This window comes from Methanosarcina subterranea (assembly GCF_055385895.1).
On record NZ_AP042426.1, the window covers coordinates 2,133,653 to 2,191,323 of the forward strand.

A 57,671-nucleotide genomic window follows, 5' to 3' on the forward strand; every position below is an offset into this window, starting at 1 on the left:
GATTACACTTAGCGGAATTCCAAAAGCAACATCTGCATCCAGCAAGCCTGAAACCCTTGATGCTGCACCAACGTATACGTGACCCTGTTGTCATACAGAGATCCTTAGCCTTTGCGGCAGCTGTGCCTGCGGCAATTCCCATGTCTGTGCCATTTGATCATGCAGGGCTCCGAAATTAGACTTCCACCTTCTGACGGTCCAGCATCTCTGCACAGGTCTCAAAGCCGCAGGCTCCGCAGTTTAAGCCTGCAGCTCCACTGGCTTTAACTCCTATAAGGATAACATCCGGCGTTTCTGAGGTTTGCAGAATCTCTTTTGAAGGGATAAATGAAACCTGCATCTTTTTCATCTGCTAGCTTTTCCATTGTCTAGACAAGGGTTTCAATATCATCTTTTTCAACAAGAGCAGTTACTATATCGTTCATTCCTTTGGCTTTTGGGGCAGTCCTGGCAGCTAGAAGAATACTTTTTGCAAACGTTTCAAGTATTTCGGATTCGGGATTGAGGATCATACCCAGATTATTGGAATTTTGGGGGCGTAAGCATATCGCAGGTTTTGTAAGAGACCTTCAGTCTTTGAAAGAGATTTCATACTTTGTTTTCTTTATCCTTTCCCTTTTAAAAGCTGAAAGATTTCCCGTTTGCAGGCGCATAAGCCTCAACTCCGATCTCTTCTAAAATCCATTCTGCAAAGGCTTCCGTTTTCTCTCCGTGCATGACAAAAACTCTTTCAGTGCCCCTGTTGCAGAAGTCCTTTACTAGCTGCTTTAGCTCCCCGTCCCCACAATGGGCAGAAAAGTCATACTGTTCGACTGAGGGCTTGAGGGTAAGGACGTCTCCCCTGGTTTCGATCATCCTGTGTTCGAGGGCCAGCCTTCCGTTCGTGCCTTCAACCTGGTAGCCGGTCAGCAGGACTTTTGATTTCGGGTCTTTGTAAAGCCTGCTCAGGTAATAGAGTACAGGACCCCCATTCAGCATCCCGGCAGTGGTGACAATTACTGCCGGTTCCCCAAGTACTGAGTCCCGCTTCTGATCTTTTACCTGCGTGGCGCGATCAAAAGCCCTGTCAAGGAGGTCCGGGCTCCTGAGGTATTCAGGGTATTTTTTGAGTATTTTGTACACGTCCCTGCCCATTCCGTCAACATAAGCCCTAATCCCGTAAGCATCAAGGAGCATCAGGACTTCCTGGGTTCTACCTATTGCAAAAGCAGGGATAAGGGCAGTTCCGCCTCTGTCAATGGTCTCATGGACGGATTCTACGAACCGCTCTTCGGTTTCTTTACGCGGGATATGGTCTTCCCCGAAGTACGTACTTTCAAGCACGAGGGTATCAGCCTCAGGAAACTCTTCCGCACCCGGGACAAGTCTTGTCTCCTGCAGATTGAGATCCCCTGTATAAAACAGGCTTTCTCCTGATTCGGATTCGATGCGAATTCCCGAAGCTCCGGGGATATGGCCTGCGTTGTAAAAGCAAACACTGTAGCCATGAGTTTTGAAGGTTTCTCCGTAGTCTTTTCTGCGTGTTAGCTGGTTAAGCTTTTGGAGGTCATCAGGGTCAAACGGGGATACACCCGAAAGAGTGGTTTCTGCAAGCTTGAGGGTATCTCTCCCCAGCAGGCTGGTAAACTCTGCTGTCGGAGGAGTCATGAAAACCTCAGGGCTCAGGTACATCAGGTTAGGGACAGCCCCGCAGTGGTCCAGATGTCCGTGGGATACCAGTACGGCTTTCGGTTCCATACCATCCCTGGGATATTCGGGAATATCTCCAGCCTTTATACCGTAGTCGAGCAAAATTTCCCCGTTAACAAGCAAACCCGAACGTCCTACTTCCCTGCATCCGCCTTTAAAACTAAGCTCCAGAACAAACACCCCTTGAAAATTATTTTTTACGATTTAATTTTTTGAATAAGCTTATCAAAAAGCCTTATGAAATAAATCTGGCTTTACAGACCTTATAAGTTATGATACGACGGCTAAAGGCTTAAAGGTACGGAAACCCACGGAAACTGATTTAATATTATGATCTGATGATGAAAATCATAAATCATCTGATCAATCGGTTGATATTGTCCAGCATATCTAACACGGTATTTCTTGTTTCTCTACCCTTGCGCCGCGCAGAGCTTTGCCGACTTGCCATAGATAAGAAAAGACAATAGTTAAGTATACAAATCAATTGAAAGAAACTGAGTAATACAGGGAAACGGTCACCTAGTATGAAAAATAATTATCTTAACTACAGAAACCACATTTCGTCTAAGGACATATAAGTGCCTCTGCCAGCTTGCCTGGCGGCCTTTTCCAAAAAGAAGGGAGAAAACGAAGAACAAAGAAGAGAGAAAACGAAGAACAAAGAAGAGAGAAACCGATGAAAAAAGAAGAAGCTGGAAAATTCAGTAAAAAGTAACAAAAAGCCAATGTTGAAAATAGTATTTTTCGGTAAAGTTTTATTTTGATACACATTGCCGATTTTTTCTGCCGCTTCCAGCTTTGCCTATTTCTTGTTGCTTTTACTATTGTATGATTTCAAGATCGAGCTTAATTTTTAAAATCAGAAGATTAAGATCTCATGGAAAATAGTATGGGAAAATAGTATGGGAAAAAATTAAGATGAAGGAGCTATACCTCCATCCAGTATTTTTCTTACTGATTAAGTTATTTAGTTATGTTTCCTAGTTATGTTTCCTAGTTATGTTTCCTAGTTATGTTTCCTAGTTATGTTTCCTAGTTATGTTTCCTAGTTATGTTTCTATGAAACCGAGCTTTATATCCACTCCGTTTTGTTGATTGTGGTTTCATTTTTATACGTAGTTTCATTTTCGTAAGTCTTTGTTTCCGTTTCGTTGGTGCTTATCTCCGTCTCGTTGACAGCTACTTCCGTCTCGTTTGTAGATATCTCCGATTCGTTTGTGGATATTCCTGTTTGATTATCCGTTAAATTTTCTGGAATTATGGGCTGTTGTGTTTCAGAGGTAGCTACAAGCGGGAGGTAATCCGTATATCCACTATTTGAAATGTTGAACACTTCATCGGCAATGCCGTCTCCATCTGCATCGGTTGCATTCTGGGAAAAGCCTGTCCCATCGGGTTTTGCCCAGAAATTGCCCCCTATACTGGATCCGCCTGTTATGCTTGTGCCCGCAGTTTTCGTTGTGTTCCAGATATTCCCAACGCTTCCCTGTTTAACATCTGCGTTAATGTTGTTGTTCAGATAGTTATTAAAGACGGTGTTATTGTTGCTTGTTGAAGCTATATGTATACCGGAAACACCGTTTGAGATAACTGTATTGCCTGAAAGTATGTTGTCGCTGGAGGTGCTCAGGTGGATACCCCGGTTGCTGTTAGAAGCCTCATTTTCTGAGATATTGTTACCTGAGGAATAAGCCAGCAGGACTGCATATTCGCCACTATTCAGAACAGTATTGTTCAAAAGAGTGTTCCCGCTCGATGTCATAAGGTAAACTCCTCTATTATTGCCGGAGACTTCGTTGCTGCTTAGGTTATTGTTATTTGAACCTGTGAGGTATATGCCATAAGCACGGTTAGAACTTACTATGTTGCTGGTAAGGTCATTGTAATTGCTTGAGTTCTCCAGCACAATACCATGGTCATTGCTTTCGCTTGCCGTGTTGTTTGAGAGTAAGTTCCAGCCTGAACGCAGCAGGTAAGCTCCGTACCTGTTGTTCAAAGCTGTATTGTTTAAGAGCATATTGTAATTGGAGTCCTGCAGGTTAAGTCCTCTTCCCCCGTCCTGAATACTGTTATTAAGGACTGTACTGTTACTTGAGAAAGCCAGATCTATTCCAAGTCCATTGTTCGACAGTATATTCTCACTTATATTGCAGTTAGTAGAGTTTAGTAAAGATATTCCAGAGATGTTATTTTGCGAAATTGTATTCTCCGTGAAATTACTGTTTCCTGCGGATGTAAGCAGGATACCATTCCCGTTATTTGAAACCGTGTTGCCCGACAGTATACTTTCTCCTGACCTTAACAGGAAAATGCCTCTGCTGTTATTCATTACTGTGTTGTTTGTCAGGTTGTTACCACTGGAATCCATCAGATGGATGCCATAGACCATGTTTGAATCTACCGTATTGCCTGTCAGGTTATTGTTACCTGAACCAATAATGTGAATGCCATTATCTTCATTTGAGCTTGCGTTGTTGTTTTCGAGGCTGGTATTACTGCAGCTCTCCAGGACAATACCGTGGTCAGCACTCATACTTACCGTATTATTTGAGACGATATTCCCTTCGGAGACAAGGAGATATATTCCGAACCTCTGATTCGAAACAGTGTTGTCTGAAACTATATTATAGTTTGATCTCTCAACATTAACTGCTCTCCTACCTTCTGCTGCCGTATTATTGATAATAAGGTTATAATTTGAGTTCTTAAGGTATATTCCGAGAGCGTCATTTAAAAACGCGTTATCTTCGATAGTACAGTTACCGGACCTTATCAGGTAAACCCCTGCGCGGTCGTTTCCGGCATTATTAATGCTGAGATCTCTAATTGTTACGTTATTTGCTTCGACATAAAATGCATCCTCAGCCTGATTGTTTGCCGTCACTATTGTATCTTCTGGATTCCCGGAAGCTGACCTGATAATCAAGTCACCTGTCGTTATTCTGATGTTTTCAGTATAGTTCCCAGGGCTGATGACAATCTCATCGCCTGAAACCGAACTATTCACTGCGTCCTGTATTGATTGTCCTGGCTGGACAATAATTTCGGCTGCAGTTCCGATACCCAAGCTTAATGTTAAAACTAGTAAGGCTAAAAATAGAGCAATCACTCTGTGTATTTGAATCCCCCACGTTCGATATAATTTATTATTTTAATTTATATTCTCCAAGCTGAAATAAACATGAAATAATATAAATGTATTAGAAAATAATATCAGAATAATAGCGATAAAAGTACATGAAGAAAAGAAAATCAATTCCAGTCTATTGAAATAAAATCAATATTTTCTCTTTTCCTAAGTTTAAGATTAACTTTCAGAATAACGAGCTGACAGTTGATCCTTTAAAATTAGCCTTACCTGCTGTTTATCACAGGCAGGTGTTCAATCCGGTAAGACATGATCCTGCTAAGATCTTTTTACTTTCAGGTTAAGAATTTGTTTTTCCTGTTCTCCATGAAAAATGGATTTTAGAATCCTGTAAGTAATGGATATAAATCTAAAAGTCAGAAGGAAGCAGTACATAATAAAAAGTTCATCCCAAAACCAGTTTTATTCTTAAATCAATAATTGCTCAGAACTATTCTCCATATAAGAAACTCGATTTATCGAGAGATAGGATTTAGAGACACAATTTTGAGTTTTGGGATCGGCTCAAAGAGTAAGATATGACAGAAAAAGGAAAAATGAAAGGAAAAAGTAAAGGATAAAGGGTAAGCAAAAAAAGCGGTAGAAAAGAGCGTGTAGGAAACGCTACAAGAAAAAGAATAAAACGAAAAAAAGAAGAATAAAAAAATAGGATAAAGACATCAAACCTTTATCCATTTTTTCTGCACTTATATCTACTGTTTTTTACTTTCATCTAACTGTTTTATTTCCTTTTATACAGGGATACTGCAAGTAGACCGGTTATTCCATAAACCATCTCAAAACCAGGCGTACCTGGGCTTTCGTCTTCGTCGGACTCCTGATCAGCTTCTGACCCTGTATTTTCAATATTCTCAGGGTTGTCAGACCCATCAGGCTGTATTTCAGTTACAGTTTCTTCAGGAGAGGTATTTTCTTTCCCTGTTATTGCAAAGAAAGAGTATCCGGGAACATCGGCTGTAAAGTACAGATATTTGCTATCTTCCTTTAACAGGCTGACTGGCAGCTGTTCCCACTTTTTATCACTGTACCTGTTCAGGGTGATAGAATCTTTCTCGATCTTTTTATCCTGTATCCAGGACTTTTCAACCTTGAAGCAGATCACAGGGTTTTCTATATTCTTTGAAGTTGCAAACCCGCTGTTGCCAACCCAGACATTAAAGTACCTGTAGACTTCTCCTTCAGACAGTAAGGAAACAAGTGTGGACTTGTTTTTTAACTGCTCGACAATGGTTGTGGTCTTGCCCACGGTCTTTTTTGCATCGAAGCCAACATATACAACGCAGGTTGCATTCTTCGTAAAATTAAACTTCGTTTCTTTGCCGTTCGTAATAAATGTCTGTGAAAGTTCCTTTACGTCAACATTTCTTGCAGGTTCAGGAGAACCACCGCCACCGCCGCTGCTGTGGCTGCTTCCGCCGCTGCTGTGGTGCTCTTCTTCCTTGCTGGAAACAGTTATTGTAGCAAGTTTTGATTTCGTACCATTTTGGTTGCCTGATGTCAGGTTAACGGTATAGGTCCCAGGAGCAGTGTACACATAAACAACCGGTGACACATCGGTGTCACCAGTTCCGTCATTGGTGAAGTCCCAGATTCTTGATGTTGCGTTTTGTGACAGGTCGGTAAACATGACCGAGAGAGGAGCATATCCGCTGGTCACATTGGCGCTGAAGTCTGCTACAGGCATCACAGGGCTTTCATTTCCTCCCTGCTCTTGCAGTACAGTTATAACAGCAGTTTTTGAATTCGTGCCGTTTGCGTTGCTTACTGCCAGGTTAACGGAATAGTTTCCTGCTAAGGAATAAGTATGTGTTGTATTCCGCTCAGTTGAATTGGTTCCGTCTCCAAAGTTCCAGTTCCATCCAGTTGCATTTTGAGAGTTGTCTGTAAACAGGACTGCAAGAGGAGCATTCCCTCTGGTGACATTCGTGGTGAAATTTGCAACAGGATACACCGGCTCCGGTACATAGACAGCTAAAAGCGGGTGGTAGTCTGTTAAGTTATCTCCATCATATTTAAAATCAATAATGCCGTCCCCATCTGAATCATGAGTTGCATTTAGTTGGGAGAAGCCTGTCCCGGAGGGGTTTGCCCAGTAATTGCCTCCAATATTGGATCCGCCCACAATGCTTGTGCCTCGAGCCTTTGTTGTGTTCCATGTGCTTCCGCTATTTTTATTGTTTACATTCATTGTATTGTTCAGGTAATTGTTGTAAATACGATTATTGGTGCTCTGAGCACATAAAAATAGGCCGTTACTAGTACTCGAAGTTACATTGTTGCTTGAGATATTGTTGTTTTTAGAAGAATTCAAAGAAATTCCATATGTGTTGCTAATAGCTTTGTTCATATATAGGATGTTGTTATCGGAAAGCGAGAGCATTATCCCATTCGAAGTATTGTGTACTGTATTATTAGATACTGTATTGTTTGAGATCATATTCCCGCTTGAAGTCATTAAATAGATACCTTTAGAATTGCTCGAAGCTATATTGCCGATCAGGTAATTATTGCTGGAACTTGCCAGGTAAATCCCATAAACACCGTTCGAACTTGCTGTGTTGCCGGTAAGGTTGTTATTGCTGACATTTTCAAGTTGAATACCATTACCAGTATTCGAATTCACAACATTACCCGAAAGTGTGTTTCCACTGGCTGAAGTAAGTACGTAAATTCCTTTACTGTTTCCAGATGCGCTGTTATTGGTCAGGGTATTGTCTCTGGCATTCCCGAGAATGATACCACTAGCAGTGTTTAACCTGGCGGTATTGTTGATAAGGTTGTTGTTGCCAGCGTTATCCAGAACAATGCCGTTTATTAAGTTTGAATTTGCCTGATTGCCTGAAAGCGTGTTTATGCTGGATGTTAAGGTTAGGTAGATACCTCTATTATTATTATAAGCATTATTGTTAATCAGGTTGTTATTGTTGGAATACCTCATGGCTATTCCATAGTCACAGTTTGAAACTGTATTGCTTTGCAGATTATTGTTGTGAGAATTATTCAGGAAAATACTATGAGTGTTCAAACTCAGGGTGTCATCAAAAACAGTGTTATCCGAGACTGTGTTTCCTGAAGAAAATACCAGGTTGATACCATTATTGGTGTTATTAAACATCGTGTTGCTTGTCAGGTTATTGCTGTTTGCATAGTACAGATAGATACCAAAAATTCCGCTTGAGTTCACATCATTATTCTCTATAATACTCTCTGTTGTGTTTTCCATAACTATACCGTGGGAAGCGCTCAGGTCAACAGTATTTTCTGAGAGTCTGTTCCCCCGAGAACCAGAAATACGAACACCTAAATAATTATTGTATAATACATTGTCCTCAATGGTACAGTAATTACTTCCGGTCAAATAGATTCCTGAAGTATTAGTTCCCGCACCGGTAATCTTAAACCCTTCAATTGTTACATTATTTCCGTTCTGTATACTGATTACGGATACGCCTGGGTTGTTAGCAGAAATTATCGTATTCGCAGGGTTTCCGGATCCTGACCTTATTATCAGGTCATTTTTATTTATGACGATATTTTCTGTATAAGTTCCGGGCGCGACGATAATTACATCTCCTGAAGATGCATTATTCACCGCAGCCTGTATCGAGTCTCCGGGAGCAACTGGATATTCAGTCGCTGCCTCAGCACAGGAGCTTAGTGTGAGTATGAGAGTGGTCAATATTAAAATTTTTAATATGTTTATTCTAATTCCTCCCTATGAATTGAAGAAATTTACACTGATACTTCCTCTAATTAATTAGGAATTAATTACATTCACAATATAAACGTACTGGTTATATTTAATATTTTTCAAAAGAGATATATTCTGGAAAACCGGGACGAAAAATAGCTATGTTTATTGAAATTAACGGTACGTCTTTTCTGTTAAATTATCCTTTCCCCAGTCTGGTTATAACGTTGCTTAAATCAGTCAGTGCCGACAACACATTATTTTGTCCATTCCAACAAGTCAAGCTTAATTTAGTTTTATATGGGTAATTTTTCCGGTTGGGCAAGTGGGATTTTTCAAATAGTGTGATAAATTTTATGGATAACATAATTACTTCAACTGCACCAGGAAAAATTAATATATTTATAATGTTTTTCCCGAAAAAAATGTCGTCTTGTCTAAATTATTCTTACAGATTAGCTTGCAAAAAATCTATAAGAATAATTCAGATATTCTGGTAAAGAAAAATGTAAAAAATAAAAGTTAAATAAGATTCACTGGAATGGAGAAAGATATTTAAAAGTAACGGGACTGGAGAAAAAAATGAAAAATTAAAAGGTGAGAAACCCCGGACTCTACTGATTCAAGGTTTTATCAGGAGATAAATCGTAACCTTCAAAGCTTCTCAATGCCCGGATAGTAACCGGTTTCCCGCTCTTAATAAGCGTTTTCTTGATCTTAATATGAGATTTCCTGTTTTGTCCTCATATTGTATTCTCTATATTCGTCCGCTTTCTTATCCTGAAGGTAAACATACTCGTATTCTGGAGAATTGAGCCTATTCCTGTATTCTTCCCCGGCTTCAGCCTGGCAGTGGTCACAGGCGTAGATAGGGACCGAGACCCCGAATATTCTGGTATCGTTTATGCTTCTGTGGGCATGAGAGTCTATGGTTACGTAACCCTGGCAGTCAGGGCACATCCGGACTGTTTCTTCCTGAAATTCCTGAATCATATCGGTGTCATAGAAGATCTGCTTTTTCCGGCGATAAAAGTCTCCGTGTTTTGCTATCTCTGTTTCTACAAGCCTGTCCCGGTTTTTCCAGTTTTCGAGCTGGGTTGCAATAACTTCCTCGAGGATCTGTCTGTCCCTTGCAGCCTGGACAAACATCCCGGGCTTGAAATCGGGTTCCTTTACGCAGGAATAGTCAAGCCCGGCCATGGCAAGGATTATTCCTGTGTTCACATATGGCAGTGCGCTCTGGATTGCATAGCCTCCTTCAAGCACTGCCATATCAGGGGCAAGTTTCTCATTTAATTTTGCATACCCCTGTGCGGAAAAGCGCATATTTGCAAGCGGATCCGTGTAATGGTTGTCCTGCCCTGCAGAATTGAGGACAAGCTCGGGCTTGAAGTCCTCAAGGATGGGCAGTACAAGGGCACCTAGCACGTAGAGAATACCCTCATCCGGCGTCCCGGGAGGAAGAGGAATATTTATTGTCCTTCCAAGGGCTTTTGGGCCTCCGAGTTCGTTCATGAAGCCGGATCCGGGATAGAGTGTCCTCCCATCCTGATGGAAGGAGATAAAAAGCACATCCGGATCATTGTAAAAGATCTCCTGTGTTCCGTCCCCATGATGGACATCAGTATCCACAATTGCAATCCTGCGGATCCCATACTTTTTTCTCAGGTACTCGACAAGGATTGCTTCATTATTTATATTGCAAAAACCGCGGTTTCCATGGGCTACAGTCATGGCATGGTGCCCGGGAGGACGGACAAGAGCAAAAGCATTTTTAACCTCTCCCCTCATGAGCGCATCAGCAAGAACCAGGCAGCTGCCTGCTGCAATCAGGTGAGGGGTTGTAGCCTGAGCTTTTATATCAGGGACGCAGAAATGGACCCTTGCAATATCTCTGTAATCTGCAAGGCGTGGTTTGTATTCGGCTATTTGCGGGAGATCCATCAGCCCTTCTTCAAAGATCTGATCTCGCGTATAGAGGAGGCGCTCCTCTCTTTCCGGGTGGGTTGGAGAAATTGCCCAGTCAAAAGCCGGGAAGAAAATAAGGCCTGTCTTTCGGGTTCCTGTCTGGTTTGCCGGGACCATGGTTTCTTTTACCAATCCATTTAACAACCCGTTTACCGGTTCATTTACCAGTTCCTGTTTTGATTCACGTTTTGATTCATGTTTTGATTCACATTTTGATTCATTTCTCGGTTTATCTTCAGATTGCTGCTCTGAAGTTTTTATTGTCATTGTAACTTCCTCTAATCTCTCAGGCTCAGTTTCTTCATTGTTTTCGGCGTCAATTTTAGCATGATTTTTAGCACTATTTTCAGGATATCTTCCGGAATTCTCTACTCTGTAGTTCTCTTTTCCTTTTTTCTGATTTTTCTCTTTTTCCCCTTTTTCTTTCTCCGTTCCGGTATTTTTTTCGGCTCCGCCTTTGAGTGCATCCTTAATTTTCCCAAGCCCGAGTTTCATGCTTTTTCCCTCCTTTTCCATTCGTTAATCAGGCCTGCAGGGATCTGCATACTTATATCAAAAATCCGCCCTGCCGTAAACCAGCCTTCAACTACGTTAAATACCTCACTGTTAGCAATCTCGGCTTCATCTGCATACTCGGAAATGCCAAACCTATCTGCACGTTCTCCGAGGAGTTTTGCTGCAAATGCTTCGGCTTCCTCTGAACGCATTTTATTGAAATTCCCTATGTTCGTTGAGTTAAGGCTTACAACTTCTCCTTCTTCAGCTACCGAATAGACCTTCTGCTGGGTATCGATTCGCAGGTTAAGGGTAAGAGTGGGTCTTGCAACAGCTGCCCCTATCGCGTTTCCGACTTCCGAGTATTCGGGAATAATCGGTTTTGCACTCAGCTTTTCCGCAACTACTGAAATCAGGCCCTTTGCCCCCCCTCCTATTCCGACCACATTTTCAGGCCTTTCCTTTTTCTTCTGCAGGACTTCCCATATCCTGTAAGCAGGCTCCTGTTCCCACTCAAGAAACATCTCCCTGACAGCTTTTTCAATCATTTCTGCAGTCATATCCACTATCCGGGAAGCAGTTTCTGTTTCGGATTTACCGAGGCAGACGGCTACGGATGCAACTGCCTCCTTTGCACGTTCAGGGTCTCCAATATCAATAAGCCCGAGTACTTTCAGAGCGTCCGTTGGAGTTGGCTCTTCTCCTCCCATGCAGTAAGCAGGACCTGCCCTTTCGGGACCTATGGTTACCATCCTGACCCCACTGTCTGTTTCTCTAACCCTTACAATGCTGTCCCCTCCTACAGCTATAGAGCGGACGGCAAAAGCCCGGGCATGGGTCAGGAAGTTTCCGAGTTTTGCACCTTTAGAACCAATAAGAGGTTTTCCGGAAAGGATAAGGGCAATGTCGGTAGTGGTCCCGCCTATATCCACCACAACAGATGTCTGCCCTTCAGGGGTAAGGGCAAGAGCTCCTATCGTGCTTGCTGCGGGCCCCGAAAAAATAGTTTCCACAGGGAACTCTACTGATTTTTCAATTGGCAGAGTCCCTCCATCGGCTTTAAGAATGTATACCGGAGCCCTGATATTTCTTTCCTCCATAGCCTTTTTTATCTCCTCAACAAACTGCTGGTAACGCTCTCCCGTTGCAGAAGCCAGCATGGAAGTAGCAACTCTTCTCGGAAAATTCAGTTTCCCTGATACTTTATGTCCGAGTTTTACTTTACAGCCAGGGTGCAGTTCCATGAGAATTTCTTCTATCCTGAGTTCATGGGAAGGGTTCCTCTGTCCGAATTTGCTTACTATGGCAGCGCTGAAAAACCCCTGCTCCCGGATTAGTCTCACCGTTTCTCGAACTTCAGCTTCATCAAGAGGCTGAATTTCTCTTCCCCTGTAGTCCATAGCTCCTTTAAGATAGAAGCTGCCAGGAAAAGTATAGCTTGCAGGATTAACGCCAGGGCCAGGAACAAGTAGCAGGGCCACACGATCAGTTTTGCCCTCTGCGATAAGATTTGTTATTACGGTTGTACTGAACACCACCCTTTCAAACTGTTCCGGGGGGACTTCTCTGCTAACTTTATCAAGGGCATTAAGCAGAGATTTCAGAAGATTTGCTGGTTCGGTGGGAACCTTAGCTGTGTTGTATACCTCTCCGTTCCGAATAAGCACCGCATCTGTGGTGGTGCCCCCTACATCAATTCCTATGAGCATTCACAATTCGCCTATCCTCACTTGAATGAATTCATCTGTCGCTTTTTTCGTATTTTTCTGCATTTTATGTCTAACTTAATTTATAGCCAGTTCCAATTGATTTCGATATAGAAATAGGTGTGTGCTTTGTTTCGATATGGTAAGGTCTATACGGCATCTTCTTAATAAGTAATCCCGAGCCCGTAGAGCCTAATCCATCCAGTCTGATGCCCGGGTTAAATGCTTTCTTCTATTTTTTGCGTCTGAATGGTGTAGCCAGCCTGCCAGCCAAATTAAGTGCTGATCGTCTGTACGACCATTTTAAGTGCTGATCGTCTGTACGACCATTTTAAGTGCTGATCGTCTGTACGACCATTTATAGTACTATTAAAAATCTGAATTTATGAATATAGTAAAAATTAAGAGTTACTTCCTTTAGTTACTTCCTTTAACTCCAGGAAACCGCTCTTCAATTCTAAATCATATCAGTGCCCCCACCAGCTTGTCTAGCGGTTCTTTCCAAAAAGAAAATATAAGCGGTAAAAAAATAAAAAGAAGTAAAAAGGAGTAAAAAGGAGGAGGCTTGAAGAAGTAATACTTTCTGCAATCTCGAAGTAAAATTCGGGAGGGTTAAAATCTAGGAGGGTTAAAATCTAGGAGGTAACTGTTATTTTCTCTTTAATCGGCTTTTTTCAGGCTTACCCAGGAAGGCCCTTATCATCGAATCTGATAGTAAATTTTGTTTCTTCTCCTTTCTCAAGCTCAATCATCCCATCGAGTTGTTCAACCAGAGCATTTATAAGTTGTAAACCAAGGGTGTTAGGGTTGTCAAAATCGATGTTTTCGGGGAAACGACCCCCATTGTCCGAATAAATCAATGTAAATCCGGGGTATACCCCTGAGTCTGTGTCGGCTCCTTTTTCGGGTGCAACGCGATGTCTCGAAGCTTCAGACTGTCTGCAAAGAGAAATCCGGATCTCCCCATCGGTACCTTTCGGAAATGCATATTTCAGGGAGTTTGAGAAAAGTTCGTTGATTATTATTCCAAGGGGAATTGCAGTGTCGATTCCGAGGAATATATGACCTACATCAAGGAAAAGCCTGACTTTTTCATTTCCGACTCTGTAAGAGTAAAGAAGGTCAGAAGTCAGTTTTCTGAGATAAGCTGCAAAATCTATGCTTGTCGTGTCCTCGGATTTATGAAGCTCTTCATGGATTATGGACATGGAGACAACGCGGTTTTCGCTTTCTCTAAAGGCTTCAATAACATTCTTATCTTTGAACTTATCAGCCTGAAGGCTGAGAAGGGACGAAACAATCTGAAGGTTATTCTTGATCCGATGGTGAATTTCCCTCATACCTATCTCTTCGGCTTTTGCAAGGGTTTCTTCGGCTTTCTTTTTCTGAGTAATATCGTAAGAATAGCCCTGGATAAATTCGGTCTCTCCTGAGGAGTTACAGATGTTGTGGATTAATTCATGAACCCACTTTACAGTTCCATCTTTCCGCCTGAGCCTATACTCATATTCAATAATGGAATCTGGGGAATGGCTCATTTTTTCCCTGCTTATATCGAGTATTGTTATATCTTCAGGATCAATGAGATCAAACAACTTTATTCTGCCGGAGATAAAATCTTCTTCTGTGTACCCGGTTATTTCCTCAACAGCCCCTTCCATAAATAGTGGGGTAAAATCCCTGTCCAGCTTAAATGAGATCCCTTTAAAATTCTGTAAAAATGAACGATAAAGCTCCTCGCTTTCTTTCAGTTTTTCCGAGGAAAGTTTGATTTCAGTAACATCCTTCATTACCCCAAGGGCTTTGCATACGTAGCCTTCTTCGTCCCTGAGGTAGACGCCTTTGTTTTCCACACAAAAATAGCTTCCATCTTTCCGCCGGAAGCTGAATTCTTCATTGAATTTTTCTCCTGTCTTCCAGCACATTTTAAATGTCTGCTGCACCCTTCTGCGTTCTTCAGGGTGAATGTGCTCAAGCCAGTCATAATATGTAAAATTCTGCATCTCGTTGTAGCTGTAGCCCGTAAGTTCCGTGACTGCCCCTGCCCATTCAACATGGCCGTTTTGCAGGTCAAACTCGTATATCAGCTGGCCTGTCTGTTCGGCAGCCAGCCGATATCTTTCTTCACTTTTTAACAAGTTGTCTTCGATACGTTTGCGCCCGGTTATGTCGAGCATTACTCCTACGAGCCCTTCCACAGTTCCATTAAGATTTCTGTATACGGCTTTATTGAAAAGGAAATCCCGGGTTATCCCATCAGAGCACATGACTCTGGACTCATAAACCTGGCTTCCTCCTCTCTGGAGCAGCTGCCTGTCAATCCTTTTATAAATATTATCCAGTTCTGCCGGAATCACTTCGGAAAGTCCATCTGTAGAGCATCCTATTACTTTTTCCCTTGAGCTCCCAAGAATCATCCTTGAAAAGAGTTCGTTGCAGCTGCGGTAAATCCCCTCTCTGTCTTTATAGAATACGGGAGCCGGAATCGTGTCAAGCAGAGTTTCAAGAAAATGTACTTTATCCTGGAGGGTACCCTCAACCTCATCTCGCTCTATGGTTAACGAGATCAGGGATGCAACGCCGTTCAAAAAATAAGTATCTTCTTTTGTAAATCTTTCTTTATTTATACTGTGGACCGCGAGCACTCCATAGGGTTTTTCAACACTTCCAATGAGGACGCTCACTCCACTCTTTATTTCCTGGTATCCTTTAAATCCCATTCCTTCAATGGAACCTTTTCTGTTTAATTTCTCTATCCGAATAGGTTTTTTTGAAAGCACTGTATACCCGGCAGTCGAAGCTGCATCTCTTTTTATAACCTTACCCATATCTTCGATCTTCCATCCAATTCCTGTCTCAAACAGAAAATTTCCATCAGGCAGAAGCTTCAAGATTTTGCAATACTCTACATCAAGTGCCGAAGCAGTCAAAATTAAGGATTCGTCCAGCAGGGTTCGAATATCCGGGGTTTTAAGAGCCAGTTCGGCAACCTGGGAAAGAGCTTCATGGTGCCTATCCGTTAAAGATAGCTTTAAAGATAGCTTTTTCTCGGCGAGTTTGGAAAAAGTGGCATCCGATGCATGAAGAATAATGTATTTACCGTCAGCAGAAGGTGTGAAAGTGGCTGAATACACCTTTTCGCCTGCTTCAAGTTCCATGTATTCCGGCTTCTTCTTAAGAGCGGCTTTTTGCACGTTTCTTTGGATTTCTAAAGGAGCCTTTTCTCCGACCCCGCTCTCCCATGCTTCAAGTAATGCTCTTCCTGCTTCGTTAGCATAAAGAATTGTTCCTTCTTTTTTTATCCTCAGAACCGGGCTGGGGCTGTTTAAAAGGAATTCTTCCATCCAGTTTCCTTTTGCTTCGGATTCTCCATCAGTAATGTTTATGCTATTACCCCCAGCCTTTAAGTGCCTGCTCTTTTTTTCTTAGAACGTTTTCCAGATTTTGGGTCTTTCTGTCCGTAACTCCAGGTTTCCTGAATTCGTTTTTATGAAAATTTATCCGATAATCACATGTATGATAAAGTTATTGACATATTAATATTTTGGATATAATGTTAAAGGAATATTAATAAGTGACAATGTAATGTGATATTATTCGCATTTTTTACCGAACATGAATATATATAAAAAGCCTATCATTAGGGATCTGTCTATTACCGGGGATTTATTAATACTGGCAGGCACCCGCAGCAGCCCTCTAAAATACTTTTGGGAACTCGCTGACAGATATATGGAAACGTAAGTATAATTTCGCTTTTTGCAAGAGAGGTATCTTTTATGGAGGATTTTAACCAGCTCAAAAGAAAACTTGACGATATGACTGTTCCGGAACTTTACGAGTATGTTAGAGAAAAATATCCTGAAAACGAAGACCTTGCATTCGGGTCCAAAAAGATAATTGTCAGGAAAGTGCTGAACTTCGAAAGAAACCGGCTGAATGAACTGGAAGAAACTGGTCAGTAAGAATTATATTTTTACAGTTCATTTTTTAAGCTTTTCCTGTTCTGAAAATGTCCTGCCTTCGGGGCGTTTTCAGGAACACTTCCATTTAGAGGTGAGCCTGAGGTTTCAGAACAGGTACATAAGTGTTGTTTTAAATATGAGGAAATCTGGAAACTAGAAATCACAGGGTTCCCTTTGATACAATCGATTTCAATTGGTTTAATGGATTTTAGGGATGGATATTAGGAATTTGAAAAATATCGGAAATTTGGATAACAGCATCCTCTATTATAATCCAGGGTTTAATGTAAGATTAACCCATAATAGGGGGACTACTTACTGAAAAGTGCCAGTTTATTGAATTTTTACCACCTGTCAGAGAGTCATTCTTTACTGATCATTTCTTTTACCGATCATTTCTTTTACTGATCAGTCCTTTCACTGATTAGCCTTCTTACTGATCAGTCCTGATATTACTAAAAAATACACACAGGGAAAAGTTAGAAAGATAAGCAAGGGAACTGGTTTAGGATGTTTGCAGCAGAGTCGGAAAAATGCGTTCTTGAATATGACAGGCGCCTGTTTGATATTGAAAAGCAGCTGAATATTCTTCGCTATCTCAACCCTGTGAATACCAGAAAAGAAAAAGAGAAGTTCCTCAGGGCATACACTGAAAGCAAACCTTACGACCCGGTTTTCGAGTACGAAAGCTGTGGGCCGGAAGTCGGGGCCTTTTGCAGGGAACTTAAAAAAATAAGAGGAAAACTTGAGTACTGTAAAGATTCTGTTTTTGCTCCTTTCTACATCAAAAAGATCAATTACCTCCTTCGCTTTCGTGAACTTTTGACTCACAGAGATTCCCCGGATTTCGGGGGTGAGCTTTCAGCCTTTTACGGAACCCCTTCAAAATCTCTCTTGCAGGAGGCCCGGAGAAACCTTGAAGATTTAAAAGACGAGCAGGTAGAGAAAAACCTGAGTCCTGAAGATATCAGAGGCGTTTTTGTGAAGGAATTAAAACGTCTGGGTCTAGAATGGGAGGTCAGGCCTGCGGATGGAGGGGGAGTGAAAATGGCAGTAAATGCAGCATGCAGTGAGGTTCATATCGATTTTTCTGCCATTTTTTCTGAAGCCGGAGTCAAAGGGTATCTCTGCCACGAAATCGGGACGCACGTCTTTCGGGCAGAAAATGGAAAATTCCAGCCTCTTATGCTTTTCCGCTCGGGTTTTCCGGGGTATATGGAAACCGAAGAGGGACTTGCAGCCTATAACGAAGCAAGAAATGAGGTTCTGTCGCCGGAAAACCTTAGAAAGTACAGTGCAAGGGTTGTGGCTGCTTCGATATGTAATGAAGCTTCCTTTTCAGAGCTCGTGGACGAATTGGCAGATAGTTTCCCTCTCGAAGAAGCTTTTACCTTTGCCCTGAGAGTCAAAAGAGGGCTTAGTGATACATCTCTACCCGGAGGCTACACAAAAGACTGTGCATATCTGAGCGGTTTTCGGAAAGTAAACGACTTTTTACAAAAACAGCCCTCAGAGCAAGAGGCTTTGAAGATCCTTTACTGCGGGAAAATAGGTATCCAGCACTTCCAACTGGTAAAGGACCTGCTGGATGAAGGAATTCTCAAACAACCACGCTACCTCCCGGAAGCAAACCTTCCTTCCCCTGCTTTTTCCGTGGTCCGTAATTAAAGGCAGCTCCTGCTTAATTGTTTGGTCTTATCCAGACGCCAAAACTGAGCCCTTCTGTTTTCTCTGTTGCGCCGCACAGGGCTGGTCGGCCCGCCGCCCACCAAAAAAACAATAGCTGAACATATTAACACAACTAAAAGAAACCTAATACTAAGGAGAAACGGTCATCCTGCATGAGAAACAATCCTCTTGGCCCCGGAAAGCCGCATTTTAATTCACAGGATATACAAACGTTCCCTCCAGCTTCTCTGGCGGCCCTTCAAAAAAAGAAGAGGGAAGTGGAAGGAGAAAACTGAAAATAACAATAAAATTAATAAAAACACACGTGAAAAGCGTATTTTTCAAGTATGATTTAATTCTGTTTTGTTTGTACTTTACTGCTTTTTTCTGCCGCTTCGGCTTGTTAGTTTGTCGTTCTTACTTACAAGCGTTCCCAGTAGCTTTTAATTTTTGATTTTCTTTTCTTTTTCTTTTTCTTTTTCTTCTTTTTGGGAAAGGCCGCTCTCCTTCGTCGAGCGTGACAAAAACGGTTCACTATGTGAATACGGTTATACCGGTTATAGAGATTCGTAGTTTAGAACCATAAATTAGTCCTCTTGAGCGAAGCGCAGCGCAGCGAAAAGGACCGCGTACTCCCGAGGCGCAATTCGGGCGAGGCGCAATTCGGGCGAGGCGCAATTCGAGCGAGATGCAATTCGGGGCGAAAAGGACATTGTGCTGTTGAACTTGCAGTGCAACTCCCAGGAAATCTCTGATTTTCTGTGATCCCGAAGCGCAATTCGGGAAGTAAAATCTGTTATTTTTATAAATTAGACATGTTATAAATGATTTTTTATATTTCATTTTTTCATTAAGATTAATTATTATGAAAAAGCCGCGCTGATAGCGCGGTAAATTTCCGTGAATATGCCTAATAAGGTTGTTTTGTCCCCCCTAAAGCCCAAAACTCTTCCTTCCCTTTTCGCATAGACCGATAAAAATCCATAGCCACAGCTACCTTTTTTCAATCCTTTTTCTATTTTATAGGCTGGGAACCAAATATCCCTCTGCTCTCTACAGACCGTAAGCTCGTGGAAAATCGCCAGACTCTGTGAACACAGAGCTGTAACATGTTAAATTGCCGGAGAGCCGTAGGAGTGAGGGTGGTAGTCTAAGATAGCCGGACAAAGCCGTAAGTCTGCAAAACTACCCTCCCAGCCTACGTATCGTTTTTATGAAAATGCAGCTATAAAAAAAGCTGCAATTATCCTTTATACGAGTCTGCTTGAACGAGCGAAGCGAGTGAAACAGACCTCGTGCTCCCGAAGCGAAACTCGGGAAGCGAAACTCGGGCGGGTGAGGAATATTTTTATTACGCTACGAATGCCAATTCATTTAAAAGAGCGTCTTTATAAATGTCCCGAAGGCTCTCATGAGCCTCAGTGAGTTTCCTGAAAACATCAGCTTCCTCATAAGGACAGATGGGTGGTCCATATCTCCGTACTCGGTAATTGTGTTCAGGATGGAAGGGCTATTTAACGAGCCTATGAGTTCGTTTAACTGGTGGTCTTCCAGCTTTCCCATGTAATCATGGATTTTCATGCCTATTTCGAGTTCTTTTTCCAGGCCTTTTCGCCAGAGCCTATCGTATTCGGAAAGCCTGCTTGCAGAGGTATCTCCTTCTAGGGAGGCTTCAGCTGCAATTTTTCCGGCAATTTTTGCTGCAAAAGCTCCTGTATAGACTCCGCCTCCTGATGTGGGCTTAGCCTGTCCTGCAGCGTCGCCTGCGAGCAGGATGCCGTCGGAATATGTTCTTTCCTGAGGGCCGATAGGAATTCCTCCAACTACAAAATCAAGCATACCTCCTGAGTACCTAGCTTTTACGTGGGGATTTGAGCGCAGGAATTTTTCAAGATAGAAAAGCGGTGAATTCTCGCAGTGTCTGCTTTTGCACGCGATTCCCGGCTCTATAGCAAGTGCTATCCTTGAGATTTTTTCGTCAAGGGGCACGGTCCAGGCAAAGAAACCCGGAGCTGAAGAACCGGGAAACAGTTCGACAAAGTCACTGTTTTCTGAGGCATAGGGGGCTTCAATCTGAATTCCCGGGAGCACACGCGCAGGTTTTCCAAGGTCTGCGTAACTGGCTATACGGCTTTTTACCCCGTCCGCGCCTATAACTACAGATGCGGATATGGTTTCGAGCTTGCCGTTTTTAAGTACTTTGAGTTTCACAGGGGAGTTCTTTTCTTTATCACTTCTTTCTGTCCCGTTTTCGGCTTTGAAGTTTTCCTTCTCAAGCCCTATAGCCCTCGTTTTCAGGGAGAGTTCAACGCCTTCTTCTACAGCCATTACTGCAAGGGTCCGGTCAAAGTTTTTCCTAGAAACAACATACGCTTTTGTCCGCTTCCCGTCAATTGGCAGGCACTGCCCATCTGGAGCATGCACAAAAGCGCCGCGAACAGAATTGAACACAAATTCGTCCGAAGGCTTGAGATCACACTCTTTAACAGCTCTTGTGCTCAGAAGCCCTGTACAGCCCACAGGAGAGCCTATTGAGGCATGCTCTTCGAGCAGAAGGACTTTTGCTCCGTTCATTGCCGCATATCGGGCAGCAGTGGAACCTACAGGGCCAGCTCCTACCACAACAACATCATATCTCATACAGTATCACATTCGAATCGCAATTAAGTTCGAATTACGAATTAAGTTCGAGTAGTAAATCAAGTTCGAATGAAATGCATGGCTTTTACTGAAAACCTGATTCCTTTCCTATAGATAGACCTTAATGCTTCTCAGGAAGTTTAATATACCCCTGATTCATATAATTTGTTAATATAACAATTTAAATATAAGATTTATGTTATATTTAAAAACTGGCTATTTACTGATAAACCACATTTAATACCTTTTTAGAATTATCATCAGTTTTATTTTACGGATCTCCCTTTCTTTCAAAATATTGATATATCGATAAATGCATCCTTGCAGAAAACTGAACAATAAGGTACTTAATCATTTCTTCGAACTACCGGTCAGGGCTCCCATGCATCAGAAAAAAGAAAAATACCAGGCTTCCAGCTCACAAAAACAAAAAAGAAACAGTCCATATATAAATAGTCAGGACAGGAAGGGTCCGCAAACCCGCGAAAAAGGCGCAGAAAACAAATCACGGGGTTTTAAAGAGAAACCCTCTGCCAGAAAGAGCTCTGGCTCTGAAAAGCGGTCGGACATGGCATCTTTTTCAAAGAAAAAATCCTCTCCGCGTTTCGAATATGAAGATGATTACATTTTCTGGTGCAGGAAATGCAACCTGCCACTCTTAGGGGAAGAATGCGGGATCTGCGGTAATAAGGGCGAGATAATCCATCTTTCCCAGCCTGCCGATATAAGGTTTTGCTCTCCTTATGAGCGCGAGATCCTTGCAGGGCAATTAATTTCATCATTTGGCTGCGATCCTCTTGGAGAAAGGCTTGTTTTCCTGAATAAAATCCCAGGAGAAGACAAAACTGATGAAGTCATTTTAGACGGCTTCATTTTCGGAGTGTTACGCTTTGAACTTTCGGAAATGGACTATATTTTTGAGCCTTCCCTTCAGGGAGCAAAAATTCTCATCAAATGTGCGGAAGGCAGAAAAGTCGAGCTTAAGAAAACAAACAGGCACCTTAATGGAAAAAATATACCGGCAGGGCTTATAGATTCCTTTACCGGCAACATAAAAGCAGGGGATTTCGTCCTTGTCACTGCTGGCAGCCTTAGCGGATACGGAGTCTCTTACATTGACGGCGCGGATTTTACAGATCTGAAGAGGCTGGCAAAGCCCGAAGCTCAATCTAAGATCTCAGCTCAATCCGAGACCGGGGTTCAACCTGAACTCATATCCCTATCTGAGTCCGAATCCTCGCCAGAAACCGGAGCAAAAGTTCTCAGGGTTAGAAAGGTTGACAGCAGCGAGGCGTGCCTGCACCCCGAAGTTCCGGATCTCAGGGCATGCATAGATGCTAACAGAAAGCATATGCAGATCCTGGGGAAAAATGCCATCAACACCATTCGTGGGATTGTTTCAAGAAATGAATACCGGGACCTGCCTGTGTATGTGTCCTTTAGCGGAGGAAAAGACAGCCTTGTCGTGCTGGACCTTGCAAAGGCTGCTCTCAAGCAGAGGGAGTTTAAGGCTTTTTTCCTGAATACGGGGATAGAATTCCCTGAGACCGTGGAGTTTGCCCGGAGTTTCTGCAGGGAGATGAAAGTCCCCCTTGAAGAGATGAGTTCAGGTTCTGCTTTTTGGGATCAGGTAGAAAAGTTCGGACCTCCTGCAAAGGACTTCCGCTGGTGCTGCAAGGTTTGCAAACTGGCTTCGGCAGGGGATCTGCAAACAGGAAAAAGGGCCTACTCTCTCCCGGAAAAGGAGGTTGCAAATGCAGTTGCTTACCTGACAATAGACGGCAAGCGGAAGCATGAATCTTTTTCCAGGGCAAGAATTGCGGCGAGTGAGACAAACCCCTTCGTTCCGACACAGCTCAATATTTTCCCTATCCGGGACTGGCGTGCACTTGAAGTCTGGCTCTATATCCATTGGAGAGGGCTTTTATACAACCCGCTCTACGACCTGGGCTTTGAAAGGGTCGGTTGCTGGCTCTGCCCGTCTGCCCTTGCTGCCGAGTATGCCAGGGTAAAGGATCTGCACCCTGAAATGCATGCGAGGTGGAATGCCTTCCTGCTTGAGTGGGCAAAAATGCGCGGGCTCTCGGAAAAGTTCGTAGAGCACGGGTTCTGGCGCTGGAAAGAACTGCCCCCGAAAATGCTCAGGTTGGCAGAGGAGCTTGGGATCTCTGTCCTGCCGGAAGAAAAAGCTGAAGACTTTGAAATTGAGGTCGTGGGAGGAATTTCCCCCTGCAAAGCAGGAGGCTTTTCTGTCGAGGCAGGAATCCGAGGCATCAGGGAAAAAGAGGCTGCGGATTTCATCAATGTACTTGGAAAGACTGTCTACGCAGAAGAACTGGGCATGCTGCTGGTCAAAACCGGGAACGGGACTGTGAAGTTTTTCTCTAATGGAAACCTGCTAGTAAGCTCGGAAACAAAGGAAAAAGCTGTCTGCCTTTTTAAAAAGGCTGCAAAACAGTTTGTAAGGCTTTCCCGCTGTACGGGATGTGGTATCTGTGAAAAAGCCTGCCCTGTCGGAGCAGTTTCAATTAAAGAAGGAAAGCCTCATGTAAGTGAAACCTGTATAAGGTGTGGAAAATGCATGGAGTCCTGTGTGGTAACAAGATATTTTGACAAACTTGTGCCCGGGCTGGATGAAAAACTGAAGGTTTGAATCAGAAAATGTTAGTACAAGGAACTCTGGCGGTCTGGAATCAATCTAATGATACTATTTCAAGCGGCCAGAGTAGTCTGAGTGAAATCTGAGTGAAAACTCTCAGTTGTTTAATCACAGACAACCCTTGTTTTGAGTAAGCAAAGACCCTGAATGACCAAAAATTTAATTATAAGTTCTGAATTTGCTGTTTTTTCACATTTCTGTGATATTTTTAAATAGTTTCTAATTATATTTCCATATTATACCTAGAATGTTACCCTGCCTCTCTAGATGGCATACCCTAGAAACTTCCCGGTAATAGCTGATATCTCCTGTTGTTTACCGGACCTAACTCTGTACGTACTGGCTAAACTTTCCAGTAATGAATTTGATCCTGTTTGCATCTAACTTTAAACTTAACAATGTTTGCATCCTTCTTACCTGGTCTAATTCAAGGTCTCAGCTTCCCATAATTAAAGACCTCGGCTTCCAATTCATCAATTTAATCATCAATTTAATCATGAATTTAATTATTCTTACTCTACATAATTAATACATTAATTAATTTATTGAATTGCTATAACTTACTCATCATATGGAACTGAAGAATGCGATTGAATTACCCACCTGACGGAGTCAGCCAGCTTATTGCCAGCCGATGGAAAATAGGAGTAGCCATTGCATTAGCTGTGCTTTTGTTCTTTGCTTTACTCATCCTGCTGCCCCTGGCAGACGGAATAGTGCTCGGGATAGTCTTTGCTTATATTGCCAGGCCTATCCAGGTAAAATTTGGAAAATACCGAAAAATTGGAGCTTTAATAGCCAGTCTTTTCATTTTTATTCCTATAGTATTCATTGTGGGAGCCGGAATTGTTGAGATTCTTAACCAGGTCTCCTGGGTTATTGAACACCAGACCTCAGTCATGGGTGGAATTTTAGATTTTATAAATGCTCTGGAAATTCCGGATAAATATGTTGAAAGGATAAACAATGCTATCTGGAACCTCTTTACTTCCCTGCTCCCTGCAGTCGGCAGCATAGGGCTAATATCATATGCCCAGAGTATCGGTCTTTTTGTTATTAATTTCATAGTTGCGATTTTCTTCTGTTATTTTCTGCTTGCAGATGGGGACAGACTTTACTGTGCTTTTCTTGGCATGATACCGGGTGATTACCAGAAAATTGTAAACCGCTATGCAGCTCACCTGGACCTTATCCTGAAAGGAGTTTTCATAGGTAATGCCTACTCTGCCCTCATAGTGAGCATAACCTCAGTGTTTGTCTTTTATGCTTTTGGATTTACCCATGTGCTGGCACTTGCAACCCTGATCTTCGTAGCTTCAGTTATCCCTCTCTTTGCCGGATATATGGTGCTCGTGCCTCTGGCTATAATACGCTACTTTGAACAGGGATTTGAAAGCGCATCTCTTTTCTTTGTAGTTTCTTCCCTTGTAATCTACGGCCCTCCGGAACTTATCCTCAGGCCTTTCCTGACCAGCCTGAAGTCAAAGATCCATCCTATGCTGCTCATGCTCGCCTTCTTAGGAGGGGCTTTTGTGGGAGGAGTTGCAGGTTTTTTTGCAGCCCCTATTCTCCTGGGAGCGCTAGTTGCAGCTTACAGGGTTTATCAGGAGCAAATCCACCCTGAATTGGCAGCCCAGACTGACCTCAACCTCAAAAATCCTGCAGAATCCTGCAGGATTGATTGAAGAAATATTTTTCAATGAGGCGAAAGGGATTGCTTTATATCATTGCAGGATGTTAGGACTGTCATATATTCTTCTTTACTTCCTTTAATCAAGATCTACTGACGGGTACAGACTTCAAACAGCTCTGAAATCAGATCCTAGAACTGAACCGCAGTACTGAACCATAGTACTGATCATACTACTGTTTGATTCTCTGTTTGATCCAGAAACAAAGCCAGTTCGGAATATATTAGGCTTAGAAAACACAGGTGATAGAATGCAGTTATTGCTCATTCACTCTGATTATATTGAATACGAAACCAAAAAACAAACCCCAGTTGCTGAAAAAATAGAAGAGTCCTTAAAGTCAGGCAGACTTGAGGAAGCCCTTACCGCTTTTACGGCTGTTGAAAGCGTGGATGAAGCCAATCCAGAAGAAGCCATAGCAAAGGCTGTTTCTGAAATAGAAAAGGTTGCAGCCCAGGTCAAAACCAGCCGTATAATGCTTTATCCTTATGCCCACCTGAGCTCTGATCTCTCCTCCCCGAAAGTTGCAATAGAGGTCTTAAAAGGCATTGAAACAGCTCTTTCAGGCAAATACGAGGTCAAAAGGGCTCCTTTTGGATGGTACAAATCCTTTACCGTAAGCTGTAAAGGGCATCCCCTATCCGAACTTTCCAGGAGCATCCGTCCCGAAGGAACGGCAAAAGCAGTATGCAAAACCGTGGCAGTTGAAGAAAAAGGAGAGGTAGTTTCCGAAGCCCTGAAAGCTGAGAGCACTGCAAGGTCTTACTGGCGCATTCTAACTCCAGACGGGGAACTCCATGAGATCGAAGGCTTTGACCTTGCCCCTCACCCGAAGCTTCAGCAGTTTGTAAATTATGAAATTTCCAAGAGCAGGGCGGTTGAAAGGGCCCCTCCCCACGTAGAACTTATGCGGAGGCTTGAACTTGCAGATTATGAGCCAGGGTCAGATTCCGGAAACATGCGTTATTATCCCAAGGGAAGGCTTGTCAAATCCCTAATTGAAAACTATGTGCTTGATGTCGCAACTGATTTCGGGGCAATGGAAGTCGAAACTCCCCTGATGTACGACATGAACCACCCGACCCTTAAGAAGTATCTTGACAGATTCCCTGCAAGGCAGTACTCTATCGAGTCGGATAAGCGGCAGATGTTCCTGCGCTTTGCAGCCTGTTTCGGGCAGTTCCTTATGAACCACGACATGACGATCTCCTACAAGAACCTGCCTCTGAGGATGATCGAAATGACTCGCTACAGTTTCAGAAAAGAACAGCGCGGGGAACTTGTGGGCTTAAGAAGGCTCAGGGCTTTTACCATGCCGGATATGCATACCCTTTGTGAGGATATGAACCAGGCTGTAAACCAGTTCAAGGAACAGTACGACCTCTGCATCAGTGTGCTTGAAAATGTGGGGATCCATATTAGCGATTATGAAGTTGCCATCCGCTTTACAAAGGACTTCTATGAGTCCAATAAAGACCTTGTAGTTAGTATGGCACAAACCGTCAACAAGCCCGTGCTTGTGGAGATGTGGGACACCCGCTTCTTCTACTTCGTGCTCAAGTTCGAGTTCAATTTCGTAGACGCCCTTGCCAAGGCTAGCGCTCTTTCGACTGTCCAGATCGATGTGGAAAATGCCGAAAGGTACGATATTTCTTACGTGAGTACAGACGGCAAATTGGAGAGGCCTACAGTGCTCCACTGCTCTCCGAGCGGAGCAATCGAACGCTGTATCTATGCTCTTCTCGAAAAAGCAGCAATGGAAACCGAAGAAGGAAAGGTCCCTATGCTGCCTGTCTGGCTTTCTCCCACACAGGTAAGGGTTGTGCCGATTTCCGAAAAACACCTTGCTTTTGCCGAAGAGTTTTCAAAGAAACTGGACTGCAGGGTTGATATTGACGACCGCGACCTGTCTATAGGAAAGAAGGTAAGGGAAGCGGGCAGGGAATGGGTACCATATGTCGTGGTTATCGGAGATAAGGAAATGGAGGAAAACACGATTAACGTAACCATCCGGGCCGAGTCCGAACAGGATAAGCCGAAAAAAGTCCAGATGGTTCCGGAAGAACTCAATACCCGCATAAAGGAAGAAACCGCTGGCAAGCCCTACAGGAAGCTACCGCTTGCAAAGTACCTTTCTGCAAGACCGAAATTCTTCTAAATCCTTTTAAATTTCCTTTTCCAGAAGATCTCAAAGGATAGAGAACCTCTACAACGAGCCTTTTCCTTTGAATTTTCCCTTTTTCGCGATAAATTGCTGCATTTATTTATTTATTCATTTATTTGTTTATTTATTCATTTATTTGTTTATTTATATATTCCTTCATTTCAATATCAGCTATAGTCCTTTATTTTAGTAGCATTCTCTATGTTTTCATAGTCTTTAATAAATAGTAATTCTTGTGCATCCGCAGTCCTTAATTGATAGTAATTTTTGAATTCTCACAGTCTTTACATTTGTACTTTCATAGCCTTTATATCTTCACTTCCATAATCCTTATATTTCTATGGTTATTATACTCCACAGCTTTATATATTCCATAACTTTATATTATAGTAATTCTTATACCGCCGTAATTCTTATATCGCCGTAGTTCTTATTATTGAAAAGGGATTCCTTTTAGTTAAAAGCAGTTTGACATGCTCTTTTCGATTTCAGAACGAAAGGAGACAGCCCAGATTTTCTGGACTGGAGATTTTTATTCTTTATTTTGTAGTGAGGGGAATTAATTCTTAGAATATTTCCAGTTGCATGCACTGTTTCCTGTGCATGGAACATGCAGTTTCCCGGAAAACTCTTTGAAAGGTAGCTTTCTGGTTTTAATGGAAATTAAAAATCTCGTTGAGTGAAAAGTGTGAGGACAGCGTACTGATGACAATTTCAAATGAAGCCGCAGCCGGCATGGAAACAGTCGAGCTCGAGCCCTTGAGGGAAGATAAGAAGAAAATCTTTGAGGATATTCTGGAATATTTTGAAACCCATCAGAGAGGCTATATCAAAGTTCCCACTGGCTGGGGTAAAACCTTTCTTTCGAAACATATAATGAAAAAATATTACGAAGAAGGAAAACTTGTACTTTTCCTTATTTCGAAAAACAACCCCCTCCTGAGCCAGACTTACTACGACAGGAAAAAAAACAGGCCACTCTTTCCCAATAGTGCGCTCCTCTCTTCCGAACATAAGGTATCTAGAAAAGATATTGCAGAAGCCCTTAAAAAATCCGGGCGGGAAATGGGTGAAGGTTTTGTGCTCTTTGCCTCGCTGCAGACAGTACTCGGAAAGCAGGCTTCAGAAATCAAAGAACTGCTCCTCGAGTATACCGATCTTGCAATCGTAGATGAGATCCACAACTTCATCAATAACAGGGGAAACGACTTCCTCAACGAGTTCGGAGATCGGACCAGAATCCTGGGGATGACTGCAACTCCTTTCCAGGGTGTGGTCGGAAACGTAAAATTCGTGGACGAGATTGCCGGAGATATGAGGGAAGTCTACGCAAAGACCCTTCCTGAGTGTATCCTTGATGAAGAACTTTCGCCCCTTAAGTATACTATTGCCGAAAGTTCGGAAGATATCTTTGAGATCTTCGATTTTGAAAAAGGGCTGGATGAACTTGACAAACAGGACCTTTTCCTTGACTGCAGTACCGCCGACAAACTGAAAAAAGTAATCCGAAGAACGCAGCTTGCAAAAGATGTGTACGATTCGATGGTAAAGCAGAGGAATGCAAAGACCCTTGTCTTCTGCGCCCCTGTCCGAAAGCGTGTCTATGGAGCTGGAGCTGATGGAGAGGAAATCAATGCTTTTCACGCAAAAATTACTTCTTCGGTTTTTAATGGGGAAATCTCTGCCCCGGAGATGGAAAAGGACTCTAATCCTGTCCTGCCACTCGATTTTGATAATTATACCCCTGAAAGGGAATTTAAATATGCCGCTTTTATGACCTCCGAATTGCCTAAGGAAGAACAGAGCGCCCTTCTTGCAGCTTTCAGGGAGGAAGGAAAGCCGCCCTATGTCCTGTGCACTGTCGGCATGCTGATCGAGGGCTTCGATTTTCCGGCACTTGAAACCCTTATTCTGCTGCGTCCCACCCTGAGCATGCGGCTCTTTGAACAGCAGGTAGGAAGGGTTACAAGGCTTTCTCCGGTTTCCGGGAAGTATAGGGGAAACATCTTTGAGATCTCAGACAGCATCGATTCCCTTTACCAGCACTTCGGAGAAGGAGTTTTCAACGGGGAAAAGGTTGACCAGGTCCAGATGCTCCAGCCCGAAATCCGCCTTGAAGAGCTTTTCTCCGAAGGGGATGCAGCCCGGGCAATCGAAGAAGGAAAAATCGAAATTATCAAAGTAGATTTCAGCAACCTGAAAAAAGGAAAGGGAAAAGGAAAGGATGCACAGGCAGGAGAAATCCCTGTCAGGCTTCCCCCAACTGCCCTGAGGGCAAAATATTTCTCGCGCCTTCTTACCCTTACAGAGGAAAAGGATATCGGAGCCTTTGAACGCGAAAAGCGGGAACTCATGCGGGGAGCCTTAAGGTTCAGAGTCAGGGAACTCAGAGATGCAGAAGAACTCGCGAACCTTTCCGGCCAGTTAAATAAGCTCAAAAGGGAAGCCTACGAAGACCGCAGGCTAGGGGACGTTTCAAGACAGCACAAGCCCAAGGTTTTCGGGGAAGTTGAATGGCTCCTGAAACTTCGAGCCTTAAATTCCCTTAAGTATGAAGGTAAGCGCATTTCGATGCCCGAGAAAAATAGAATTTTAAGAACCCTGGGATTTGAACCTGATATCCGGAAGATAGACAGCTACAGGCTTAAATGCCTTAAACTCGGTTCAGCCCAGAAGACCATTCCCGATCTTGTAAAGGTACTCGCGTTTGTAAGTCGCCTCTCATCTTCCGAAACCTACCAGTTCCTTGATAAAAAGAAAAAAGAACAGTGGAAAAGGGAGTTCCTGCCTGCGGTTTACTGGGGTTTCTGCTTCATTAATGATTCTCCTGAACTCAGGGAACTCTTCGAGTCCACGGAATGGGACAGGCGGGTCAAAAATATTATCAGGCAGAAGTAATCTGGTTATCCTTATCAATCGGTTGGTATTATTCAGAGCGTCCGAGGCTGGAACTTTTTGTTTCTCTTCTGCGCCTTGCAGAACTGATATCGGCTCGCCGCCAGATAAATACTTCATTTGACCCCGGAAACCGTTTTCAATTTCCAGTAGATATAAGCACCTCCGCCAGACAAGCTGGCGGCCCTTCCCAAAAAGAAGAAAGAAGCAAAAATAAATTGAAGAAAAAAAGAAGAGCCTTGACAAAGCACTAAATAGCAATAAAAGCAGGCGTGAAAACATTATTTTGGGAATATTTATTTTTGTTTTTGTGCGTTTCTACGGATTTTTAATGTTACTTTTGCTCTCTGGCTTTTATTTGTTGGCTTTTTTCTTTCTTTTCTCTTTTTGGGACAGGCCGCTCTCCTGCGTCGAGCGTGACAGGAACGGTTCAGTACACGAATAAGGTTTTTAAGGTCGAGGTTTTTAGTTTTGTCCTTTTTTAGCCTTCTATGTATTCAAAGTTCCAGAACGGAATCCCTTCTATTTCTCCTTTCTCAAGATGTTCCAGTTCATGAGCTGCACTATATGCCGGGGTGCCTTTCAGTGATATGCGTTTTTTCTTCAGCTCCCTAACTGTTATTTTTCTGAGCTCTGGATTTACTTCTGCAAATATGATCTTTTTCGCCTGCAGGGTTATTATGTAGGGTCTTTCAACCAGTTCTCTTTCGTCTTTTGTCCCGCACTTTTCCAGCCTGAAGATAACCCCTTCTTCCGTTATGATTTCAGGATCAATCAAGAGATATATCTTTTCCAGAGTATAGCCAGTCTTGCTCTCCTCATTGTAATAAGTGATCACATCCTTTACTGCAATGCTTTTTGTTTCTTCGGAGGCATAACTCCAGGAGCCTCCTGATTTCAGCGAAAGCAGAAAAGGAAGGAATAGCTCTTCTTGAGTTTCAAAACTGGAAACTATATTTTTTTCCTGAACTGAAAACTTGAAAATCGCCCGGATTTCTTCAGCATCCATATTCATGTCCCCTCCTTCATCCATATTCACATCCCCTTCTTCATTAATATTCATGTCCTCTTCCTTAAGAGTTTGAATCTCGAAGCCTATTTAATTTTTATTTTTCTGAAACACGTCGAAATTTTCCGTCGAAACTCTGTATTTTGACAGAATACAAATGTTCATATTCCTTACTAATTAAGACTTATTTTTGAGTGAAAATATTGAGGGCGGATCATAAATGCAAGAACTAAAAAGTTCTACAGCTTCAAATGAAACGAACACGAAGAACAAAGGGTTCAGTAAAATGGCTGAACTGATGGCTCTCCACAGATTCGCAGAATCGAGAAAGCCAGAAGGTGAACGCATATATTATGACCCTTATGCAATCTATTTTGTTGATCCAGAAACGCTGTCATTTGAAGCATCCAATCCCGAAAAGACAAAAGAAATGTCGGAATATTATGAACGGCTTTTCCCATTCTGGGGAATTCCATTCGGGCCAGAGTAAGGTATTTTGACGATTTTGTAATGAACTCTATCAATGAAGGGCTTCGTCAGCTGGTCATCCTTGGCGCGGGGTAAATATTCATGTTCAGGAAAGGTTGGAAATGTGGGAAGGGTAATGAAGACATGGAACGTACTGATTAAAAATATACACAAGTTAAAAGAAATTAAGTTTGACCTAGTTCACATGTTCTTTGTTGTTAATCATAGATTAATGCAGGGTAGATAGCAGAGAACCAGTAGATCCATAATACAATTGTGATTATGCTGGCAAGTAATATTTTTGCAATGTTTTTAGTGAATAATCTATACATTATTGCCGCAAGAATTCCTGGAGAAAACAGGACAAAAGGTGGTCTCAGTACATAAGGGAAATGTTTGAAAAAACTGGGCAGTGTGTTTGTCTGAATTGCAAGAACATGATATATTGCCATTGTTCCTGCTATAACAAAGATTGCTTCTATGATTTCTTTCAATATTTTCTGTAAATTTTCTGTCATGTGTTATTAAATGTTTTACCAACCTAAATAATTTATTTTTATTGATAACATTTTAAGTATGTGAGAGGAAGTATATTAAGTTCTGAAATTAACGCCTACTGTAATCAGGAAGATTCTTCCAATTGCTTATACGGAATGGAAGGAAATGGGATTCTCAAAAGGTACACTGCACTACATGAAAAAGAATGAAAAGGCTGAGAAGCCTTTTACTCTTAACGATGATTTTCTGGAAAGAGTGAATAAATGGGAAGCATTGGTCAGGTCAAAAGTAAAAATGTTCAATCTTTCATACATGACGATATAAAATCCATACCTAAACTTGTGAGCGTAAATGCTTGATTAACCCTAATGCTTCTGCTACCTACTCTTCCATTATAAATCGCTTCAAACAAACCCCTATCCTCTATGCAATGAACTCTCATTAAATTACGTAGACTTGCATTAATAGGCCAACCTGCATCAGGAAATTCTTTGCAAATTTCTTTAAATCCTACCTGAATATCAGGGAGATTTATAACACCTACCATACCCGATACTTCTTTATTTATATATTCGTTTATATATTTTAATACTCTAGCATCTAAAGGTGTTAAGCTTTTTATTATGTCAATGTAAACATATTTGAATTCAAAATTTCTGGTTGGATCTAAACCGTTCGCTAATAGTCTACACCAGATATCTTGTAAACTCTCATCTTCTTCTAAGCTTGCGTATTCCATTATTGGTATTGCGAATTTTGGAGGAATTGGTCTAGTTTCATTAGTTCCTCTTTTTTCTAAAATTTTTTCTACCTTATTCATTATGACGACTTGATTCTGAAATCGATAGAGTTTCAGCCTATCACCTAATAATCCAACAGAGTCTTGAAACGGTTCACCTAACACCTTTGCAAGAAAGCTACCCAACTTAACACTAGCTTCAACTGAAGCTGTCCCAAATTTTGCAATATCTGCCATAGCTTTTGCTGATTCTTCCATCTCAGACATAAAAAGAGTTATTACTGTTTCATTAGTTATGTATTTCGATTTTATTAGATTCAGTACCAAAATCCAGTGATGAATGTAAAATTAAAAATCACTGGATTTTATAATTGGTTACAATTCTTGTGATGAGACTTTTGGATCGAGGTATTTAGATCTCGAATATTGATTTTGCTTAAAGACTGGATACTTCTTGCGAATTCAGAATTTCAATCAAGAAATGCAAAAATCACTAGATATTGGAAAAGAGTCTGTTCAAGCCTTGTGAATACAAATCTCGTATCAATAGCCATTCCTCCGTTTTTCAGCATGATTTACAATCCTCAAACCTTTCTCAAGGATTGGGTATTGAGGAATTTTAATCCGGCTAAAATGAGGAATTATTCACCGGCCTTGACATCTCTATATCAATGAACATAGTCAACGATTCAGCAATGTTTCTGCCTAGTCTTGAAAGCTCAAAAATGTAAAGCTCAGACACTTCACCAGCCATTATTTGTTCATATACATGTTTGAAACCCTTTCTTGCAGTAGGAGCTATTGTGCCTGATACAGCTTCATCTTTGTATAATATCAAGTGATTCTATGCCGTGTTTTTTTGAGTTTAGGAATTGGTTGTTGATATCCTGTTCTCAGTGGATACACAACAATAGCCGATTTTTTTACGCATCACGATTTATTTAAAAGGTTTACATATAAATGCATCAAAAGTAACATTTGTTACAGATCATATGCTAACCGATGACAAATGGAATGAGATTCAAATAAAAAGATTTATTATCTTAATTCAGATAACAGTAGTGTAAATGTTAATTAATACTCGACTATATTATGAAATATATTTTAATTATTAAATATAAATCGCCCATCCATTTGACTTGAATATTTTTGACCTGGTAATTGTGCAGTTACAACAAAATGATGATTGAAAAAAAGGAAAAGATGAAAGATGATAGAAAGGTGTTGAAAGATGAAATCTCAAAAGACTAATGTGCTCAAGATTTCTGTAATCTTTTTGATTATCTTATTTCTTGGAATAATGAGTGCATTTATTACACATGCTGCATCATATAATTTTGTAAAAGTAATTGGTTCTAAAGGTACAGGTTCTAATCAATTTAATTCTCCAATGTACGCTACTACAGATTCGTCAGGTAATATTTACGTTGCTGATACTGGCAATAGTCGTATTGAGATATTTGACAAAAATTTTAATTACTTTGACAAATGGGGTTCAGGTGGCAGTGGAAACGGGCAATTTTTCACTCCTAATGGAGTTGCTGTAGATTCTATGGGGAATATTTACGTTGCTGATCATAACAATCACCGTGTTCAGAAATTAGACAGTACAGGTGGATACATTAGTCAATTTGATTCTTCTACAATTGGTGACGGTTTGAGTTTTTATCCTGTTGATTTAGCTGTAGATTCTTTGGATAATGTTTATGTTTCAGATAGCAGAAGCAATCGAATCGTGAAACTAAACAAAGACGGAAATTACCTAACACAATGGGGTTCCAAAGGTGCGAGCAGAAACCAATTTAATGACCCAGAAGGTGTTGCTGTCGATTCTTCTGGAAATATTTATGTTGTCGACTCAGGCAATAGTCGTATTATGAAGTTCGATAGCACAGGTACATATCTCACAGAATGGGGTACTCCTGGACGGGAAGATGGACAATTCCGACATCCACATGGTATTGCTATCGATTCTTCAGGGGCTATATATGTAACAGATACAGGCAATCGGAGAATTCAGAAGTTCGACAGCACAGGTTCATATGTGACAAAATGGGTTTCTCCAGAAAATGGTGATGGGAAATTTCAAAATCCAGTAGGTATTGTTGTAGATTCTTCGAATAACGTTTATGTCGTTGACTCATTCTATCATTGCGTTTTTCAATTTGTTAAATCGATGTCACCTACAGCTAATTTCGACAGCAGTGTAACTAGTGGTAGCACTCCTCTTCCAGTGAAGTTTACAGACCTATCGGAAAATGCAACTGGATGGTACTGGGACTTTGGAGATGGGTCAACTTCTACTGACCAAAATCCAATACACAAGTATCTTACTGAAGAAACTTATACAGTTAAGCTTACTGCTACTAATAGTGCTGGCGGGGATACTATTACAAAGTCAAATTATATCTCAGTGAAAAGTGGTCCACAAACACCCACTACACAACCACCAGTTGCAGAATTTACTAGTAGTGCAAAGTCGGTCGATGGCTCATTGATTGTCACCTTTACCGACACAAGTACAGGAGAGCCTACTTCTTGGTTATGGGATTTTGGTGATGGAAATACATCTACTGAACAAAACCCAACTCATACTTATGCCGAGTCAGGTGACTATCATGTAACGTTAATAGTTTCTAATAGTGCTGGAACGAATGATTCTACTAAGGAAGTATCACCTGAGTGGGGATTATGGCAAGTCGTAATTGGTATTATCTCAATAGTAGTTGCTATTATCGGTATAATTAAACAAAAATCTAAACCGCCACAAGATAATAAGCAACAACAAAAACAACTAAAAAATGAAAGAGAAAGCGAATGATCTCATGAAAAAATGGAGCAAATTCGTCAACAACGTGACGGATAATATGTAAGCTAATCTCAAAACTAGAGAAATGAAAGTGAGAAGCTTCAAAGTTACTCTTGACCGAATCGAAGAAGACATTGCAGTCCTGCTTGTTAGGGATGAAGAGATAATTAAAATTAACATCCCTCTCTTTTTATTGCCTGCTAGCAAGGAAGGAGATATACTGGATATTTCCATTGACAGGGATGTTCAAGAGACAGAAGATACAAACCTGCTTTCGGCAGGTAAACCTATAAATTAATATCATTAATTTTATATCTCTTTCTTGGTTATCCCATGGCAGAGAAAAACAGTAGTAGAAGAGTTGAATCCTCCTTAAAACGTACACGGTTCTTAGGTCACCTAGGTCTTATGGCTGGAGTTTTCCGAGAACTTGAAGTTGACAAACTGATCGATGAGAAACTTCCCAAAGAACGGAATCATAATGTTCCTCACTCAGTCTGCATCCTTGCCATGGTACTCAATGGTCTAGGTTTCATAGGGCAACGTCTGTACCTGTTTCCTGATTTTTTCAAAAACATTTCTACTGAAAGGCTTTTTGGAGACGGTATAACAAAAGAAGACCTGAATCAATATGCTATCGGAGAGACTCTTGACAAAATCGTAAAATATGGCCCTACAAAACTGTTTACGGAAATTACCCTTCACATTATGGCTCGTCTACCTATTCCTGTTCACTGTTTACACTCTGACACTACAAGTGTCAGCGTTTATGGTGATTATGAAGACGAAGAAACTGAGTCTATTGATATTACTTTTGGAATTCCCAAAAACGGAAGATGGGACCTCAAACAATTTGTACTGAGCTTGATTGTTAATCAGCATGGAATACCACTTTTCATGAACACACATTCAGGAAATGCTTCCGACAAAAACACAATTCTGGATGCAATAACGTCTCTCAAATCAGTTTTAAGACCTGAAAGCAAAGTGTACTATGTCGCTGATAGTTCCTTTTACACAGACAATAATATCCAGAATATCGGAAAATCATTCTGGATCAGTCGTGTTCCTGCAACAATTTCCGAGGCAAAGGAACTGCTAACTGCAAATCTGAACCTGAAAACGCTAAAAAGTGATGAGAGGTACTCTTTTTATCAAACCTTTGTGGAATATGGCGGAGTCAAACAAAAGTGGGTTTTGCTGCTTTCTCACAAGATGAAGGAGAAGAAAGAGAAAACTCTCAGGACGAAACTTGACAAAGAGGTTGAAAAAGCAGAGAAGGCTTTTAAAAAGCTGAAAGGAGAGGACTTCTTCTGCGAAGAGGATGCATCAAAAGCTGCAGAGAAATGGATTAAAGAATTCCCTTCTATTGTTTTTGAAAAAGTTGATTTGAAATCCATTAAAAAACGTGAATCAGGTAAAAGAGGCAGACCTTCTAAAGATGAGGAATTAAAGACTTATTTCAGGATTGATGGAAGCATAAAGGTTAATGATGCTTTTGTTTTGAATGAAATGGAGAAAATGGGACTTTTCATTCTTGCGAGTAATGATATCACTCTTTCTCCGGGAGAGATGCTGAAGTATTACAAAGGACAGGACAATGTAGAAAAAGGATTCCGATTCTTGAAAAGTGATACATTTAGCATATCGAAAGTCTACCTAAAGAATAAAAGCAGAATTGAAGCACTGGCTATGACAATGGTTCTCTGCTTAATGATTTATTCAATTGCAGAATGGAAATTAAGGACAAAATTAGAGGAAGAAAATGAAACGGTTCCAGATCAAAAAGGAAAGCCAACAAAAAGACCTACGATGAGATGGATATTTGTCAATTTCCAGGGAATTACAGAACTTATTTCTCAGAAAGAAGGTGAAGTAAATTCAGAAATACTGAATATGGAGGATCTTCACTGGAAGATATTGGGTCTCATGGGAGAGAAATATGAAAATATCTATCTCTAATTACGTTAACCTGCCGAATGTAGGCTCAACCCTATGGAAGACCTCATTATCCAGACCTTAAGGGTACTGGGGATTAAAACAACCCGTAAAAATACCTGGGAAAAAATCGAAAAACTTATTCAATCGGGGATAGAAAGCAATGAATTGACCTGCATTCTCAATGAATTGAATAAAATAATTTATTTTATAGAGTGAACCCGAAAAATGGTTAATCTATTTTTACTGTGGAGCTATTTAATTTATTTTTCAATTTTATTTGCTCTCTTTCTACAAATCGTGTTATTCTCTTTTTGTCTCTCTATTTTTTGTTTTTATTTTTCTTTTTACTGTAATATTTTTAACAATCTGTAATAATTAATTATTTTCAAATAGTCTTATATCCACGCTGTAATATCTCTCTTGCAATTATGTTCCTTACAGTTAAAGAAAATAACAGGCCATATACAGCAGTCATCATGTCCTGTATTCTGTTTGGCATGATAGGCATATTTGTAAAAGAAATTAAAGATATGGATGCAGGTTCTATTCTATTTTACCGGCTATTTTTCGGATTTGCGGTCATTCTGGGGTATCTTGTAATATTCGGAGGAATTGGAAATATTCAACTGAAGCAGAAGAAGTTACATATGCTTTTGCTTGGGGTCCTTAATACAATAACAATGTTTACGTATTTTTCCGCGATTAAACATACCGGTATTCCAGTAGCTGTGCTTCTCCTGTATACAGCACCGATATATGTCACCCTGCTCTCTCCTTTACTCCTGAAAGAGCACGCGACTTTCCGGGATATGCTTGCACTTACCCTCTCTATCTCGGGTATACTGCTTGCTGTTAATCCTTTAAACATTTATGGAAGTACGGCCTCAGATGATGGGTATTATATCACAGGAGTCCTTTTCGGACTGCTTTCAGGCCTTTCATACGGTTGTTCGATCATGACCATGAATTACCTGAAGGAAACTTATTCGGTTATAGGGCAGATGTTCTGGTCAACAGCAGTGAGCCTTGCCCTGCTTCTACCTTTTGGAATTTCCGTATCAGACCCGGTCCTGCTCGAAAACCTGAAGCTCCTGGTACCTTTAGGCATCATTGCCACGGCTCTCGCATCTCTTCTGTACTTTAGAGGAGTGGCGCGTATAAAAGCGCAGACCGCAGCTGTGCTCTCCCTGCTTGAGCCGGTGAGTAGCATCTGTTTCTGTTGCATGCTCCTCGGAGAGCCTGTGCAGCCAAACACAATAGGAGGCTGTCTCTTTATCCTTGCAGGCGCTGCACTTATCGGTTATAATGCCCCGATCCGGCAGGGAGCTTCAGAAAAGTATTTCCAGGACATCTGGGCAAGATTTTTCCAGCCTTACATGCCCCTTAGACCGGGGAAGCTCTGATTTCCTTCCCCTTAAGCCTTTTTTAAAAAAGATTATTTTTAGATCAAGAATTAAACTCTCCAATTCCTGATTTATCTAATTTCCCTTTTTCTTTTTCTTTTTTCAAAACCCCTTTAGCACTTACTTGTTACAAAGACCATAGCAGCCACTACCGTAGTCCACTTACCGTCCTTGTCGCCTTTTGCAGTCTGGCATATATGGAAAGTATCAAAAATGTGCCCGCTTGCCTTGTACACCTGTTCTCTCTCATGCCAGGCCATCTCTGCATCAAACTCTATGCCGAGAGTTGTTGCCAGCATCGTTGCAGCCAGGTCTTCGGCATATTCTCCGGCAATTACTTCTTCTTCCCCAAAAGAGTGGTGTTCGGAAATGTAGCCGTAGTTATCTTCATTTACAGGTACAGCAGTCCCTATAGCTGATGCCATCAGGCGGTGCGGCTCGTTAGTATCGTTTCTCGCAAGAACACAATGGACAATTGCACCTGGCTTCAATTCTGAAAGACCTTCTTCTCTAGGTACGAGTTTACAATTGGGAGGCAGAATACTTGATACGCTCACAAGGTTGTATTTCTCAATTTTTGCATCCCTCAGTGCGAGTTCAAAGGATGCTAATCTGTCCTTATGGACCCCGGATCCTTTTGTCAAAAATGCTTTTCTAGGGATCATGATAACTCCTTTAAGTGTTTATGCTTCATACATTTGCTGTGCGATTTCCATTGTCTGGGCAATCAATACACACATAAATGATTTATGAATGATTTAAAACTCTTCTACAGTCTAGAGTGAACTTTTCGAATGAGCTATTAGCTTAAACCAATATTTCATGTTCCAAACGTACAGGAGAGTTATGAACTTTACCCTTTATCACTATCAATTTTCGGCTGTGGAAGTCTCTTCCGGAGAACTGCATTCCCTGGATAGAGTTCGGTCCTCAAGCTCATCAAAACTTTCAGAGAATTTTTTGTGTCCGGATACCGCTCTCTCATAAACATCCGAATTTGAGATTCCTTCGAAGATAAACCTGGTCTCAAGGGGAATATCACCCGTATGGACCATTATATCCTTCTTTTCTACACTGACAGTGACCTGGTCCGGAGAAAGCCCTGATTCAGCCATATAATCAAGAATCAGCTTTCTTCCGAATTCCTCAGCGAACTCGATAGCTTCACTTCTTATAATGAAGTGCCGCCTCCCCACAGGAGTGTAGACAAAAACCCCTTTAGTCCTAATGTCATATCTTGACTCGCTGTAAGTTGTGCGGACTGTTATTTCAACGCGTTTTGTCCCTTTTCCCACAAGGGCTCCCACAGCATTCCCTACCCCGGAGTATTCCGGGACAATTATTTCGGCATCGATCAGTTTTTTCAGGTCGCCCACATAAGCTCTGACCGGGCCTCCCAGAAGCACAACCGGGATATCTACCTTAAAGCGGGAGAAAAAGCTGCCTTCAAGCATTTTCTCAATTTCATTTCTATCAACCCCTTCCATAAGGAATGAAAGGAGGTCTTTTGCCATATTCCTGGCAAAAAGCCGTTTCACATTCATACAGAAATCCTGCCTGCCGGTCCCGGCGAAGTTTGCAAGCAGCGTAGCCCCTATGACCGAGGCTTCGGAATCCCATTCAGTGTATTCTCCGAGCACATGAAGGGCGTCAGTCGGAGTAAAACCGATAGCCTGAACAAGCCGCTTCTGAATCAGGGAGTCCATCACTTTTTTTGAAGGAAGTATATTTTTGTCCCAGTAGACGTCTTTAAGAGAAAGAGGTTCATTTCCTATAAGGGCAAGGAGTTCTTCTTCTTCTCTGCTCAGGTCAACAGGTTGCTGTTTTGTCCTTACAAAGAATTTTGTTGCCTGGATATGCTCATTCATTTTTAGCCTGTCAGGAATCCAGCGCTTTTTCAGGGAATTCATAAATGAGGGGTAAAGGACAGCAGCCCTGCAAAGTGGAATAACCCTTCGAGGCCCGATATTTGTCCGGGTGCCCTGGACCCAGATATGGCTGTCCCCTCCCATTGCCGAGGTCTCCATCCTTAGTGCCCTCACCTTTGTCTGCCAGCCTCCAACAACTGCTCCGTTTTCACTGAGGTAAGGAAGCCCTTTATGGATCATGGAGACATCCGTACTTGTCCCTCCAACATCGATAACCGTACAGGTCTCATGTCCTGACAGATAGGAAGCCCCAAGAAGGCTTGCAGCAGGCCCCGAAAAGACCGATTCTATGGGCTTTTTCATGGCTTCGTGCATGCTTACTACAGACCCGTCGCAGCGGAGCATTGCAATCCTGGATTCAAGCCCTCTCCTTTCGATCTCGCTCACAACGGTTTTTAAAAAACCCTCTGCTACTGGCAGGAGCTGGGCATTCAGGTAAGCTGTAACCCCCCTTTCATAGGCTCCTAAGGACTGGGCAAGTTCATGCCCGCAGACAACAGGAAGCCCTGTAAGTTCCTGAATCAGGGCTTTTATACGTAGTTCATGCTCAGGGTTGCGGACGCTGAAATATGAAGAAACTGCAAAAGCCGAGACTCTGCCCTTCAGCCTCAGTACAAAGCTTTCAACTGTGGAGAGGTCAAGTGCTGCTATTTCATCTCCATGGCTGTCGTGTCCACCCTGCACCATTATGCAGTTTCCAATCTCGGAATCCGCAGGGATTTCATAATTCCCTACAAGGACCAGCCCTACAGGATAGCCTGTTTTTTCCAGGATAGTATTGGTTGCAAGGGTTGTGGAAACCGAAACCATTGTCACAAGCTTCAGTTTTTCAGCTTCAAGCCCGTCAATAGAATTCGTAATTCCTTCAAGAAGGTCGGGATATGTTGTGAGTGCTTTATTAGAGCCGACAACCTTTCCATCCGAGTTCCGGATTAATATGGAATCGGTATAAGTGCCGCCGGCATCGATACCTAGACTGTATGCCATTTTTTTAACTTCCTGAACTTATTTTTATATCTTCGGAATACTCATAATGTGCCATTTGATGATTCCGATTATTACTACTATTATATCTTTGATCTCTGAAATTATTCGTAAGCTGTTCTTTTTCTTTCCCGTGCCATAGCTTGCTGTTCAAGGAAAGAAATACCTTAATCCCAGCCAGTCCTTTAAATAACCTAAAAGATCCGAAATCTGGATTTTCTAGAGCAAACGGATTATCGAAGAACAAGTTTATACATCAAAAGCAAAACTTAAACTTAATCACGATTTCAAACTCAAAGCATTCTGTTTATACATTATACAGTTATTTTTATTTTTTACATTTTATCTTTATTTTTTATCTTTATTTTTTTATTTTTACTTTTGAAACTCTGTAATCCGAATTGCAATATCTGCACTATTGGGGAAAAAATATAAATGTTCCGGGTCTTCCGGAACTCAAACTTTCGGCATTCCGATTCCGACAAAGACCAGTTTTGATTCTACGGGCATTGTGCCTGCTTCACTCAGGGAAATATCTTTTCTGCTCATCTCTATCTGAACCTGCCCTTTGTCAAGGCCAGCCTCGACCATGTATTCCATTACAAGTTTTCTTCCTAGAGATTCTGCGTGCGCCAGGGCTTCCGGGTAGCTCCCGAAGGTTTCCCTGCCCTGGGGTGAAAAGAGAAGTACAAGCCTTTTCCGATCTTTTGAATAGGTGCTCTTAATAAGAATTTCAATCCTTTTTATGCCCTTCCCGACAACAGCCCCTACAGCATTACCTACCTCCGAATATTTGGGGACTATAATGTCAGCATCAAGAATTTGCTTTAACTCCTCTGTATAGGCTACTACAGGTCCTCCGATAAGCACGACAGGTATCTTCATCCTGAACTGCGCGAACCTGTCCGACAGGATAATTTTTTCAATTTCCTGGGAAGGGACATCTTTTAAGACAAAAGACATCAGGTTGACTGCCATGTTCTTTGCAACGTCCTTTTTTATGCGCCTGCACAGTTCAATATAGTCTGTCTGCGTGTAGCGTTCGAGCAGTTTTGCTCCGGCAATTGAGGCTTCCGCATCCCAGCCCCTGTAATCTCCAAGCACGTGCAGGGCGTCAGTCGGGGTAAAGCCAATTGCCTGGATAAGGCGTTTTCTTATCAGGGAATCGAGAAGTCCCGGAGACAGGGTTTTCTGAGTTTCCCAGAATATGTCGTTAAGGGAGGTAGGGGAATCTCCTATCCTGTCAAAGAGTTCCTGCTCGAAACTTCCAAGATTAGAAGCTTCTGCCCCTGTCCTTATGAAAAATTTTGTGGGCTGCACATTCTCTTCCAGGTGCATGGTTCCGGGAATTCTCCCTTTTCTCAGGACTTCAAGAAAGCCGGGATATTTGACAGCAGCAACACAGAGTGGAATTACTCGACGGGGGCCTATGTTGATTTTCAGATTCCTGACCCATACATGGCTGTCCCCTCCCATTGCCGAAGTCTCCATCCTAATAGCTTTGACCTTGGTCTGCCAGCCCCCTACAATAGCCCCTTCGGAGCAGAGTTCTGGAAGCCCGTTTTCGAGCATGGAAACATCCGTACTCGTCCCGCCAACATCAATGACTGCACAGGTCTCAAGCCCTGAAAGGTGAGATGCCCCTACCAGGCTTGCAGCAGGGCCTGAAAAGATTGATTCGATGGGTTTTTCCAGAGCTTCGTTAATGCCCACTACGGAACCGTCGCATTTGAGCATTAGCAGCCTGGCGTTCATCCCTCTTCTTTTGATCTCCTCCCTGATCGAAAGGATAAACTGACTTGCAATAGGAATCAGCTGGGCGTTAAGGTAAGCTGTAACCCCTCTTTCATACGCTCCGAGGTCAAGGGAAAGCTCGTGTCCGCATACAACAGGAAATCCCGTAAGTTCCTGAATACGAGCTTTGATTGCCAGCTCATGGGCAGGGTTCCGAATACTGAAATATGAGGAGATTGCAAAAGCCGAGACATTGTCTTTTACCTTCATAACAAAAGCCTCAACTGCTTCCATATCAAGAGAAACAAGTTCAGCTCCGTGATGGTCGTGCCCTCCTTTTACCACGGTATAAAGCTCAGCGTGCATTTTTTCCGGGATTTCGTAATCCCCTACAAGGATTAAACCTACAGGATAGCCATTTTTTTCAAGGATTGTGTTTGTAGCAAGAGTTGTCGAGACTGATACCATTTTTACGTCTTTTAAGTATTTCTCATCCAGCCCGTCAATGGAGTTTTTAATTCCTTCAAGGAGGTCAGGATAGGTCGTAAGAGCTTTATTCGAGTCCATCACCCTGCCATCAGAATCTCGGATGATGATCGAATCGGTATATGTCCCTCCTGCGTCAATGCCCATGCTGTATTGCATTTGAATATCTCCTGTTAATTTTTTCATGAATGGGGTTCATAAATTCTTTTGTTTGTGAAATCTTTTATTAGATTATTTTGCCGGATATAAATAGTGCCTAAAAATATATAATAATTAGTTGAAGCTAACATTTTCCTGCTTTGAAAAAAATCTGGTAGCTTTTCATAAGCAGTCATCAAACTTGTGTTTCAATCAGGATTTCTTTATTTAAAGCCCAAGATTTATATAATTAGCCATATAAATCTCTCTTTTAAGAACCTGTTAAGAAAGCCTTAAAAAGTACTTTTAAGCCTGAAGTAAGCTTTTTGATGTTCTTATAAACTGATTGAGGAGGGTATATGATACTTACAGAGATTTTTAATCAGCTAAAGGAACTCGAAATAAAATTCAATGAGATCAGCTACCCGCCTGAGACTACTTTTCAGTCGTCCTTCTCCTTTAAAATCCGAAAAGCGGAACAGGATTGTTTACAGCACCATTTGCCTGTGTTTGAGATTGAAGAATTTCTCGAAAAGGTAGAACAATGACATATAGAGTGACAGTTCATCCTTCAGTTCGTAAAAATCTGAAAAAGTTGTATATCCTCGATCAACCGGTCTATGATTACGTAAAAAAGCGTCTCCGACTCCTGGCTCATAAGCCTGAAATGGGCTATCCTCTTGAGGCTGGGTTCCAGGGAAAATGGAGGATTCACATAGGACCCTACGTGCTGATTTACACCTTTAACAGTGCCAGCAATATACTTACCCTTCTTACTTTTGAGCATTATACCCGGGCATATGATATGGATACGGCTTATGTTTAAGGAGTCTTATTTATCTCTATTTGTAACAATTCAGGTGGCCTTTGAAAGGCTACAATTTTTCCTCTTTTCGAGGAAAAATTGCATATAAATTAAATCCTATTTTGTTTCGTTATTATGCTTACACGTGAAGAGATCCTCGTTATCTATGAAGCTGGTCCTGAAGCTGTAATTTCTGTAATCCAGAGACTTGAAACTATCATAGAAGAACAAGCTATTCGAATTGCTGAACTAGAAGAACGTGTAAGGATTTTAGAATCTCGCTTAAATCAAAATAGCAGAAACAGCAGTAAACCTCCTTCTACTGACTTTTTAGTCAAAGAAAAACCTAATCCCAAGAGTCTCCGGAAAAAGAGTGGGAAGAAACCTGGAGGTCAAGAAGGTCATCCAGGCACAACTCTTGATATGGTTAATGATCCTGATTAGGTAATTGAACATTCTTTGACCTGCTGCAAAGAATGTGGACATACTCTTGAGGATGTTGAAGTTGAAGCTTATGAGAGAAGACAAATTTTTGATATTCCTCCTGTAAATCTAATTGTTACGGAACATCGAAGTCAGATTAAGACCTGTACTCACTGTGGAAAATCAAATAAAGCTTCTTTTCCAGAATCTGTGAAATATCCCGTCCAGTATGGTCCTAATATTTTAGCTTCAGCAATTTACTGTAAAAACTACCAGTTTATTCCCTATAAAAGGATTTTAGAGTTTTTTGATGACGTTATGGGGATAAAAATCTGTTCTGCTACGATAATCAGAGCAGAAAAAGAATGCTTCCGGAATTTAGAGGAGTTTGAAAATATGAGTAAGGAGAAGTTAATAACTTCTCCTGTTATCCATTGTGATGAAACTGGGATGAAAATTGAAGGAAAAAGGCATTGGCTTCATGTAGCTTCTAATGACAAATACACCTGTTATTTTGCTCACTCAAAAAGAGGATCAAAAGCAATTAATGCCATGGGAATTCTTCCAGAGTTTAAAGGAATAGCAGTTCATGACGGATGGAAACCCTATAACAGTTATGAATGTGATCATGCTCTTTGCAACGCTCATCTCCAGAGAGAACTTACTGGAATTGAGGAGAACTATAAACAGCAATGGGCTAAAGAGATGAATGAACTGTTAACAGAAATGAAAAAGTATACTGATGAATGCAAAGAGCAAGTCAAAGATCTGGATTTTGAACAAATTAAAGCGTTGGAAGAGAGGTTCAATGCTATCGTCATGAAAGGGATTGAAGAAAATCCACCTTCTCTAAACCCTGAAAAACATGGAAAACGTGGTAAAAATCCAAAAACAAAAGCAAGGAACCTACTTGACAGGTTTATAGAAAACAAAGAACAGATCCTGAGATTCCTCAATGATTTGAGAGTTCCATTTGAAAATAACCAGGCAGAAAGAGACATAAGGATGATGAAATTACAGCAGAAAATATCAGGAACTTTCAGAACTATACAAGGAGCGGAAGCTTTCTGCAGAATTAGAGCTTATATTTCGACCATTAAAAAGAACGATTTACCTGTTATAGAAGGTATTCTCGCGGCGCTCAGCGGAGCACCGCTAACTATACCCTGAGTAGTTACCTCTATTTTTAACTATGGCTATTATCTCTATTTTTAACTATGGCTACTGCTTTCCAAATGGATCTTTCCGCATCGCCGATCTGCCGACGCTACCTGTCTTTTGAATTTTACTTTTAACAGGCCATATCAGGATAGAAAAAGTTTTACTCATATCCTGCTGCGATCCCCTTTTTAATCGGTTGATATTATTCTCGAATACCCGGAAATGGCGTCTTCATAGTGTTTCACCATGCGCATGTGCCTTAAATCAGCGCCAGTTGGATATGAATAAACAACTGTCAAACTTATGATGCTGCCAGAAAAAAGAGTAATATGGAAAAATTCCGGAGAAATCCTCCGTTTGATTTGAGGAAAAGCCTGTCTTGACCCTAAAAAACCGTTTTTTTATGTAGTTTACAGGACGCCTCCACCAGCTTATCTGAAGGTCTATAGAAAGAAGCAGAAATTTACCTTTTTACTGGTTATTTTTTTATTTTAGTTTATTAAAAGTGCTCTTAGTCATTTTTACCTGTTATTCTTTCCTGTTTTCTCATGTCTACCTGATATTCTGGTACTCCGGCTACTGGCACACCGACAGTCAGCACTCCGACTGTTTTTGCTTTCAGGAGAATTTCATTCTCAGCTTTGTTTTCACTTTCATTTTTAGTTTCATTTTCTATCTTACTCTCTTCTTCCAGGCTCATAAGGAGAGAGCTTGCAAGAATAAGAATGCAGCCGATCAATGTGCTCCCGGATACAGGGTCGTTTAAGATCAAATAAGCAAAAAAGATCGCACTTACAGGTTCAAGGAGGGAGACAATACTCGCATTCTGAGCTTTTACCTGTTCAAGTCCTGTGAAATAGAGAATAGAACCTATAGAGGTTATCATTAACCCGAGGAAGAGAAGGGCAGGCAGGTTCTCAAGCAGGGCTGCGGGAGATATCTGCAGCATAAAGGGAAGGAGGATCACAAGGGTCACGCCTGTTGAAAGGAAAAGCTGTTCCAGGCCTGAGTATTCATCCCTGAGATAGCGCGAGGTCATAATTATGCAGGCATAGAAAAAACCCGAAAAAAGCCCCATCAGTACCCCGAATAAATACCCCGAGCCAGCTTCTGCCGTGCCGGGAACGAGATTCTCATGACCCACAACCATCACCACCCCTATAAGGGAAAGTGTGAGAGCAGCAAGGTTTCGGGTGCTTATTTTTTCTTTGAGGATAACAGGGGCAACTAACAGGACATAAAGAGGGGCAGTATAAAGCAGGAGCACTGACATAGAAACATTCGTAAAACTCACAGCCGTATAATAAGAAAGCATGACTCCGGCATGCCAGGCTCCGAGAAGCAGCAGGGCTGTTCTTTTTCCTCGAAGCCGTATCCCTGAGAGTTTTCCGGCAGCTGCAAGGTAAGCGGCAAGAACCAGAAAACCGAAGAGGAGCTGGCAAAAAACAACAGGACCCGGAGCCATGTTTTTAATATATAGGAAAAAGATTCCTGCAAACCCGTAGATGACGGATGCGGCAATAACCTGAGCATTTGCTTTTAAATACTTGGGCTCCATGACTTCATCAAATAAGAGCCCTATTTAAATAAGCCTTTCCCGAGCGTCCTGAAAAACTTAAGAACCAGGCTGACAATTTTAGAAATAATTTGAATGAAATGAACAATGTTCGATGTCGTTAAATACTGTCAAAACAAAAAAAGAATTATAATAATAATAATAATAATAATAATAATAATAATAATAATAATAATAATAATAATAATAATAATGTAACTATTCAGCCACTGATAAAAAAAGTATATTTTTTCAGCAAAATGCTGTAATTCTCAGGATAATAGCGGCGCTCTGTTGAGCGCCGCAAGAATAGCATCTATAACATTGAAACCATTCTTTTTAATTGTAGAAATGTAAGCTCTAATTCTGCAGAAAGCTTGCGCTCCTTGTATGGTTCTGAAAGTTCCTGATATTTTCTGCTGTAATTTCATCATTCTGATGTCTCTTTCTGCCTGGTTATTCTCAAATGGAACTCCCAAATCAGTGAGGAATCTCAGGATCTGTTCTTTGTTTCCTATAAACCTGTCAAGTAAGTTCCTTGCTTTGGTTTTTGGGTTTTTACCACGTTTTCCCTGTTTCTCAGGATTTTGAGAAGGTGGATTTTCTTCAATCCCTTTAATGATGATAGCATTGAACCTTTCTTCCAATGCTTTAATTTGCTCAAAATCCAGATATTTGACTTGCTCTCTACACTCATCAGTATATTTTTTCATTTCTGTTAACAGTTCATTCATCTCTTTAGCCCAATGCTGTTTATAGTTATCCTCAATTCCAGTAAGTTCTCTCTGGAGATGAGCGTTGCAAAGAGCATGATCACATTCATAACCGTTATAGGGTTTCCATCCATCATGAACTGCTATTCCTTTAAATTCTGGAAGAATTCCCATATCATTTATTGCTTCTGATCCCCTTTTTGAGTGAGCAAAATAACAGGTGTATTTGTCATTAGAAGCTACATGAAGCCAATGTCTTTTTCCTTCAATTTTCATCCCAGTTTCATCACAATGGATAACAGGAGAAGCTAGTAACTTCTCTCTAATAACGTTCTCAAATTCCTCTAAATTCTGGAAACATTCTCTTTCTGCTTTAATTATAGTAGCAGGACAGATTTTTATCCCCATAACGTCATTAAAAAACTCACAAATCCTTTCATAAGGTATAAACTGGTAGTTTTTACAGTAAACAGCTGAAGCTAAGATATTAGGACCATACTGGACTGGATACTTTACTGATTCTGGAAAAACAGCTTTATTCAATTTTCTGCAGTGGGGGCAGCTCTTTATTTGACTTCGATGTTCTGTAACAATTAGATTTACAGGAGGAATGTCAAAAATCTGTCTTCTCTCATAAGTTTCAACTTTAACATTCTCGAGAGTATGTCCACAATCTTCGCAGCAGGTCAAAAAATGTTCAATTACCTAATCAGGATCATTAACCATATCAAGAGTTGTGCCTGGATGACCTTCTTGACCTCCGGGTTTCCTGTCACTCTTTTCACGGCGACTCCTGGGATTAGGTTTCTCTTTAACAAAATCAGTAGAAGGAGGTTTACTGCTGTTTCTGCTGTTTTGATTTAACCGAGCTTCTAAGACTATCAATCTTTCAGTAAGTTCTTTAATCTGAGATTCAAGACTCAAAATGTAAGCAATAACTTCAGGATTTGAAGCACACAGAGCAAGGATCTCTTCACGTTTCATCAAGGAGAAAAATGATTCATTTTATATCCAATTTTTCCTCGTTTCGAGGAAAAATTGTGTAACCTTAACAAGATACCTGAATAGTTACCATAGGAAATGTAGTACGTAACTTATTATCTTTATCTGTTATGACGGCCGGGAAAATCCAGAGTCGGGTACTATTGTAGAGCCTCCTGTCTGGTCAAAGAAAAAAGTAAGCTGACTGGATAAACATGCTCTGTTTGCCGCATTCTGCTTTACTTCTGGGAGAGTATAGCTAACAGGATCGCTAAAACTATGATCAAAAGTTTTGAGGTAACCAGAATTAGTTTGTTCCTCAATATCCTTTCTTTTTCTGGTTTTTTGTTTTCTTCCGGTTTTTCGTGTTTTTCAGATTTTCGCTCCAGACTTTCGGCCATTCTTTTCGTTCCTTATCCTTTTTTATGTTAATTTCTTTTTGAAACTTGAATAATTTTTCCTTTTTATCCGGGAAAACCGTAACCCGGATCTTGTCCATATTTTATTCCTGAACCCTGAGATTTCTCAATTTTTTTATATCAGGAGCAGCCCGTTTTGCCAGTCATTGATTATTTTGGTAGCTGTTCTCATTTCATCTATCTCGCCTTTCTTTTGCAAGAAATTGCACTGTTTGCCTATCAGTTCAATTACTGGGTAAGATTTCTGATCTTCGATTGTGATATTGTAAAATAACTCTATGGAAGTTTTGTTTTCGGCGAGCAGTTTTTCTATTATCTTAAGGGCAACACCAAGTGGATCCCGCAGGTGAGTTACATCCTTTATCCCGAGCAAGCCCTGAACATATTCATCGTTTTCATCGAAAGGGATGACCCCCGGTGTATCAATAAACATGATACGCGAACCTGCGCCCACGTGCTGCACTCCTTTTGTGTGGCCGGATATGGGAGAGGTGCCCGCCCTGTGTCTGCCAGTAACGCCATTGATTACGGAGGACTTGCCTACATTGGGATAGCCAAGGGTGCCGACAAGGATATCACGATCTTTTATATAGCAGGCAGATGCAAGTATCTGGTGCCTTAACATGGTTGTTCCGGACCTGTCCTTGCTGGATATAAAAATCGTAGGGGCAATTTTGGAGAGGATGGATTTGGTTTTCTCAAGTTTCTCTTTTGATACGAGGTCGCACTTATTAATGACTATTATGAACGGCTTCTTTAAACGAATAATATCCTTTTCAACCTCACTGTTTCGGGTCTCTTCCGGAAACCGGGCGTCTATGACCTCAAGAAGGACATCAGCTTTTTTTATAACATCCCTTACCAGAACTTTGTAGCTTGCCATTGAGCTGTGCTATGATGGGGTAAGGATATAAGGATATCTTCAAATCAGGACACTTCACACAGGAAACTTTGTTTCCATAACCTGTGCCTCAGAGACGAATAATACAGAATAACAAAAAGAGCAGTCAGTTGGTAACCGATACACTCGACAAAATTCATACAATAATTTCTCAGCTAATAATACCTCAACTGATATTTTTTAGCTAATGATTCCTCAGATGATATTTTTCAGCTACAGAGTTTCAGCTATCGACTTTTTGTTTCTCCAGTACTTTCAGAACGGGTTCACCTGTTCTCTGTCGGGTTACTGGCAGTTCAAATCTAAAAGACGAACCTCCTCCGATTTTGCTTTCAACATATATGTTGCCGCCATGCATTTCAACATACTTTTTTACAAGGGTTAGCCCCAGTCCCGTACCTTCGAAAGTCCGGCTTAAAGAAGAATCTACCTGGATAAATGGCTTAAAAATTTTCTCAAGGCTATCTTCAGCGATTCCTATTCCCGTATCTTTTACCGTAATAATTACGCGATTTCTTTCCTGTTTTAAGGTTACATTAATTGAGCCATCTGCAGGTGTGAACTTTAGAGCATTACTTAATAAGTTGCCCATGATCTGTTGAAACTTACTTTCATCAGCAGCGATCCATAATGTTCTATTTTCTGAATTGTAATTTAATTTAATATTCTTCTCCTGGGCTCGTGGGAGAATTATTGCGATAACTTTATTGATAGATTCATTGATAGAAAATTCTTCGATGTTGAGATCTTCATTTCCAGCTTCTGCTTTTGATAAATCGAGTATGTCATTGATAATCTCGAGTAGGTTTTTTCCGCTTGACGAAATAAACTGAACATATCTGGATTGCTTTTCATTCAGGGACCCTGCAATTCCTTCTTTTAGCAGGTCCGAAAACCCTATTATGGAGTTTAAAGGGGTTTTCAGTTCGTGACTCATGTTGGTTAAAAACTCGCTTTTTGTCCGGTTTGCGGTTTCTGCAGCTGTTTTTGCATTTATTAAAGCCTCTTCTGCTTTTTTTCTAACGGTTATATCCCTTATAACCACAATATTTGCCGGCTGATTCTGGTAAATTATTTTAGTACCAAGACCTTCAATCCATAACGGCTCTCCTCTGGAAGAAACTGCTTTGTAAACACTGAGGTAGCCTCCCCTGTCATTGAGGACATTTATCTGGTCTTGAATTGCAATGGAAACTGACTCAGGAGCGAGGTATTTTGCAATGCTCATACCTGTTACTTCTTCGAGCTCCAGATCAAACATTTTTCCAACGGCAGCGTTTGCAGCCAGAATCCTGCCTTCAAAATCAAGTATAAGTAGTCCATCGAGAGTATTGTTAACAAGAGTGCGGAAATTCTGTTCACTTGATTTCAATGCCTCTTCAGCTCTTTTGCGCTCTGTAACATCCCGGACATACACTATCAGCCTTTCTTTATCTCCCAGTTTGAATGTTCTGGTTGCAGTTTCAGCTGTAAAGAGCGTACCGTCCTTTCTTTTGTTTATTATCTCTACGTTTTTGCCTTCTATTATTTCTTTATTGAGTGTTTTATCTGGGAAGTTACTTCTGAAGCCCTCATGAAGGAGATCAACTATTTTCAGACCCAGCATTTCTTCTTTATCGTACCCGAAAATTTTGCAGGCTGCCCTATTACAGTCAACAATCTTTCCACTACTTGCTCCTATGACTATGCCATCAATTGAAAGTTCTACTATCTGTTTGAATTTTTCTTCCGATTCTGCAAGTTTCCTTTCTGTCTTCTTGCTGGCAGTAGCATCATAGATGTTTGTAAAAAGAAGTTCCTGACCTCTGATATTAATTGTATTAATATACATCTCTACATGCCTTATTTCTCCACTGGCAAGTTTATGGCAGGAATAGAAATGGCCTTTCTTTTCGGAAAAAACCTGCTTACTGATTTCTCTATTCCTTTCCTGAGAAAACGTATCAATATCAGTGATTTTTTTTGTAGTCATCTCTTCATAAGTGTACCCGTAGTAAGTACATGCAGGTTCGTTTGCATCGACAATATGGTAATTGAGCGGATCTACGAGAAGTGTGACAGCCGGACTGTTATTAAAAAGCTGTTTATACCGATTCTCGCTTTCATGCAGAGCTTCGTAATTCTTTTTTATCCTGATTAGAGATTTTATCCTTGTCTTAAGCTCAAACCTATCTATCGGTTTGTGAATAAAATCATCAGCTCCGCATTGAGTTGCTTTTATTTTGTTCGGCTTCTCAAAAAATCCGGAAATTATGATTATAGGTATGAACCTGGAGCCTGGATTACTTTTGAGTATGCTGCATATTTCATACCCGTCGCATTCAGGCAGCATCAGGTCTAATAAAATTAAATCAGGGAGCTTAGTTTTCACCAGTTCAATGGCTTCTTTTCCGGTATATGCAGGAATCGGAATATACTCATCCTCGAGCTGTAAACATAGTAGTTCTACCTGATCTCTCTCGTCATCAATTATGAGAACTTTTGGTTTATCGGAAGCGTACAATTCGATCATCTTGAATACCATTTTTCATGGTTTTTGCAACTAATGAGAAAATCTTATATAGATTTACTATATGTATGATCTTTAACTTATATAATTTCTTTTCCTGAAAAAAATTAAGGAGTTTTCAGTGAGAACCTATTTTCATCGGGTTTTTTTACCCCTTCTATTTTTCTTAAGTGAATAATCATATGTTATAAACTCTAAATTCATTTATTCCTATTGCGCGTTCTCAAGGTTTCATGAACTATCTTTCCGGAATCAGTCAGGAAAGTCAATGCAAACTAATTATAATATTTTTTTCTGTAGTGTGATGGTTTCATATCTTATTCTCTTCTTTAGTAAAATTTATTTAAGACTGTTTGCCTGAGATAGGCCTTATTGAGACTGAAGGCTGGATTAAGTTAAAATGGGTAAAAATTTCGAGATTAAAAGGAATCCAAGGTGAATTCAAAAAATGGGTGGTTCCTTACCAATTGGTTGATGCATGGCCGGGGTCCCGCAGGAAATCTTTTAGTTCTCTCCCCGCGCCGCACTGGTCTTAGACCGGTCGTCAGCCAGATCACAAATAATCGGCAAACCAACCTCACAATTATGAGAGACAAAACACGGAAGAATATCCTCAGACCGAAAGAATACTTTTCCTATCCCTCGGACCCGTCTTTCGATTCCGATAAATACAAGCGTCTCCGCCATCTATTGGTATTTTTAATCTTTCTACTTGAGCTCAGATTATTGTTACACTTATAATTTAGTTCTCTTGAGCGAAGAGAAGCGTAGCGAAAAGGACCGCGTACTCCTGAGGAGCAATTCTGGCGAGGCATAATTCGGGCGAGGCGCAATTCGGGGCGAAGAGGACCTCGTGCTGTTGCACTTGCAATGCAACTCCCAGAAAATCTCCGATTTCCTGTGCTCCCGAAGCGAAACTCGGGAAGCGAAACTCGGGAAGCGAAACTCGGGAAGCGAAAATTGAAATGAAAATTAAAAAATGAGATTCTGTTTTTTAAGTTCAGTTTTCAGTTTTTTCCCAGTATTCCTCAGCTTCCTCTTCCATTTCTTCCAGCCTGTCATAATAGTCCGGAAATTCATTAAGATGAGCCAGGGTAATCTTTCCTGTCATTATGGGGTCGTCGTTTGTAACGTTTGTAGCGGGGTCTCTTGTCCCGTGTTCAAGCTCCACGTCCATGCCTCTGCGGAACTGGTCAACATCGAATTTATCCCAGGTTAGTCCCAGTTTTTCCCCGACTGCTTTTGCTTCTTCAGCGGTAAAACTTTTGGTTGTCAACATTATCACTCCAGTTAATGGTTTGATATGTTTTTGTACTTAAGGTTTGTCCTGAAAAATGTCTCTTTTTTTATTTTTCCTTTCACAGGAGGGTTTTATTCTTAGTAAAAAGGCATTTCCTGTCATTAAAGGATACATCCTGCCATTATATTTATCATCTAGATGAATACATAAATCAGAGAGCGACACATGTCAGAAAAAGACTCTTTGTTTATAAGACGCACCATTGAACTTTCCTTAGAAAGTATAAAAAGAGGGGGAGGGCCTTTTGGTGCCGTGATAACGAAAAATGGGGACATAGTTTCGGAAAGCTGCAACCAGGTTACCGTACTTAATGATCCGACTGCCCATGCCGAAATAGGTGCTATAAGACAGGCAGCCCGGAAACTGAATACCTTTGATCTTAGCGGATGTAATATCTATATTTCCTGCGAGCCCTGTCCTATGTGCTTTGGGGCCATCTACTGGGCAAGGATAGATAAAGTTTTCTTTGCCAACACAAGGTCTGATGCTGAAAATATCGGCTTTGATGATTCCTTCATATATGAGGAAATTTCACGCCCTCTTCAGGAACGAAAAATCGAGTTCAAACAGCTTCTGCGGGAAGAAGCCCTTGAAGCTTTCAGAGCATGGGAAGAATCTGAGAATAAGGTGGAATACTGAGCCTGTCTGAACATAAAAACGGGCTTAACTTCTCTTTTTAGATCAATACGAAAATTTACTCGATATAAAAAGCCTTATGGATAAAACCTCATTTGAACCCTATTTTCTCTTGTTTTTCATTTCGTATGGGGGCTTTATCTTAATTTTTTATAAGTAGGCAAACTCATTTCTTTCATTAGAACGTAACTATTAAATGGGGTATTAAATTTAATTTGGGAAAGTTTCTGTTTTGGTACATATCTTATGCGCTTCTGGATAACTTTCTCACAACAGCATTAAACTTTAAATGTGTTGCAGTACTTATTTAGTTCAGACAAAATCTTATGAGGGGTTTCGGGGAATATGCCTGGAGATAAAAACAAATACATCCGCTGGTTTGAAGAGACTACGATCGAGGATGTCCCGCTGGTTGGCGGGAAGAATGCTTCCATAGGGGAGATGTACAGGGAACTCACTTCAAAAGGGGTGAAAATCCCTAACGGCTTTTCAGTTACTTCTGATGCTTACTGGCACATGCTGAAGGAAGGGGGGATTCTGGAAAAGCTTAAAAAAACAATGGAAGGGCTTGATACTTCGGATGTATCCGAGCTTTCAAAGAGGGGAAAGGCTGCAAGAGACCTGATTCTTGGTGCGGGAATTCCTGACGACCTGTGGGAGGAGATTAAAGATGCTTATGACCGCCTCTGCGAGCAGTACGGAGAGGATACGGACGTAGCTGTAAGGAGCTCGGCAACGGCTGAGGACCTGCCAACTGCTTCCTTTGCGGGGCAGCAGGAGACTTACCTCAATATCCGTGGCTATCCTGGGCTCCGGGATGCCTGTATACGCTGTTTCGCCTCTCTTTTTACGGATAGGGCTATTTCCTACCGCGTAACCAACGGTTTCGACCACTTCAAGGTAGCCCTTTCCATAGGTATTATGAAGATGGTCAGGTCTGACCTGGCTTCAAGCGGCGTGATTTTTACTCTTGATACGGAAACAGGTTTCAGAGATGTCGTTTTCATTACCGGGGCATACGGACTTGGAGAGAATATCGTGCAGGGGCAGGTTAACCCCGATGAGTTCTATGTCTTCAAGCCTGCTTTCCGAGCAGGGTATAAACCAATTATCCAGAAGAAGATCGGAAGCAAAGAAATCAAGATGATCTATGGCAGGGGTGACTCAAAAGTACTCACGCGAAATGTGGAGGTCCCTGAGGCTGACAGGCAGCGCTTCTGTATCAATGATGAAGAAGTGCTCAAACTTGCCGGGTATGCAATCGATATCGAAGACCATTATTCTAACAAGTATAGGGAATCCAGGCCCATGGACATCGAATGGGCAAAGGACGGCATAACAGGGGAAATCTTCATAGTGCAGGCAAGGCCCGAAACCGTCCAGTCCCAGAGAGAAAAGGATGTTCTGGAAACCTATGTCCTTGAAGAGAAGTCAGAAGTCCTTGCAAAAGGCAGGAGCGTTGGAGATAAGATCGCCTCAGGAAAAGCCCGTGTGATCCCTGATGTCTCTGACCTGCCCTCTTTCAGGCCCGGTGAGATCCTGATTGCTGATACAACCACACCCGACTGGGAGCCGGTTATGAAAACTGCGGCTGCAATTGTCACAAACAAGGGAGGTCGGACCTGTCATGCGGCTATTGTCAGCCGGGAACTCGGAATCCCTGCAGTTGTCGGAGCTGAAAATGCGACTGAAGTCCTTGAGACAGGCAGGGAAATTACTGTGAGCTGTGCCGAGGGAGAAGATGGGCTT

40 protein-coding genes and 2 pseudogenes (2 of these 42 running past the window's edge) are annotated in these 57,671 nt (G+C 41.4%); 19 read left to right on the forward strand and 23 right to left on the reverse strand.

Going from position 1 to position 57,671, the window contains the following annotated elements:
* From ACZ5A8_RS09375 to ACZ5A8_RS09415, 9 genes are all read right to left on the reverse strand, one after another.
* Nucleotides 1-45, reverse strand: partial view of a DUF2148 domain-containing protein gene (locus ACZ5A8_RS09375; RefSeq protein WP_464534081.1) — the 5' portion only. The gene continues 30 nt to the left of window position 1, outside the view; only the first 45 of its 75 coding nucleotides appear in the window; its start codon is at nt 43-45; the stop codon falls past the left edge of the window.
* Nucleotides 46-175: 130 nt separating this feature from the next.
* The gene (locus ACZ5A8_RS09380) at nt 176-349 is read right to left on the reverse strand and encodes a (Fe-S)-binding protein (RefSeq protein ID WP_464533535.1); all 174 of its coding nucleotides are present in this window, start codon (nt 347-349) and stop codon (nt 176-178) included.
* A gap of 19 nt (nt 350-368) precedes the next feature.
* A complete protein-coding gene (locus tag ACZ5A8_RS09385) occupies nt 369-512 on the reverse strand; it encodes a hypothetical protein (protein WP_464533536.1) in 144 nt (47 codons plus the stop codon).
* A gap of 106 nt (nt 513-618) precedes the next feature.
* A complete protein-coding gene (locus ACZ5A8_RS09390) occupies nt 619-1,869 on the reverse strand; it encodes an MBL fold metallo-hydrolase (RefSeq protein WP_464533537.1) in 1,251 nt (416 codons plus the stop codon).
* Between the two features lie 895 nt (nt 1,870-2,764).
* Nucleotides 2,765-4,759 (reverse strand): right-handed parallel beta-helix repeat-containing protein, encoded by a 1,995-nt coding sequence (locus ACZ5A8_RS09395; RefSeq protein ID WP_464533539.1) that lies wholly within the window; start codon nt 4,757-4,759, stop codon nt 2,765-2,767.
* 802 nt (nt 4,760-5,561) lie between these two features.
* Nucleotides 5,562-8,519, reverse strand: coding sequence for a NosD domain-containing protein (locus ACZ5A8_RS09400; protein WP_464533540.1), 2,958 nt, complete (start codon nt 8,517-8,519; stop codon nt 5,562-5,564).
* 729 nt (nt 8,520-9,248) lie between these two features.
* Nucleotides 9,249-10,994: a histone deacetylase family protein gene (locus ACZ5A8_RS09405; protein ID WP_464533541.1), complete on the reverse strand. Its 1,746-nt coding sequence runs from the start codon at nt 10,992-10,994 to the stop codon at nt 9,249-9,251.
* Entirely contained in the window at nt 10,991-12,703 is a 1,713-nt protein-coding gene (locus ACZ5A8_RS09410; protein WP_464533543.1) for a hydantoinase/oxoprolinase family protein, read from the reverse strand. The genes ACZ5A8_RS09405 and ACZ5A8_RS09410 overlap by 4 nt, the downstream gene beginning before the upstream one ends.
* Nucleotides 12,704-13,380: 677 nt before the next feature.
* On the reverse strand, nt 13,381-16,044 hold the full coding sequence (locus tag ACZ5A8_RS09415; protein WP_464533544.1) for a PAS domain S-box protein: 2,664 nt from the start codon (nt 16,042-16,044) through the stop codon (nt 13,381-13,383).
* Between the two features lie 435 nt (nt 16,045-16,479).
* Between ACZ5A8_RS09415 and ACZ5A8_RS09420 the strand changes: the two genes are divergently transcribed.
* The 3 genes from ACZ5A8_RS09420 to ACZ5A8_RS09430 all read left to right on the forward strand — a co-directional run bounded on the left by ACZ5A8_RS09420 (nt 16,480) and on the right by ACZ5A8_RS09430 (nt 18,629).
* Entirely contained in the window at nt 16,480-16,665 is a 186-nt protein-coding gene (locus ACZ5A8_RS09420; RefSeq protein WP_464533545.1) for a hypothetical protein, read from the forward strand.
* A gap of 510 nt (nt 16,666-17,175) precedes the next feature.
* Nucleotides 17,176-18,333 (forward strand): tyrosine/phenylalanine carboxypeptidase domain-containing protein, encoded by a 1,158-nt coding sequence (locus tag ACZ5A8_RS09425; RefSeq protein ID WP_464533547.1) that lies wholly within the window; start codon nt 17,176-17,178, stop codon nt 18,331-18,333.
* 173 nt (nt 18,334-18,506) lie between these two features.
* Nucleotides 18,507-18,629 carry a hypothetical protein gene (locus tag ACZ5A8_RS09430; RefSeq protein ID WP_464533548.1) on the forward strand — a complete coding sequence of 41 codons (123 nt, stop codon included), beginning with the start codon at nt 18,507-18,509 and terminating at the stop codon, nt 18,627-18,629.
* A gap of 1,078 nt (nt 18,630-19,707) precedes the next feature.
* On the opposite strand, the gene ACZ5A8_RS09435 is transcribed toward ACZ5A8_RS09430, so the two are convergent.
* A complete protein-coding gene (locus tag ACZ5A8_RS09435) occupies nt 19,708-20,973 on the reverse strand; it encodes a geranylgeranyl reductase family protein (protein WP_464533549.1) in 1,266 nt (421 codons plus the stop codon).
* A gap of 382 nt (nt 20,974-21,355) precedes the next feature.
* Between ACZ5A8_RS09435 and ACZ5A8_RS09440 the strand changes: the two genes are divergently transcribed.
* From ACZ5A8_RS09440 to ACZ5A8_RS09455, 4 genes are all read left to right on the forward strand, one after another.
* Nucleotides 21,356-23,626: a phosphoadenosine phosphosulfate reductase domain-containing protein gene (locus tag ACZ5A8_RS09440; RefSeq protein WP_464533550.1), complete on the forward strand. Its 2,271-nt coding sequence runs from the start codon at nt 21,356-21,358 to the stop codon at nt 23,624-23,626.
* Between the two features lie 590 nt (nt 23,627-24,216).
* Nucleotides 24,217-25,317, forward strand: coding sequence for an AI-2E family transporter (locus tag ACZ5A8_RS09445; protein ID WP_464533552.1), 1,101 nt, complete (start codon nt 24,217-24,219; stop codon nt 25,315-25,317).
* 256 nt (nt 25,318-25,573) lie between these two features.
* Nucleotides 25,574-27,481, forward strand: coding sequence for a threonine--tRNA ligase (locus ACZ5A8_RS09450; protein WP_322221293.1), 1,908 nt, complete (start codon nt 25,574-25,576; stop codon nt 27,479-27,481).
* Nucleotides 27,482-28,192: 711 nt separating this feature from the next.
* On the forward strand, nt 28,193-30,385 hold the full coding sequence (locus ACZ5A8_RS09455; protein WP_464533554.1) for a DEAD/DEAH box helicase: 2,193 nt from the start codon (nt 28,193-28,195) through the stop codon (nt 30,383-30,385).
* A 478-nt stretch (nt 30,386-30,863) separates the two neighbouring features.
* Here ACZ5A8_RS09455 and ACZ5A8_RS09460 read toward each other — a convergent pair whose 3' ends face one another.
* The gene (locus ACZ5A8_RS09460) at nt 30,864-31,445 is read right to left on the reverse strand and encodes a putative ATP-dependent zinc protease (RefSeq protein ID WP_464533555.1); all 582 of its coding nucleotides are present in this window, start codon (nt 31,443-31,445) and stop codon (nt 30,864-30,866) included.
* Nucleotides 31,446-31,611: 166 nt separating this feature from the next.
* On the opposite strand from ACZ5A8_RS09460, the gene ACZ5A8_RS09465 reads away from it, so the two are divergent.
* The gene (locus ACZ5A8_RS09465) at nt 31,612-31,881 is read left to right on the forward strand and encodes a hypothetical protein (RefSeq protein ID WP_464533556.1); all 270 of its coding nucleotides are present in this window, start codon (nt 31,612-31,614) and stop codon (nt 31,879-31,881) included.
* Entirely contained in the window at nt 31,866-31,955 is a 90-nt protein-coding gene (locus ACZ5A8_RS09470; protein WP_464534083.1) for a class I SAM-dependent methyltransferase, read from the forward strand. Before ACZ5A8_RS09465 ends, ACZ5A8_RS09470 begins: the two co-directional genes overlap by 16 nt.
* Before the next feature lie 122 nt (nt 31,956-32,077).
* On the opposite strand, the gene ACZ5A8_RS09475 is transcribed toward ACZ5A8_RS09470, so the two are convergent.
* Entirely contained in the window at nt 32,078-32,377 is a 300-nt protein-coding gene (locus ACZ5A8_RS09475; protein ID WP_464533558.1) for a hypothetical protein, read from the reverse strand.
* A 145-nt stretch (nt 32,378-32,522) separates the two neighbouring features.
* On the opposite strand from ACZ5A8_RS09475, the gene ACZ5A8_RS09480 reads away from it, so the two are divergent.
* On the forward strand, nt 32,523-32,681 hold the full coding sequence (locus ACZ5A8_RS09480; RefSeq protein ID WP_464533560.1) for a hypothetical protein: 159 nt from the start codon (nt 32,523-32,525) through the stop codon (nt 32,679-32,681).
* On the opposite strand, the gene ACZ5A8_RS09485 is transcribed toward ACZ5A8_RS09480, so the two are convergent.
* Both ACZ5A8_RS09485 and ACZ5A8_RS09490 read right to left on the reverse strand, forming a co-directional pair.
* Nucleotides 32,656-33,363: an Abi-alpha family protein gene (locus tag ACZ5A8_RS09485; protein WP_464533561.1), complete on the reverse strand. Its 708-nt coding sequence runs from the start codon at nt 33,361-33,363 to the stop codon at nt 32,656-32,658. The genes ACZ5A8_RS09480 and ACZ5A8_RS09485 overlap by 26 nt on opposite strands.
* Nucleotides 33,364-33,724: 361 nt before the next feature.
* Nucleotides 33,725-33,934 (reverse strand): recombinase family protein, encoded by a 210-nt coding sequence (locus ACZ5A8_RS09490; protein WP_464533562.1) that lies wholly within the window; start codon nt 33,932-33,934, stop codon nt 33,725-33,727.
* Nucleotides 33,935-34,327: 393 nt separating this feature from the next.
* Between ACZ5A8_RS09490 and ACZ5A8_RS09495 the strand changes: the two genes are divergently transcribed.
* The 4 genes from ACZ5A8_RS09495 (at nt 34,328) to ACZ5A8_RS09510 (ending at nt 39,249) form a co-directional block, all read left to right on the forward strand.
* A complete protein-coding gene (locus ACZ5A8_RS09495; protein WP_464533563.1) occupies nt 34,328-35,917 on the forward strand; it encodes a PKD domain-containing protein in 1,590 nt (529 codons plus the stop codon).
* 79 nt (nt 35,918-35,996) lie between these two features.
* Nucleotides 35,997-36,203, forward strand: a complete 207-nt coding sequence (locus tag ACZ5A8_RS09500) for a DUF3006 domain-containing protein (RefSeq protein WP_464533565.1) — start codon at nt 35,997-35,999, stop codon at nt 36,201-36,203.
* Nucleotides 36,204-36,238: 35 nt separating this feature from the next.
* A complete protein-coding gene (locus tag ACZ5A8_RS09505; protein ID WP_464529695.1) occupies nt 36,239-37,867 on the forward strand; it encodes an IS1634 family transposase in 1,629 nt (542 codons plus the stop codon).
* A gap of 407 nt (nt 37,868-38,274) precedes the next feature.
* Nucleotides 38,275-39,249 (forward strand): DMT family transporter, encoded by a 975-nt coding sequence (locus tag ACZ5A8_RS09510; protein ID WP_464533566.1) that lies wholly within the window; start codon nt 38,275-38,277, stop codon nt 39,247-39,249.
* A 113-nt stretch (nt 39,250-39,362) separates the two neighbouring features.
* Here the strand turns inward: ACZ5A8_RS09510 and ACZ5A8_RS09515 are convergent, their stop codons facing one another.
* From ACZ5A8_RS09515 to ACZ5A8_RS09525, 3 genes are all read right to left on the reverse strand, one after another.
* Nucleotides 39,363-39,914 (reverse strand): pyruvoyl-dependent arginine decarboxylase, encoded by a 552-nt coding sequence (locus ACZ5A8_RS09515; protein WP_464533567.1) that lies wholly within the window; start codon nt 39,912-39,914, stop codon nt 39,363-39,365.
* A gap of 204 nt (nt 39,915-40,118) precedes the next feature.
* Nucleotides 40,119-42,164 (reverse strand): hydantoinase/oxoprolinase N-terminal domain-containing protein, encoded by a 2,046-nt coding sequence (locus ACZ5A8_RS09520; RefSeq protein WP_464533569.1) that lies wholly within the window; start codon nt 42,162-42,164, stop codon nt 40,119-40,121.
* A 453-nt stretch (nt 42,165-42,617) separates the two neighbouring features.
* Nucleotides 42,618-44,540 carry a hydantoinase/oxoprolinase N-terminal domain-containing protein gene (locus ACZ5A8_RS09525; protein ID WP_464533570.1) on the reverse strand — a complete coding sequence of 641 codons (1,923 nt, stop codon included), beginning with the start codon at nt 44,538-44,540 and terminating at the stop codon, nt 42,618-42,620.
* Nucleotides 44,541-44,878: 338 nt separating this feature from the next.
* Here ACZ5A8_RS09525 and ACZ5A8_RS09530 point away from each other — a divergent pair, with 338 nt between their 5' ends.
* The 3 genes and pseudogenes from ACZ5A8_RS09530 (at nt 44,879) to tnpC (ACZ5A8_RS09540) (ending at nt 46,917) form a co-directional block, all read left to right on the forward strand.
* Complete coding sequence (locus ACZ5A8_RS09530; RefSeq protein WP_464533572.1) at nt 44,879-45,067, forward strand: hypothetical protein; 189 nt, start codon at nt 44,879-44,881, stop codon at nt 45,065-45,067.
* Nucleotides 45,064-45,345, forward strand: coding sequence for a type II toxin-antitoxin system RelE family toxin (locus tag ACZ5A8_RS09535; RefSeq protein WP_464533574.1), 282 nt, complete (start codon nt 45,064-45,066; stop codon nt 45,343-45,345). The genes ACZ5A8_RS09530 and ACZ5A8_RS09535 overlap by 4 nt, the downstream gene beginning before the upstream one ends.
* A 114-nt stretch (nt 45,346-45,459) precedes the next feature.
* Nucleotides 45,460-46,917, forward strand: a pseudogene (gene tnpC, locus ACZ5A8_RS09540) (IS66 family transposase).
* Nucleotides 46,918-47,419: 502 nt separating this feature from the next.
* Here the strand turns inward: tnpC (ACZ5A8_RS09540) and ACZ5A8_RS09545 are convergent.
* The 6 genes and pseudogenes from ACZ5A8_RS09545 to ACZ5A8_RS09570 form a co-directional block, all read right to left on the reverse strand.
* A complete protein-coding gene (locus tag ACZ5A8_RS09545) occupies nt 47,420-48,466 on the reverse strand; it encodes a DMT family transporter (RefSeq protein WP_464533575.1) in 1,047 nt (348 codons plus the stop codon).
* A 269-nt stretch (nt 48,467-48,735) separates the two neighbouring features.
* A pseudogene (tnpC, locus tag ACZ5A8_RS09550) lies at nt 48,736-50,163 on the reverse strand (IS66 family transposase).
* Nucleotides 50,164-50,476: 313 nt separating this feature from the next.
* The gene (locus tag ACZ5A8_RS09555) at nt 50,477-50,656 is read right to left on the reverse strand and encodes a hypothetical protein (RefSeq protein WP_322222839.1); all 180 of its coding nucleotides are present in this window, start codon (nt 50,654-50,656) and stop codon (nt 50,477-50,479) included.
* Nucleotides 50,657-50,691: 35 nt separating this feature from the next.
* A complete protein-coding gene (locus ACZ5A8_RS09560; RefSeq protein ID WP_464533577.1) occupies nt 50,692-51,459 on the reverse strand; it encodes a GTPase in 768 nt (255 codons plus the stop codon).
* 241 nt (nt 51,460-51,700) lie between these two features.
* Complete coding sequence (locus tag ACZ5A8_RS09565) at nt 51,701-54,001, reverse strand: PAS domain S-box protein (protein WP_464533579.1); 2,301 nt, start codon at nt 53,999-54,001, stop codon at nt 51,701-51,703.
* 985 nt (nt 54,002-54,986) lie between these two features.
* Nucleotides 54,987-55,265 carry a DUF5661 family protein gene (locus tag ACZ5A8_RS09570; protein ID WP_464533580.1) on the reverse strand — a complete coding sequence of 93 codons (279 nt, stop codon included), beginning with the start codon at nt 55,263-55,265 and terminating at the stop codon, nt 54,987-54,989.
* 186 nt (nt 55,266-55,451) lie between these two features.
* On the opposite strand from ACZ5A8_RS09570, the gene ACZ5A8_RS09575 reads away from it, so the two are divergent.
* On the forward strand, nt 55,452-55,925 hold the full coding sequence (locus ACZ5A8_RS09575) for a nucleoside deaminase (protein WP_464533581.1): 474 nt from the start codon (nt 55,452-55,454) through the stop codon (nt 55,923-55,925).
* A 342-nt stretch (nt 55,926-56,267) separates the two neighbouring features.
* A protein-coding gene (ppsA, locus tag ACZ5A8_RS09580; RefSeq protein ID WP_464533582.1) for a phosphoenolpyruvate synthase crosses the window boundary here: on the forward strand, nt 56,268-57,671 show its 5' portion. Its footprint extends 1,014 nt past the window's final position; only the first 1,404 of its 2,418 coding nucleotides appear in the window; its start codon is at nt 56,268-56,270; its stop codon lies off the right edge, out of view.

Coding starts and splice junctions, on each gene's coding strand:
- ACZ5A8_RS09440 (WP_464533550.1), top strand. CDS start 21,356: ATGCATCAGAAAAAAGAAAAATACCAGGCTTCCAGCTCACAAAAACAA.
- ACZ5A8_RS09535 (WP_464533574.1), top strand. CDS start 45,064: ATGACATATAGAGTGACAGTTCATCCTTCAGTTCGTAAAAATCTGAAA.
- ACZ5A8_RS09420 (WP_464533545.1), top strand. CDS start 16,480: ATGGAGGATTTTAACCAGCTCAAAAGAAAACTTGACGATATGACTGTT.
- ACZ5A8_RS09385 (WP_464533536.1), bottom strand. CDS start 512: ATGATCCTCAATCCCGAATCCGAAATACTTGAAACGTTTGCAAAAAGT.
- ACZ5A8_RS09505 (WP_464529695.1), top strand. CDS start 36,239: ATGGCAGAGAAAAACAGTAGTAGAAGAGTTGAATCCTCCTTAAAACGT.
- ACZ5A8_RS09565 (WP_464533579.1), bottom strand. CDS start 54,001: ATGGTATTCAAGATGATCGAATTGTACGCTTCCGATAAACCAAAAGTT.
- ACZ5A8_RS09410 (WP_464533543.1), bottom strand. CDS start 12,703: ATGCTCATAGGAATTGATGTAGGGGGCACCACCACAGATGCGGTGCTT.
- ACZ5A8_RS09455 (WP_464533554.1), top strand. CDS start 28,193: ATGACAATTTCAAATGAAGCCGCAGCCGGCATGGAAACAGTCGAGCTC.
- ACZ5A8_RS09380 (WP_464533535.1), bottom strand. CDS start 349: ATGAAAAAGATGCAGGTTTCATTTATCCCTTCAAAAGAGATTCTGCAA.
- ACZ5A8_RS09510 (WP_464533566.1), top strand. CDS start 38,275: ATGTTCCTTACAGTTAAAGAAAATAACAGGCCATATACAGCAGTCATC.
- ACZ5A8_RS09575 (WP_464533581.1), top strand. CDS start 55,452: ATGTCAGAAAAAGACTCTTTGTTTATAAGACGCACCATTGAACTTTCC.
- ACZ5A8_RS09485 (WP_464533561.1), bottom strand. CDS start 33,363: ATGTCTGAGATGGAAGAATCAGCAAAAGCTATGGCAGATATTGCAAAA.
- ACZ5A8_RS09495 (WP_464533563.1), top strand. CDS start 34,328: ATGAAATCTCAAAAGACTAATGTGCTCAAGATTTCTGTAATCTTTTTG.
- ACZ5A8_RS09520 (WP_464533569.1), bottom strand. CDS start 42,164: ATGGCATACAGTCTAGGTATCGATGCCGGCGGCACTTATACCGATTCC.
- ACZ5A8_RS09460 (WP_464533555.1), bottom strand. CDS start 31,445: ATGAATATTAATGAAGAAGGGGATGTGAATATGGATGAAGGAGGGGAC.
- ACZ5A8_RS09450 (WP_322221293.1), top strand. CDS start 25,574: ATGCAGTTATTGCTCATTCACTCTGATTATATTGAATACGAAACCAAA.
- ACZ5A8_RS09515 (WP_464533567.1), bottom strand. CDS start 39,914: ATGATCCCTAGAAAAGCATTTTTGACAAAAGGATCCGGGGTCCATAAG.
- ACZ5A8_RS09570 (WP_464533580.1), bottom strand. CDS start 55,265: ATGTTGACAACCAAAAGTTTTACCGCTGAAGAAGCAAAAGCAGTCGGG.
- ACZ5A8_RS09545 (WP_464533575.1), bottom strand. CDS start 48,466: ATGGAGCCCAAGTATTTAAAAGCAAATGCTCAGGTTATTGCCGCATCC.
- ACZ5A8_RS09445 (WP_464533552.1), top strand. CDS start 24,217: ATGCGATTGAATTACCCACCTGACGGAGTCAGCCAGCTTATTGCCAGC.
- ACZ5A8_RS09435 (WP_464533549.1), bottom strand. CDS start 20,973: ATGAGATATGATGTTGTTGTGGTAGGAGCTGGCCCTGTAGGTTCCACT.
- ACZ5A8_RS09525 (WP_464533570.1), bottom strand. CDS start 44,540: ATGCAATACAGCATGGGCATTGACGCAGGAGGGACATATACCGATTCG.
- ACZ5A8_RS09480 (WP_464533560.1), top strand. CDS start 32,523: ATGGGATTCTCAAAAGGTACACTGCACTACATGAAAAAGAATGAAAAG.
- ACZ5A8_RS09465 (WP_464533556.1), top strand. CDS start 31,612: ATGCAAGAACTAAAAAGTTCTACAGCTTCAAATGAAACGAACACGAAG.
- ACZ5A8_RS09560 (WP_464533577.1), bottom strand. CDS start 51,459: ATGGCAAGCTACAAAGTTCTGGTAAGGGATGTTATAAAAAAAGCTGAT.
- ACZ5A8_RS09475 (WP_464533558.1), bottom strand. CDS start 32,377: ATGACAGAAAATTTACAGAAAATATTGAAAGAAATCATAGAAGCAATC.
- ACZ5A8_RS09415 (WP_464533544.1), bottom strand. CDS start 16,044: ATGGAAGAATTCCTTTTAAACAGCCCCAGCCCGGTTCTGAGGATAAAA.
- ACZ5A8_RS09430 (WP_464533548.1), top strand. CDS start 18,507: ATGAGAAACAATCCTCTTGGCCCCGGAAAGCCGCATTTTAATTCACAG.
- ACZ5A8_RS09405 (WP_464533541.1), bottom strand. CDS start 10,994: ATGAAACTCGGGCTTGGGAAAATTAAGGATGCACTCAAAGGCGGAGCC.
- ACZ5A8_RS09530 (WP_464533572.1), top strand. CDS start 44,879: ATGATACTTACAGAGATTTTTAATCAGCTAAAGGAACTCGAAATAAAA.
- ACZ5A8_RS09425 (WP_464533547.1), top strand. CDS start 17,176: ATGTTTGCAGCAGAGTCGGAAAAATGCGTTCTTGAATATGACAGGCGC.
- ACZ5A8_RS09555 (WP_322222839.1), bottom strand. CDS start 50,656: ATGGACAAGATCCGGGTTACGGTTTTCCCGGATAAAAAGGAAAAATTA.